The organism is Mycolicibacterium septicum DSM 44393 (assembly GCF_000455325.1).
GTDB classification, from domain to species: domain Bacteria; phylum Actinomycetota; class Actinomycetes; order Mycobacteriales; family Mycobacteriaceae; genus Mycobacterium; species Mycobacterium septicum.
This window is the reverse complement of the sequence record NZ_HG322952.1, coordinates 462,343-503,829: the sequence shown is the minus strand read 5'-3', so window position 1 is coordinate 503,829 and position 41,487 is coordinate 462,343. Positions and strand designations below refer to the sequence as shown.

Below are 41,487 nucleotides of genomic sequence, written 5' to 3'. Positions count from 1 at the left end.
CATCGCCCAGGGCGCCGAGCCGCTCGATCCGCATGCCACCAGCGTGGCAGAACCTCAGCGGCTGATCACCCGCGGGCTGTCCATGCCCGTCAGCTTGTCCGGATTGCGCATCGCGTAGAAGTGGGTGATCTTGCCGTCGATGACCTCGATGGTGAAGACCCTTCCATCCCGGCATCGCTGCGGATCATCACAGCGGGCTCGCCGTTGCAGGTGATGCGCTCGAACGCGAGCCCCGGGACCCGCTCGCCCGCACGGAACAGGCCGACCAGCATCGCCGCGACCTTCTGTGCGCCCACGACGGGCCGCCGGGCCGCGCTCGCCTTGCCGCCGCTGTCGGCGGTGTACACCGCATCGGGCGCCAGCAGGGCCAGCAGCCCGTCCATGTCGCCGGTCGCCGCCGCGGTCAGGAACTCCTCGGTGACCCGGTTGGACTCGTCGAGGTCGACGGGCTCGAACCGCTTGCGCCGGGACTGCACATGCTCGCGCGCCCGATGCGCCATCTGGCGCACCGCGCTCGTGGATTTGTCGATGGCCACCGCGATCTCGTCGTGGCTGAAACCGAACACCTCGCGGAGCACGAACACCGCGCGCTCATCGGGTGTCAATGTTTCGAGCACAACCAGCATGGCCATCGAAACGGATTCGGCCAGAACCACATCCGCTGATGCGTCACCGGTGACCCCGGCCGTCAACAGCAGCGGTTCGGGCAGCCACGGACCCACGTATTCCTCACGGCGCCGCGACTGGGCCCGCAGGGCGTTGAGCGCCTGCCGGGTGACAAGCTGGGCCAGGAACGCCTTGGTGTCGCGCACCGTCTCCAGATCGACCTCGGCCCAGCGCAGGTAACTCTCCTGCAGCACGTCATCGGATTCCGTTGCCGTCCCGAGGATCTCGTACGCGATGGTGAACAACAACGGCCGCAGCAGCGTGAACCGTTCGGCGTGCTCGTTCGAGTTCGAGGTCGAGTTACCTGCGCCAGACGGGTTCATCGGACCAGTGTCCCCTGCTGTGCCTCGGCCAGTTGGCGTGCCCGGTTGTCACCCTTGAACCAGAAGTACGAGCCCGGCTTGACGCCCTCCTTGCGCAGGAACGTCAGGGTCGCCCGGCAGACCTGCTCCTTGAAGAAGGCGCCGGTCCGACCGCCGATGAAGACGCGGCGCGGGCTGTCGTCGGAGTGGCAGAGCTGCACTGTGCCGTGGCTCCGGCCGACGCTCACGCACTGCCCGGCGAAGGCCTGGTTGATCACCTCGGGCTCGGCGCCCGCGATGCGGGCCAGCACGGTGTTGGCGGCCTGCACCCCCAACGGGCCCGCAGACTGGCAGCTCATCCGCAGCGGAACCCCCGACGGTGAGGCCGCATCGCCGGCGGCGACGATGTGAGGGTCATCGACGCTGGTCAGGGTTTCGTCGGTGAGCAACCGGCCCAGCACGTCGGTGCGCAGCCCGCTGGCCGCAGCCAGCCCGGGGACCCCGAACCCGGTGGTCCACACCGTCACCGCGCTGGGCAGCCGGTTGCCGTCGGCCAGGGTGATGGCGTCGGGTTCGACCCCGGTCACCAGCACCTCGGGTCCGTCGATGATCGAGACGCCGAGCTTGGTCAGGGCCTTGACGATCGAGCGACGGGCGCCTTTGCCCACCGAGGCGCCGACCACGTCGGTGACGAGCGTGACGTTGCGGCCTGCCTCGGCGAACTCGCTGGCTGCCTCGATGCCGGTCAGTCCGCCGCCGACCACGACCACCGGGGCCGACATCGGCACGTCCTGCAGCCGGGCGCGCAGTCGCTGGGCCTGTTCCAATTCCGAAAGCGGATAGGCGAATTCCGCGGCACCGGGCACCGAGGCGGGCACTCCGCCGGTACTGCCGACGGCGTAGACCAGATAGTCATAGTCGAGCACCTCGCCGGACGTCAGCTGCACCTGCCGGATGTCGGCATCGATGTGCTCGGCGCCGTCGACCAGCAGCCGGACCCCACTGCCCAACAGCGTGTCGTAGGCCGCGGTAGCGCCGTGGTTGCCGGCGACCAACTGGTGCAGCCGGATCCGCTCGACGAACTCGGGCCGCGGATTGACCAGCGTGACAGCCACTCCCGGTGTGCCCTGCAGCCGGTTGGCCGCCAGCACCCCGGCGTAACCTCCGCCGATCACGATCACTCGGGTGTCCTGCGTCGCGCTCATGGTGTCTCCTCTCAAAGGCTTATGCCCTCAAGACACCGCGCAACCCGAGTTTGTGACAGCCGGGGGCGCTATGTGACTCACATCACCGGAGAAGCTAGACCAGCCCCAGCGCGAGCATCGCGTCGGCCACCCGGATGAAACCCGCGATGTTGGCGCCCGCCACGTAGTTGCCCGGCTGGCCGTACTCGTCGGCAGTGGCCAGGCACCGGTCGTGGATGCGCCGCATGATCTCGGCCAGCCGCGCCTCGGTGTCGTCGAAATTCCACGAATCCCGCGAGGCGTTCTGCTGCATCTCCAGCGCGCTGGTGGCCACGCCGCCCGCGTTGGCGGCCTTGCCCGGGGCGAACCTCACCCCGGCCTCCTCGAAGAACTTCACCGCCTCGGGGGTGCACGGCATGTTGGCGCCCTCGGCCACGATCTGGCAGCCGGACTTGATCAGCATGGTCGCGTCGGCGCCGGAGACCTCGTTCTGGGTGGCGCAGGGCAGCGCGATGTCGCACGGCACCTCCCAGACACTGCGGCCGGTCACGACCTCGGCCGCGCCGCCACGGGCCTCGGCGTAGTCCTCGATGCGGCCCCGGCGTAGTTCCTTGACCTCCTTGAGCAGGTCGAGGTCGATGCCCTTCTCGTCACGCACGTAGCCGCTTGAGTCCGAGCAGGCCACGACGGTCCCGCCCAGCGCGTGCACCTTCTCGATCGCGTAGATCGCCACGTTGCCCGAGCCGGACACCACGACCTGCTTGCCTTCGAAGGACTGCCCGGTGGAACGGAGGATCTCGTCGACGAAGAAGACGGTGCCGTATCCGGTGGCCTCGGTGCGGACCTGCGATCCGCCCCAGGTAAGCCCCTTACCGGTGAGCACACCGGATTCGTAGCGGTTGGTGATCCGCTTGTACTGGCCGAACAGGTAACCGATTTCACGCATCCCGACACCGATGTCGCCGGCCGGGACATCGGTGTACTCGCCGATGTGGCGGTAGAGCTCGGTCATGAAGGACTGGCAGAACCGCATGATCTCGGCATCGGAGCGGCCCTTGGGATCGAAGTCCGAGCCGCCCTTGCCGCCGCCGATCGGCAGACCGGTCAGCGAGTTCTTGAAGATCTGCTCGAAGCCCAGGAACTTCACGATGCCGAGGTAGACCGACGGGTGAAAACGCAGGCCGCCCTTGAACGGTCCCAGCGCCGAGTTGAACTCGACGCGGAAGCCGCGGTTGATCTGTGAGGCGCCGGCATCGTCCTGCCAGGGCACCCGGAAGATGATCTGGCGCTCGGGCTCGCACAGCCGCCGGATGATCGCGCCGTCCGCGTATTCGGGGTGCTTGGCCACCACCGGCCCGAGGCTGGTCAGCACCTCGTAGACGGCTTGATGGAACTCCTGCTCGCCGGCGTTGCGCTGTCCTACTTCCTCGTAGATCGCCTGCAGTTTCTCATGTAGCACAGCCATGTCAGTCCATCTGGTAGCGGGGGAAAACCCCTGTCGGAGCGGGCAATTCGGTACCGGACTTGATCCGGGTACCGATCGAGTCGAAGTCGCGTGCGTCGGACGGCTGACCCAGCAGGTCGAGCAGCTTGGCCGTCGAGTCCGGCATCACAGGCTGGGTGAGCAGCGTGGCGATGCGCACCACTTCGAGCGTCGTGTAGAGCACCGTACCGAACCGCTGCTGGTCGGCCGCATCCTCGGACTTGCGCAGTACCCACGGTTCCTGCGCCGAGAAATAGCGGTTCGCCGCGCCCAGCACCGACCAGATCGCTTCCAGCGCAAGGTGCATCGCCGGCACGTCGTAGTGCACGCGCACCTGCTCCAGCAGCGCGTCGGCCGCGCTGAGCAGCGCCGTGTCGTCGTCGGTGAACGTGCCCGGGTCGGGCACCACGCCGTCGAGGTTCTTGGCCACCATCGACAGCGAGCGCTGCGCCAGGTTGCCCAGCTCATTGGCCAGGTCGGCGTTGATCCGGCCGATGATGGCTTCCTCGCTGTAGCTTCCGTCCTGGCCGAAGGACACCTCGCGCAGGAAGAAGAAGCGCACCTGATCGAGCCCGAAGGTGTCGACGAGCGCGATCGGGTCGACGACGTTGCCGACCGACTTGCTCATCTTCTCGCCCTTGACGTTGATGAAGCCGTGCGCGAAAACCCTTTCGGGCAGCGCGATCCCGGCTGACATCAGGAACGCCGGCCAGTACACGGTGTGGAACCGGATGATGTCCTTGCCGATCATGTGCAGGTTTGCCGGCCAGTACTTCTGAAAGGTCTGCGATGCCTCGTCCGGAAAGCCCACCCCGGTCAGGTAGTTGGTCAGCGCGTCCACCCACACGTACATCACGTGGTCGGGGTGGCCGGGGACCGGCACGCCCCAGTCGAACGTGGTCCGCGAGATCGACAGATCCCTCAGGCCGCCGGAGACGAAGCTGACGATCTCGTTGCGGCGCACATCGGGCCCGATGAATTCGGGGTGGGCCTGGTAATGGGCCAGCAGCCGCTCGGCGTAGTCCGACAAGCGGAAGAAGTAGGTCTGTTCCTCGGTCCAGGTGACCGGCGTGCCCGTCTCGATCGCGGTGCGGGTGCCGTCGGGCCCTTCGGTGGTCTCGTCCTCGGCGAAGAAGCGCTCGTCGCGCACCGAGTACCAGCCGGAGTAGGCGCCCAGGTAGATGTCCCCGGCCTCGTTCATCCGGCGCCAGATCTCCTTGGACGCCTCGTAGTGATCGGCGTCGGAGGTGCGGATGAACCGGTCGAAGGAGATGTTGAGCTTCTCCTGCAGCCGCTGGAACACATCGGAGTTGCGGTTGGCGAGCTCGGCCGCCGAGATGCCCTCGGCCGCGGCCGTCTCGGCCATCTTCTGGCCGTGGACGTCGGTACCGGTCAGGTAGCGCACGTCGAAGCCGTCGAGTCGCTTGAACCGGGCGATCGCATCGGTGGCGATGTACTCGTAGGCGTGCCCGATGTGCGGCGCACCGTTTGGATAGGCGATGGCCGTAGTTATGTAGAAAGGCTCACTCATTTGGTCCCACCTTATGGTGTTGCGGTGGGTTCGAAACGCTCAGCCAGGGAGAAGCCGCCAGCCCCCGAGCCGTTGGCTCCGCTGGTCGATGCACACACCCATCTCGACGCCTGCGGTGCGCAGACCGCTGAGGACGTCCGCGCGATCATGGATCGTGCGGCCGCCGTCGGGGTGGGCCAGGCGGTCACCATCGCCGACGATCTGGACTCGGCGCGCTGGGTGACCACGGCCGTCGAGGCCGACGAGCGGGTGTTCGGGGCGGTGGCGTTGCACCCCACCCGGGCCAATGCGCTCGACGACGCGGCCAAGGCGGAGCTGGAGCGGCTGGCCGCCCATCCGCGTGTGGTGGCGGTCGGGGAGACGGGGTTGGACCTGTACTGGCCGGGCAAGTTGGACGGCTGCGCGACGCCGGCCGAGCAGCGCGAGGGCTTCGCCTGGCACATCGACCTGGCCAAGCGCACCGGTAAGCCGCTGATGATCCACAACCGCGACGCCGATGCCGAGGTGCTCGACGTGCTGCGCGCCGAAGGGGCACCCGAGACAGTGATCTTCCACTGTTTTTCCTCGGGACCGGAGATGGCCCACACCTGTGTCGAGGCCGGCTGGGTGCTGAGCCTTTCGGGCACGGTCAGCTTCAAAAATGCCTCCGAGCTGCGCGAAGCTGCCCGGCTGATCCCGCCCGGCCAGCTGCTGGTCGAGACCGATGCGCCGTTTCTGACCCCGCACCCGTTCCGCGGGGCACCGAACGAGCCGTACTGCCTGCCATACACTGTGCGGGCACTCGCAGAGTTGCTGGAGCGGCCCGCCCTGGAGGTCGCGTCCGAGACCGCAGCCACTGCGGCGCGGGTGTACGGACTTAACGGGAGCGGCCGGGCCTAGTTGCCGGGTGTGACCCGATTCGTTACCGTCTTGTGATCAAAGCTCAACCGCCGGCGGTGATGCATGCCGTCCGAACCGGGGAGAAACCGAGAACCGTGGACGCGCTCAACAAAATTCATGAATCCCGATCACCGCTGCTGCGAGGCGTGGTGGGAGCCCTGCTGGTCACATTGACCGCCGCCGGGGGCTACGCCGTCGGATCGCACAAGACCGTGACGCTGAGCGTCGACGGCGCACCGATGACCGTGACGACGATGAAGTCCCGGGTGATCGATGTGGTCGAGGAGAACGGATTCGCGGTCGGCGACCGCGACGATCTCTACCCCGCTGCGGACGAGTCCGTGCACCAGGCGGACACCATCGTGCTGCGCCGCAGTCGGCCGCTGCAATTGTCGTTGGACGGTAATGACAGCAAGCAGGTGTGGACCACTGCCTCGACCGTGGATGAGGCGCTGGCGCAGCTGAAGATGACCGACAAGGCGCCGGCCGCGGCGTCCCGAGGCAGCAGGGTGCCGCTGGGCGGCATGGCACTGCCCGTGGTGAGCGCCAAGACGGTCCGGATCGACGACGGTGGCGCCGTGCAGACGGTCCACCTGGCCGCCCCGAACGTGGCCGGCCTGCTCGCCGCCGCAGGGGCTCCGCTGGAGCAGAACGACACCGTGGTTCCGGCGGCATCGGCCCCGGTCACCGAGGGTATGCAGGTTCAGGTGACCCGCATGCGCATCGAGAAGGTCACCGAACGGATGCCGCTGACGCCGGGCAACAAGCGCATCGAAGACGCCGAGCTCAACATGAGCCGCCAGATCGTCGAGGACCCCGGCGCCCCGGGCACCCAGGACGTGACCTATGCGGTGGCCAAGGTGAACGGTGTGGAGACCGGCAGATTGCCAGTAGCCAATGTCGTGATCGACCCGGCGCGCGACGGTGTGCTGCGGGTCGGAGCAAAGCCGGGCACCGAAGTTCCGCCGGTTACCAACGGCTCTGCCTGGGACGCGCTTTCGCAGTGCGAAGCGGGAGGTAACTGGGCCATTAACACTGGTAACGGGTTCTATGGCGGCGTTCAATTTGATCAAAACACCTGGGAGCGACAGGGTGGTCTGCGGTATGCTCCGAGGGCCGATCTGGCGACTAGAGAAGAGCAGATTGCGATTGCTACGGTGACGCAGGCCCGGCAGGGATGGGGCGCTTGGCCAGTGTGTAGTGGGAGGATTGGGGCGCGCTGACTATTCGACTACTCGGGCGGACCGAGATACGACGCTTGGCGAAAGAAATCGACTTTCGGCCACGCAAGGCCTTTGGCCAGAACTTCGTTCACGATGCCAACACCGTTCGGCGCATTGTGTCGGCTTCCGGGATTCACCGGAGCGACCATGTGCTGGAGGTCGGACCGGGTCTGGGGTCGCTGACCCTGCCCTTGTTGGACCGTGGCGCCAGGGTGACCGCAGTGGAGATCGACCCGGTGCTGGCCAAGCAATTGCCGGCCACCATCGCCGATCACTCCCACAGCGAGATCAACCGGCTCACTGTCATCAACCAGGACATCCTGACGCTGATGCCGTCTGACCTGACCGAGCAGCCGACCGCGCTGGTGGCGAATCTGCCGTACAACGTGGCGGTGCCTGCGCTGCTGCACCTGTTGGCCGAGTTCCCGTCGATCCGGACGGTGATGGTCATGGTGCAGGCCGAGGTGGCCGAGCGGCTGGCGGCTGAACCCGGTGGCAAGGACTACGGCGTCCCCAGTGCCAAGGTGCGTTTCTACGGAAACGTGCGCAGGCACGGGATGGTGTCGCCGACGGTGTTCTGGCCGATTCCGCGGGTGTACTCCGGACTGGTCCGCATCGACCGGTACGAGACATCGCCGTGGCCGACGGACGCCGCGTTCCGCGATGAGGTGTTCAAGCTCATCGACATCGGATTCGCGCAGCGGCGCAAGACCTCCCGCAACGCGTTCGCCGACTGGGCGGGTTCGGGCAACGAGTCGGCCGAGCGGCTGCTGGCGGCCAGCATCGACCCGTCGCGCCGTGGCGAGACGCTCGGCATCGCGGACTTCGTCCGGCTGCTGCAGCGGGCCAAGGAAGCCGAGGGCGAGGCCGCGGCGGAGATCAAGGCGGCGCAACAGGTCTAGGTGCCTGTTCTCACAGTGAAGTAGATCGCGAGATTCCATGAGAATCTCGCGATCTTCTTCACATCGGGGACCCGATCGCGCCGGTGATCAAGCCGACGAACTCCGAACACGAGTCGTGGCGCCGGTCGGGTTCCTTCGCCATCGCCTTGGCGATGATCGAGTCCACCGCGTGTGGAATCCAGCTGCACCGCTGCGAGATTCGTGGCGGCCGGCTGTACAGCTGATGATCGATCAGAGCTATCGCGGTCTCCGCGGTAAACGGTGGCGACCCGGTCAGCAGCTCAACTGTTGTGCACGCCAGTGCGTACTGATCCGTGGCCGCCGACGGTGTTCTCCCGACGAGCAGTTCGGGTGCCGAATACGGCAGTGAGGCTTGGATGTTCGGGTGCGGCTGGCGTGCCTGACGGGTGATGCGCCGCGCCGGGTCGAGGCTCATCCGCCCGGAACGATCGTGCGCCAGCCGGGCCGCGACATCCTCGGCCATGGAGTGCGCGACGCCGAAGTCGATCAGCACTGCTCTCGAAAACGGCTGATCGACAAGGATATTGGCGGGTTTGACGTCGCAGTGCACGATTCCGCGACGGTGGGCCAGATCGAGCGCCCCCGCGATCTGGGTCAACGCGGTGAGCCGCTCCGGGATACCGGGCAGGGTGTTCACCGTTCCGCCGTCGAGGAACTCCATCGCCAGCCAGCCCGGGCCTGCCGCGTACACCGTGACGATGTTCGGGTGGGCGAGCTGACGGGCGAAGTCGAATTCGCGTTGCAGCCTGGCCAGGTGGGCGGGTTGGCGGTGCTGTTCATCGAGCACCTTGAGCGCGACGGTGGCCCCGTCGGGATCGCGGGCCAGGTATACGACGGCGGAGCCGCCGCTCCCCACGACTTTCATCGCGGTGTATCCCGCGACGATCACCTCGGCTGAGGGCACCGTCTCAGCTTAAGTTCACCGACAACCACGGGTGAGCGGCGATAGTGTCGTGGCCGTGTCAGCATCCGACGGCAGTACCGCGTCCGAGTGGGTCCCCACCGGTTCTGTCACCGTGCGCGTCCCCGGCAAGGTGAATCTGTACCTGGCCGTGGGCGATGAGCGCGACGACGGTTACCACGACCTCACCACGGTGTTCCACGCCGTGTCGCTCCTGGACGAGGTGACGGTGCGCAACGCCGACATGTTGTCGCTGACGGTCGAGGGGGAGGGCGTGGAGTCGGTGCCCACCGACGAGCGCAACCTGGCCTGGCGCGCCGCCGAGCTGCTGGCCGAGCACGTGGGCCGGTCGCCGGACGTGTCGATCAGCATCGACAAGTCGATCCCGGTGGCAGGCGGCATGGCCGGGGGCAGTGCCGACGCGGCCGCGGTGCTGGTGGCGATGAACACGCTGTGGGAGCTCGGGGTGCCCAGGCGCGATCTGCATGCCCTGGCCGCCCAGCTGGGCAGTGACGTCCCGTTCGCGCTGCACGGCGGCACGGCGCTGGGCACCGGCCGCGGTGAGGAGCTGGCCACGGTGCTGGCCCGCAGTACCTTCCACTGGGTGCTGGCGTTTGCGCACAAGGGCCTGTCCACCCCGAAGGTGTTCGGCGAACTGGACCGGCTGCGTGCGGACACCTCGACAGGAGGCCCGCCGCGGGCCGAGGAGCCCGAGCCCGTGCTGGCCGCGCTGGCGTCCGGTGATCCGGCCGAACTCGCCGCACTGCTGGGCAATGATCTGCAGCCGGCGGCGCTGAGCCTGTACCCCGACCTGCGCCGGACGCTGCGTGCCGGGGTGGAGGCGGGTGCGCTGGCCGGCATCGTGTCCGGGTCGGGTCCGACGTGCGCGTTCCTGTGCCCGTCGTCGACCTCTGCGGTGGACGTCGGCGCGGAACTGGCCGGTGCGGGTGTGTGCCGGACGGTGCGGGTGGCCAGCGGGCCCGTGAGCGGTGCCCGGGTCGTCCCGGAGCCGTCGACCTCGGCCTGAGCACTGTGGTCGTTCGCTGTTTTCGACGTCAGGGCTGCGGACTCCGTGCAGGAACAACCCCTGGGTGGAAAACGGCGTAGCCCTCGCCGCTAAACCTGCTGAGACTGTGACACAGACCTCAATTAACGCGAGGGTTTGGCCAGTTACTTAAGGGTCTCTTAAGATGAGCGACGGTGAATGCTAGCGATCTTGCATCGGATGCGACTTGTGCGCCCGCCGCCCGTCACGGTGGGCGGTCGCGGAGCTGTATACCCGGTACTGGGGCATCACCTTTTCGAGACATAACTGCTCCCCAATCGTGTGCGCGCGCCTACCCAAAAGCGGTGTGCAGCGGGCGGAGCATGGATAACCGGGCAACTGCACCTGGCGCACTGTCGCTGGTGTCGGAGCCGCGGAAGCCAAGGAGGTCGTCGTGAGCAGATTCACCGAGAAGATGTTCCGCAACGCTCGTGAGAGCAAGCGCGGAATGGTCACTGGTGAGCCGCATGAGCCGGTTCGCCACACCTGGGGTGAGGTTCACGAGCGGGCCCGGCGGATCGCAGGCGGCCTGGCCGCCGCGGGTATCGGTCACGGCGACGCCGTCGGCGTGCTCGCCGGCTTCCCCGTCGAGATCGCGCCGACCGCGCAGGGCGTGTGGATGCGTGGCGCGAGCCTGACCATGCTGCACCAGCCGACCCCGCGTACCGACCTGGCGGTGTGGGCCGAGGACACCATGAACGTGATCGGCATGATCGAGGCCGACGCCGTCATCGTCTCCGAGCCGTTCCTGGTGGCCATCCCGGTGCTCGAGGAAAAGGGCATCAAGGTCGTCAAGATCGCCGACCTGCTGGCCGCCGACCCGATCGACCCGGTGGAGACCGGCGAGGACGATCTGGCGCTGATGCAGCTGACGTCCGGCTCGACCGGTTCGCCCAAGGCCGTCCAGATCACGCACCGCAACATCCACTCCAATGCCGAGGCGATGTTCATCGGCGCGGAGTACGACGTCGACAAGGACGTCATGGTGAGCTGGCTGCCCTGCTTCCATGACATGGGCATGGTCGGCTTCCTGACCATCCCGATGTACTTCGGCGCCGAGCTCGTCAAGGTCACGCCGATGGACTTCCTGCGCGACACGCTGCTGTGGGCGAAGCTCATCACCAAGTACAAGGGCACCATGACCGCGGCGCCGAACTTCGCCTACGCGTTGTTCGCCAAGCGGTTGCGCCGTCAGGCCAAGCCGGGCGAGTACGACTTGTCCACCCTGCGGTTCGCGCTCTCGGGTGCCGAGCCGGTGGAGCCGGCCGACGTCGAGGACCTGCTCGATGCGGGCAAGCCGTTCGGCCTGCCCTCCTCGGCGATCCTGCCGGCCTACGGCATGGCCGAGACCTGCCTGGCCGTGTCGTTCTCCCCGTGCAACGCCGGCCTGGTGGTCGACGAGGTCGACGCCGACCTGCTGGCCGCGCTGCGCCGCGCCGTGCCCGCCACCAAGGGCAACACCCGCCGGCTGGCCTCACTCGGCCCGCTGCTGAAGGACCTCGAGGCCCGCGTCGTCGACGAGCACGGCGACGTGATGCCCGCCCGCGGTGTCGGCGTCATCGAGCTGCGCGGCGAGTCGCTGACCCCCGGCTACATCACCATGGGCGGCTTCTTGCCGGCCCAGGATGAGCACGGCTGGTACGACACCGGCGACCTCGGGTACATCACCGAAGAGGGCAACGTCATCGTGTGTGGTCGCGTCAAGGACGTGATCATCATGGCCGGGCGCAACATCTACCCGACCGACATCGAGCGTGCCGCCGGCCGCGTCGAGGGTGTCCGCCCGGGCTGCGCCGTCGCGGTGCGGCTGGATGCCGGGCACTCGCGTGAGACCTTCGCCGTCGCCGTGGAGTCCAACGCCTGGCAGGATCCGGCCGAGGTGCGTCGCATCGAGCACCAGGTGGCCCACGAGGTGGTCTCCGAGGTCGACATGCGTCCGCGCAACGTCGTGGTGCTCGGGCCCGGCAGTATCCCGAAGACCCCGTCGGGCAAGCTGCGTCGCGCCAACTCGGTCTCCTTGGTCACCTAGCTTTCAGCCTTTTGCACCGCGAGCGTGCGCGCCTGCAGCGCGGCACGCCGCTCGCGGGTAACACTTTTGCGCGCGAGCGGGGGCCTTCGGCCGTGCGCTATCACGAGACGCCAGATTGTGGCGGGCTTTTCATCAAATTGGTTTGCGCTCGGCCTGAATCGGCGATGAATGCAACGACAGCACAGTCAATTTGCTCATCGTTCATGCATTGTTTGCGTAGTCTGACGCTGAAACCACTTTGAAGAGAGGACCGGAATGGTCAAATCCCGATGGGTTTCGGCGATCCTGGGCGCGGGCGTTATTGCTGCCGGGATTACCGCGGGCACCGCATGGGCGGGCGGACCCGGTGGTTATGTCGAGGACCCCGAAGACATTTTTGCTGCTGTCGGTACCGGCGAATTCATCGACACCATAGCGGGTTTCACCGCTACCGGTGATACGAGCGAAGAGGCCTCCGCGGCGGTGGTCGCGGCCTGCCAGAACGCGGGGGGTGTGGAGTGCACCGTTGACGAGGTGACCAACGACAACCTCTGCATCGTGTCCGTCGCGAGCCCCAGTAACCACGCGGTGGCCGGCGGAGCCGGGGCGACGGTCGAGGCCGCCCGTCAGGACGCATTCAACCGGGCGGCGGCGAACAACACCCCGCTCGATGCGGATTCCCCCGTCGTCGTATCGGCGTGCCCGTGATGAGCGGGCGGACGGTCGTAGCCCGGAAAGGGAAGGACAAGATGACTGGTCGCGGCAAGTTGGCATTCTTGATGGCGAGTTTGGCTGCCGTATCGGTCGTTTCGGCTCCGGTTGCGAGTGCCCGACCGACCTGCCAGGACACGGCCACCAAGACGATCTGCACGACCAACGGCAGCACCTCGATCAAGGCCAGGCCGGGAACGACGGCGCCGCCGGCCAATCAGCCGGTGTTCCCGTGGCTGGGCATGCCCGGGGCTCGCCGCTAGCCACTGGCCGAGTCGGTACCAAGCACCCGCGAGCGGGCGCGTCCTTCCGTGACGCGCCCGCTCGTGGTTGTTACGGCGCTGTCGTGCATGCCCGAGATCAGCTGCTGTGCTGGGTATTTGCGGGCTTGTCGGCATGCATCCGGTCGTAGACCCGCCACCAGATTAGCTCGTGGTCGACGGCGGTGATGTCCCCGCGATCGCGGCACTCGTCGGCGTGTAGCAGCTCCGCGGCCAGCACGACCAGGCGCTCGCGGGCGGCTGCCGATCCCGGATCGTCGCAACCGGCCATCGTCGCCGCACTCAGTGTCCGCACGCGGTGGTATGTACTGCCGGACAGCCCGAGCGCGACGGCTCCGGTGGCGAGGAACACCGCGGTGGACACGCCGAACGCCGGCCAGGGCGACATCTGCCCACCCAGCCACAGCTGGCACAGCAGCCACACGAACATTCCCCACAGCGGCCAACCCCGGGCCACTCGCACGAGGCGGCGCTCGGCGGTACCGATGCCGGGCGGGTACACCACCAGCCGGTAGTAGGTGATGCCGAAACGGCCGGGCCTGACCTGCACGCAACCCCACGCCCGGGAACCGTCGAGCAAGGGGCGCACTAGCCGGATGCCGTCCATATATCGGGTGTACCCGCTGCGAACGCGCCTGCATCCGGCCCGAACGGTTTCTTTACGCCGACGGGAAGGATCCTTGCGGGCTGAGTATAGATAACTATACTCAGCATGATGACGCAGAAACTCCCGCCCCGCCTGGCCGACCACCCGACAGTCCGCGCGGTGCGTGCCCGTGCGGACACGGCGGTTCCGGACGTGATCGACGCCGACTGGCTGTGGGCCTTGTGCCTGGACGCCGGGGTCGACGACGTGGCCTTCGCCAGTGCGGACGACCCCGCCCTGGCCTCTGAGCGCGAACACGTCGAGGCCGCACTCCCCGGGGTCCGCAGCTACATATCCCTGGTCGTGAAGATGAACCGCGACAACGTCCGCTCGTCCACCCGCAGCGTGGCCAACCAGGAGTTTCACCGCAGCGGCGAGGTCATCAACGAGGCGGCCCACCGGATCACCCGGGCCCTGGAGGATGCCGGCCATCGTGCGGTGAACCCGTCGGCGACCTTCCCGATGGAGATGGACAGGTACCCCGGGCGGATCTGGGTGGTGGCGCACAAGCCGGTCGCAGTGGCCTCGGGGCTGGGGGTGATGGGAATCCACCGCAACGTGATCCACCCCAGATTCGGCAACTTCATCCTGCTGGCCACCATCCTGGTCGGCGCACCGATCAGCAGTTACGGCGTGCCGCTGGACTATTCGCCGTGTCTGGAATGCAAACTGTGCGTGGCGGCCTGCCCGGTCGGGGCCATCGGCAAGGACGGTGAGTTCGACTTCGTCGCTTGCTCGGTGCACAACTACCGCGAGTTCATGGGCGGATTCACCGACTGGGTGCAAACCGTCGCCGACAGCAGCGATGCCGCCGACTTCCGGTCCCGGGTCAGTGATTCCGAGAATGCGTCGATGTGGCAGAGCCTGTCGTTCAAGGCCAACTACAAGGCGGCGTACTGCCTGGCGGTGTGCCCGGCGGGCGAGGACGTGATCGAGCCCTACCTCGACGACCGCAAGGAGTTCATGGACCGGGTGCTCAAACCGCTGCAGGAAAAGCGGGAAACGCTGTACGTGCTGCCGAACTCGGCGGCCAAGGCGCACGCCGAGAAGCGGTATCCGCACAAGACCGTCAAGGTGGTGGACAGCGGAATCCGGGTCTCTGACCGGCCGTTGGAATCACCGTGAGCGCAACGCCCGACCGGTCATCCCTCGACGGCTAACGTGGCGCGACGATGGCGACACAGCAAGGTGACTTTCGGCTGTGGGCATTTGGTGATGCCCACGTCGGGACCGACAACCAGTTCGGCCGGGAGAGCCTCGCCGAGGCCATCCGGCAGTCGGAATTCGGTGGAGCGCAAGGTGGTCCGTCGTTCGACTGGGACATCGCCGTCGACGTCGGTGACATGTCCGGTGCCCATCACAGCCTGCCCGACGATGCCGAGGGGTTGGAGGTCCGCAGGCAGCTCTCGGCGCTGCGCAAGCATCGGCGCGAGGACGTGTACTCGGTGTGCGGAAACCACGACCGCAGCGGCCTTTCCGAACCAGACGCGTGGTGGTGGCAGAAGTGGATCGATCCGCTGGGCGTGCACGCCGCTCATTCCGGTGTCGACGCCGCTGCCCGTCGCTACCAGGTCAGTGGGACCTGGGAACACTACTCATTCCGTGTGGGCAACCTGCTCTTCCTGATGCTCAGCGACCGCAACGAGCCGTCGCAGACCGTCGGACGGGGCACGCTCGGCGGTAACCCCGGTGGGGTGGTCTCCGCCGAGACGTTCGAGTGGTGGGCGAACATGGTTGAACAGAACCGTGATTCGATCATCATCACCGTGCACCACTACGTGCTCAAGGACACGACGGTGGCATCAGGGGAGTGGGAGGGGGTGCGCCGCGGCGCGGACGGAGAACTCTACGAGCACTACCATCGCCCGTTCCCGGAGGGGACGCCGCAGGGCGCGTCGTACCTGTACTGGGTCGGCGGCAAGCCTGACTCCGGGGCCTTCGAGCGGTACCTCACCGAACACCCGGGTGCGGTCGCGCTGTGGTTGGCCGGTCACACCCACACCAATCCCGACGATGCCCACGGCGGCAAGACACATATCGAACAGGCTTGGGGTGGAACCTATTTCATGAATGTGGCGTCGTTGAGCCGCCACCACATGCCGATCACGACCCTGCCGATCAGCCGGCTGCTCACATTTCGCCCCGGCAGCCAGGAGGTGCGGGTGCAGTGCTATCTGCACACCGACCAGCATGCGCTGCAGGGCTGGTACGCCCCGGCGGAGCGCACGCTCACCCTGGATCGGCCGTTCCGCTGGTGACGCGGAATCACCAGGCGTGCACGGTGTTCTGGGCCGGCTCCAGGCCCTGGGCGATCAACAGCTCGGTGGCGTCGGCGGCCTGCTCGCAGATGGTCGGCACCTCGGCGCGTTCGGCGGCCGTGAAGGCCTCCAGCACGAACGCCGCCGGATCCTTACGGCCCGGCGGACGGCCCACTCCAATGCGGACCCGCTGAAAGTCCTTGCTGCCCAATGCTGATGCCACCGAACGCAGCCCATTGTGGCCGCCCTCGCCGCCACCGACCTTGAGCCGGATCCGGCCGAAGTCGATGTCGAGCTCGTCGTGGATGACCACGATCCGGGCCGGCGGCACCGAATAGAACTTGGCCAACGGCCCGACCTGACGGCCGGACTCGTTCATGTAGCACCGAGGCTTGGCCAGTACCACCGGAGCTCCTGCGAGCCGGCCGGTGATCACCTCGGCGCCGGATTTCTTGTGCACCTTGAAGGCCGAGCCGATGCGGGCGGCCAGTACGTCGGCCACCATGAACCCGATGTTGTGCCGGGTCTTGGCGTAGGCGGGCCCGGGATTTCCCAGGCCCACCACCAGCAGCGGCTCGGCCATTCGAGGAATGTCCTGCGTGTCTCGACTCGGTGACTACTCGGCGGCTTCGGCTTCGGCTTCGGCGGCTTCGGCAGCCGGCTCCTCGGCCGGGGCCTCAGCGGTCTCGCCGGCACCCTCGGCCTCGAGATCCTCGGCGCTCGGGGCCTCGACGATGTTGACCACGAGCAGCTCGGGATCCGACACCAGCGAAACGCCGGCGGGCAGCTCGATCTGGCCGGCCAGGATCTGGGTTCCGGCCTCGATGCCGTCGATCGACACGGTCAGGTGCTCGGGGATCGACAGGGCCTCGGCCTCGATCTCGATGTGGTTGGCGTCCTGGGTGACCAGGGCGCCCGGGACGGCGTCACCCTCGACGGTGACGGTGACCTCGACGGTGACCTTCTCGCCACGACGCACGACGAGCAGGTCGGCGTGCTGGATGTTGCGGCGGATCGGGTGGATGTCCAGCGCCTTGGTCAGGGCCAGCTGTTCCTTGCCGTCGATGTCGAGGGTCAGCACGGCGTTGGTGCCGGAGTGGCGCAGCACCGCGGAGAACTCGCGGGCGTTGATCTCGAGGTGCTGGGGCTCGGTGCCGTGGCCGTAGAGCACGGTGGGCACATTGCCGTCACGGCGGGCCTGACGCGAGGCGCCCTTGCCGGTGCGGGTACGCACGGTGGCGGTGAGCTTGTTGGGGACGTTCTTGGCTGCGGCCTTGGCCATGATGTTGCTCCTCTAATTGCGGTACTGCGGTCAGATCGTCAGCACGGCAAGGGTCACAACACTCAAAGAAGTTCCCGCCGATAACGGTGGTCCAGAAGGTCCACCCTCGCCGTGACGCCAGGTCAGGGTAGCAAAGACGGGGCCGCCGCCAAAAATCGGCGCCGGAGGGCTACAGCGGGTACGTGGTCTTGGTGAGCTGCTCGGACAGCTCCCACAGCGCCTTCTGGGTGCCCACCCGCTTGGCCAGCGGGCTGCGCCCGACCGGCTGGCTGGGGCCGAACTGGCCGAACCGGGGCCCGATGAAGCTGTCTCCGGGAACGTCCTGGGACGCCGCGAACAGCGTCTGACGTGCGCCGAACGACGGATCGCTGGCGAAAACCCGGTTGGCGGCCGCCATCATGCGGGCGCCGAACTTGTTGCCGGTCTGGCCCTGCAGGTTGGTGGCCGAATAGCCGGGGTGGGCGGCCAGGGCGCGCACCCCCGAGCCTGACGCCGTCAGCCGTCGCTGCAACTCGGACGTGAACATCAGGTTGGCCAGCTTGGACTGCCCGTAGGCCAGCCACGCCGAGTACGGCCGCGACTTCCAGTTGAGGTCCCGCAGGCTGATCTGCCCGATCCAGTGCATCAACGACGACACCGTCACCACCCGGTCGGTGATCTTGGGCAGCAGCAGATTGGTCAGCGCGAAATGGCCGAGGTGGTTGGTGCCGATCTGGCTCTCGAAGCCGTCGGCGGTCCGGCTCAGCGGGACCGCCATGATGCCTGCGTTGTTGATCAGCACGTCGACGCTCTCGACGGTTTCGGCGAACTCGTGCACGGAGGCCAGGTTCTGCAGGTCGAGCTTGCGTACCTCCACGATGCCACCCGTCATCGTCGCGGCGGCCGCGGTGCCCTTCTCCAGGTTGCGCACCGCGACGGTGACCTTGGCGCCGACGCGGGCGAGCTCACGCGCGGTGACGAGCCCCAGCCCGCTGTTGGCGCCGGTGACGATCACCCGGCGGCCGGAAAACGATGGCAGGTCGGCGCTGGTCCATTCGCTCATGCTGACCACCCTACGGTCGCGCCGGTACTTCTTCGCGCTTCACTTCTTGGCGACGTTGAAGCCCGCGATGATCGATTCGATGTCCGGTCCCTGGGCCGCGGCCTCGTCGGCGTAGGTCGTCACGGTCAGCTGGATCAGGTACCGCTGCGGGGGCTGTAACCCGTCATTGGCGATGATGACGCGGTTGTAGCTCTGCATGCGCTTGCCGTTGAGGTCGTAGCTGCCCTCGATCATCGCCGAGGGGAAGCCCTTCCAGTCCGCGTTGGATGCGTTGAGCTGCTTGAAGTTCTCCGACAACTGGGCATCGGCGTAACCGTGGTCTTTGAGGGCCTTGGGCACGTCGAAGTCGCCGTGCAAGGTGAAGGCCAGCATCATCGCGGTGGGGTAGGTGTTCCCCTTGGCGATCATCCGGGTACCGGGGGCCAGGTTCGGATTGTTGTAGGTATGCCATCCGGGCGGGTTCGGCATGGTGACGCTCAGGTGGGGGATCTTCTCGGGTGCGATGGGCTCGCCGACGACACCGGAGTCCTCCAGGAACTGCCACAGGGGTACCGGCTGGTTGTCCGCAGGGGCGGCCGGTGTCGTCGAACTCGTCGTCCAGATCGACTTGTAGTCAGGCGTTTCCGCGCCACAGCCGGTGACCAGGACCGCCAGTGCGCCGGCCGTGGCGAGCAACCGCTTCACAGAATCTCGCGCACCGAATCGATCGGCCGGGCCAGCCGGGTGCCGTTGTCGGTGACGACGAACGGGCGCTCGATCAGGATGGGGTTCGCGGCCATCGCGTCGAGCAGTTCCTCGTCCGACGCGTCGGCCAAACCCAGCTCGGCGTACAGGGATTCGCGCTTGCGCACCGCGGTACGCACGTCGATCCCAGAGGCTTTGATCAGCGCGGCGATCTCATCACGCGTCGGCGGCGTCTTGAGGTACTGCACGACCTCGGGTTCGATCCCGTTCTCGCGCAACAGATCCAGGGTCTTGCGCGAGGTCGAGCACTTCGGGTTGTGGTAAATGCGGGCCATCTAGGCAGACCCGTCGAACAGTCCGGTCACCGAACCGTTCTCGAACACCGCGCGGATGGTGCTGGCCAGCAGCGGCGCGATGGACAGCACGGTCAGCTGCGGGAACAGCTTGTCCTCGGTGATCGGCAGCGTGTTGGTGACGATCACCTCGCGGGCGCCGCACTCGGCCAGGCGCTGGGCAGCCGGATCGGACAGCACGCCGTGCGTCGCGGCGATCACCACGTCCTTGGCGCCGTCCTCGCGCAGCAGCTTGACCGCGCCGGCGATGGTGCCGCCGGTGTCGATCATGTCGTCGGTCAGGATGCAGGTCTTGCCCTTGACGTCACCGACGACACGGTTGGCCTTGACCTGGTTGGGGACCAGCGGGTCACGGGTCTTGTGGATGAAGGCGAGCGGGACACCGCCCAGGGCGTCGGCCCACTTCTCGGCGACGCGGACGCGGCCGGAGTCGGGGGAGACGACGACCATGTCGGCACCGGCGTACTTGTCGGCGATGTAGCCGCACAGCAGCGACTGGCCGCGCATGTGATCCACCGGGCCGTCGAAGAAGCCCTGGATCTGGTCGGTGTGCAGGTCGACCGTGACGATGCGGTCGGCGCCCGCGGTCTTGTACAGGTCCGCGACCAGGCGGGCCGAGATGGGCTCGCGTCCGCGGTGCTTCTTGTCCTGACGCGCATAGGGATAGAACGGCAGGATCGCGGTGATCCGCTTGGCGCTACCGCGCTTGAGCGCATCGATCATGATGAGCTGCTCCATGAGCCACTGGTTCAGCGGCGCGGGATGGCTCTGCAGCACGAACGCGTCGCAGCCGCGCACGGACTCGTCGAACCGGACGAAGATCTCGCCGTTGGCGAAATCCCGGGCGGTCTGTGCGGTCACCTCGATGCCCAGTTCCTTGGCCACCTGTTCCGCCAGTTCCGGGTGCGCGCGCCCCGAGAACAGCATCAGGTTTTTTCGATTGTCGGTCCAGTCCGTGGCCACTTGGCTGCCTTCGCGGTTGGGGATCGATACGGAGCAATCGTACGTAGCGTTTCTGGTTGTTCGTAGCCGGGTTACCAGATTGCCAACACGAAACGTCGGATTGCCCGGCCCAGCGGCGCCGACTGTGGCGCTCCTGCGCGCGTTTGCCACGGATTTCGTGCACACGCGTCACGCTCGCGGCCGGTGGCGGCTGACCTACTCCTCGCGGGCCTTGCGCGCGGCCTCGGCGGCTGCCGAGCCCGGACGCTTGCGCTCCACCCAGCCCTCGATGGTGCGCTGGGCGTTGTCCGATACCGCCAGCGCACCGGGCGGGACGTCGTCGCGCAGCACGGTGCCGGCGCCGGTGTAGGCCCCGTCGCCGACGTTGACCGGCGCGATGAACATCGTGTCGGAGCCGGTGCGCACGTGGGAACCGATGGTGGTCCGGTGCTTGTTCTCGCCGTCGTAGTTGACGAAGACGCTGGACGCCCCGATGTTGCTGTGGTCGCCGATGTCGGCGTCGCCGACGTAGGTCAGATGGGGGACCTTGGTGCCCGTGCCGATCGTGGAGTTCTTCGTCTCGACGAATGCGCCGAGCTTGCCGTCGGCGCCGAGGATGGTGCCCGGCCGCAGGTAGGTGAACGGGCCGACGGTGGCGCCGGCCCCGATCACGGCCAGCTGAGCGTGGGTGCGCACCACCGAGGCGCCGTCGCCCACCTCGACGTCGGTCAGCGTGGAGTCCGGGCCGATCTCGCAGCCGGCGCCGATCTCGGTGGTGCCGAGCAGTTGGGTGCCCGGGCGGACGACGGTGTCGCGGCCGATGGTGACGTCGACGTCGATCCAGGTGGTGGTCGGGTCGACGATCGTGACACCGGCCCGCTGATGGCGGGCCACGATGCGGCGGTTGAGTTCGGCGCCCAGATCGGAGAGCTGCACCCGGTCGTTGACGCCGGCGACCAGCGCGCTGTCGTCGACGTGCATGGCCCGCACCGTCCGGCCGTCCTGCCGCACGATCGCGATGACGTCGGTGAGGTACAGCTCCTGCTGCGCGTTGTTCGAGCTCAACCGGCTCAGCGCCGAGCGCAGATCGGCGATGTCGAAGGCGTACACCCCGGCGTTGACTTCCCGGATCGCCCGCTGCGACTCGGTCGCGTCGGCCTGCTCGACGATGCCGATGACCTCGTTGTCCTGGGTGCGCAGGATGCGGCCGTAGCCGGTGGGGTCGGGCACGGTGGTGGTCACGACCGTGGCGGCAGCGGTCGCGGCGCTGTGGGTCTCGATCAGGGCGGCCAGGGTCTCGGCGTCGAGCAGCGGGACATCACCCGAGGTCACGACGACTGTGCCGGCGAATTCATCGGGCAGCGAGCTCAGCCCGCAGGCCACGGCGTGGCCGGTGCCCAGCTGTTGGTCCTGGATGGCGACGTCGATGGCGCGGCCCAGCTTGTCTGCCAGCTCGCCGACCGCGGGTGCGATGCGCTCACGGTCGTGGCCGAGAACGACCACCAGATGTTGGGCTGCCGCGTTGGCCACGGTGTGTACCGCGTGGCTGAGCATGCTGCGGCCCGCCAGGGTGTGCAGCACCTTCGGGGTGTCCGAGCGCATGCGGGTCCCGGCACCTGCTGCCAGTACTACGACGGCGGCCTCGATGGGTGCGGTCATGTTCTCCTCTCCGGCGAGCGACCGGGTCTGTACGCCGACACGCCGTCCTTAGTGTCATTTTGCGGTCGCTCGCGGAAGTTTGAGCTCCGTCGCCAGGACTCGAACCTGAACTATCTGAACCAAAATCAGAGGTGCTGCCGATTACACCACGACGGAATGTCCGGGAGAGACTCTAGTCGAACGGTCTAGCCTGATATGCGTGGCAGCACCCGAGAAGGAAGTGCGGGCCCCCCGGGCCCGGATGACCGGCAACGAACGGCGACAACAGCTCATCGAGATCGCCAAGTCGCTGTTTGCCGAACGGGGCTACGAGGGCACCTCGATCGAGGAGATCGCCCAGCGCGCCAACGTGTCGAAACCCGTGGTCTACGAGCATTTCGGCGGCAAAGAAGGCCTGTACGCCGTCGTCGTCGACCGGGAGATGTCGGCCCTGCTGGACGGGATCACCTCGTCGTTGACCAACAACCGCTCCCGGGTGCGGGTCGAACGCGTCGCGCTGGCCCTGCTGACCTACGTCGAGGAGCGCACCGACGGCTTCCGCATCCTGATCCGCGACTCACCGGCCGCGATCACCTCGGGGACCTACTCGACGCTGCTCAACGACGCCGTCAACCAGGTCTCCTCGATCCTGGCCGGGGACTTCTCCCGCCGCGGCCTGGACCCCGAACTGGCACCGCTGTACGCCCAGGCGCTGGTCGGGTCGGTGTCGATGACCGCGCAGTGGTGGCTCGACGTGCGCGAGCCCAAGAAGGAAGTGGTGGCGGCCCACGTCGTCAACCTGATGTGGAACGGGCTCACCCACCTGGAGTCCGACCCGGTCCTGCACGAGGAGTAGGTCAACAAACTGCAACCCAAGGGTTGCGGCATCGGGACTTCATGTGCAACCCTTGGGTTGCAGCAATCCGGCCAAGAGAGGAACCCGATATGACCACCGACTTCGACCGCATCGAGCGCGAGATCACCATCGACGCACCGGCACAACGCGTCTGGGATCTGGTGAGCGAACCCGGCTGGTACATCAACGACGAGCAGATCACCGAACACCGCATCGATCGTGACGGCGACGTCGCCATCGTCACCGATCCCACGCACGGGAAGTTCGCGCTGCGGACCGTCGCCGTCGATGAGCCGCGCTATGTGGCCTTCCGGTGGCACATCGACGCCGACAATCTCGACAGCTCATCCACCCTCGTCGAATTCTGGATCACCCCGGCGCCGTCCGGCGTGGTGCTGCGGGTCGTCGAGAGCGGGTTCGCCTCGCTCGACGAGCCCGAGGCCAACCGCCGCTCCCGGTTCGACGATCACAGCGGCGGCTGGCCGCTCGAGCTCGGCCTCGCCCAGAAATATCTGGTGGGGGCCGCCGCCGATGCATGAGAATGCCTCGCCGGTGCAGGTTTTCGCGGCCCTCGCCGACGACAGCCGGTGGCAGGTTCTGGTCGCACTCGGCCGCAGCCCCGCCTCCGCGTCGTCGCTGGCCGACGAACTCCCGATCAGCCGCCAGGCCATCGCCAAACATCTGAAGGTGCTCACCGACGTCGGCCTGGTGGTGGCCACCCGGGTGGGGCGTGAGGTCAAGTACGAGGCGGTGGGGGCTCGGCTCAGCGAGGTGGCGCGCCGGCTCGACAGCATCGCGGCGGGTTGGGACCGCAGGCTGGCCAGGATCAAGGATGTCGCCGAGCGGGAGGGCTGACGGGCGCCGGCCCTCAGCCCAGATCCCGCGACAGCAGGTCCGCGGTCGTCTCGCGGCGCACCAACGTCCGCGAAGCGCCGTCGCGCACCGACACCACGGGTGGGCGACCCACCATGTTGTAGGTCGAGGCCATGCTGTGCTGGTAGGCCCCGGTGCAGGCCACGGCCAGTAGATCACCGGCGTGGATGTCGGCGGGCAGCTCGACATCGTGCACGATCTCGTCACCGGCCTCGCAATGCCGACCACCACCGTGGCCACCATGGTCGGCCCCAGTGGGTGCCGATTGGCCAGGGCCACGGTGTATTTCGCTCCGTACAGGGCGACCCGCGGGTTGTCGCTCATACCGCCGTCGACGGCGACGAACGTGCGCCCGCCGGGCTGGGACTTCACCCCGCACACCCGGTACAGCGTCACCCCGGCCCGTGCGCTGATGGCGCGGCCGGGTTCGACGACCAGGCGTGGCCGGGGGAACCGTTCGGCCGCGCACGCCGCGGTCAGCTCGTCGTCGACGACGGTCGCGAGTGCGCCGATATCGAGGGCCGCGTCGCCGCGGACGTACGGAACCCCGTGGCCGCCGCCGATGTTGAGCTCGGTCAGCACCAGGCCGTGTTCGGCACGGATGTCGGCCATCGCGCCGATCAAGCGGTGGATGGCCTGGCCGTAGGGCGCGGGGTCGGTGATCTGTGAGCCGATATGGCAGTGCAGGCCAACCAGATCCAGGTTCGGGGTGGCCAGGATGCGAGCGGCGGCGCGGGCTGCCCGGCGATCGGCCAGCGCGAAGCCGAACTTCTGGTCCGTCACCCCGGTGGTGACCGCGCGGTGCCCGTGGATGTCGATGTCGGGCGTGACCCGGATCAGCACCGCCTGGGGCCGGCGGGCCAGCCCGGCCAGATAGGTGATCTCCATCGGCGAGTCGACCACGATCCGGCCCACGCCCACGTCGATCGCATCGCGCAGTTCGTCGCACGTCTTGGCATTGCCGTGCATCACGATGCGCGCCGGGTCGACTCCGCCCGCCAACGCGGTCGCGAGTTCGGCCGCCGAGCACACGTCCACGCCGAGGCCTTCCTCGGCGGCCCACCGTGCGACGGCGGTGGTCAGCAGCGACTTGCCCGCATAGACGACCTCGGTCTGGCCGAGGGCAGCCCGGTAGCGCCGGGCGCGGGTCCGGAAATCGGTCTCGTCGAGCACATAGGCCGGGGTGCGGTATTCGTCGGCGATGTCGGTCAGCGGCACCCGGCCGACGGTGATGCGGCCCTGCTCGTCGACCCCGGTGGTCAGCGGCCAGATGTTCGGATCGAGGCGTGGCCGGGTCGCACCGCGAAGTGAAGGCAGGATGTCCAGCAAGGTCATGACTCCACAGTCGGCCTTGCCGGGGGCCGCGTCATCGGGCTTGACGATCCCTTGACGCGCTGGGGAGCAATCTTGACGGGCTCAGGTTCTGCCGAACGACGTCGTCCCGGTGGAGGTGGCGATGAACCCGTTGCCCTTCTGCGGATCGGCCATCCGGCAGGCCAACCGGATGTCGTCGGTGTAGACGCAGGTGGCGTTGCCGAGGTCGAACCGTTGACCGGCGGGCAGCATCGGCGCCTCGTTCTCGTCGAGGCCGTCGACCGGACTGAGCGGTTCCTCGGTGCGCGAGAAGCTCATCGGGATCGCACCGTTGGTGGTGCCGTAGCTGAACAGGTGCGCGAGGTTGGCATCGTTGGGGGCGCCGACGAAGGGGCCGCGGCAGTCCAGTGCGTACATCGCCCGGTGCTGGGTGGTCATGCAGACGAAGCCGTCGGGCGTGCGGAACCCCTGCACCGGAAACCCCTGTCCCTCGCGCAGGACGTACTGCGCCGGATCGACGGCGGGATAGGCGGCGAAGTCGGGCACGCCGTCCGGACCGAGGTGCGTCGGCACCGACTCGTGCGCGGACTCCGGTTTCTCCCGGGTGAGCCATATCACCGCGAACACCGCCGTCAGCACCACAACGAGCGCTGCCGCCCACCGCTTCATCGCTCCATGATCGCCCCGGGCAGAGCACTACGGAGCCGAATCCCCGGCCCCGTAGAATGGCCCCATCATGACCGCACCGGGGCACAACCATGTCCAGACCCCGATTGCGGGTCTCGTTGAGCTGGCTTTAACCGATCCGTCCCTGCAGGACGTCCTTCGTCGCGCCGCCGACCGACCCGCCGATCTCGCGCTCGTCGGGCCGGCCAGTGCCCGCGTGCTGGTGGCTGCCGGGCTGGCCCAGCAGGGCCCGCTGCTGGTGGTCGCCGCCACCGGCCGGGAAGCCGACGACCTGACCGCCGAACTGCGCGGCGTGATCGGCGATGCCGTCGCACTGTTCCCGTCCTGGGAGACGCTGCCGCACGAGCGGTTGTCCCCGGGTGTGGAGACCGTCGGCGCCCGATTGTTGCTGTTGCGCAGGCTGGCCCACCCCGAGGACACGACACTGGGGCCGCCGCTGCGCGTCGTGGTCACCACGACGCGGTCACTGCTGCAGCCGATGGCCCCCGACGTCGTGAGTACCGAGCCGGTGAGCCTCACCGTCGGCGCCGAGGCCGAGTTCGAGGCGGTCATCACCCGCCTGGTCAACCTCGCCTACACCCGCGTCGACATGGTCGGCAAACGCGGGGAGTTCGCTGTGCGCGGCGGCATCCTCGACCTGTTCCCGCCCACTGCCGAGCATCCGGTGCGCGTCGAGTTCTGGGGCGACGAGATTTCCGAGATGCGGTTGTTCTCGATCGCCGACCAGCGGTCGATCACCGAGATCCCGGTGCAGAACGTGGTTGCCGTGCCGTGCCGCGAACTGCTGATGACCGCCGACGTGCAGGAGCGTGCCGCCGTGCTCTCCGTCGAGCACCCCACCCACGAGAACAGCGTGCCCGGCAGCGTGCCCGACATGCTGGCCAAGCTCGCCGAGGGCATCCCGGTCGACGGCATGGAGGCGCTGCTTCCGCTGCTGCACCCGGTGCAGCCCACGACGCTGACGCACCACCTGCCCGAGGGCGCGCCGGTGCTGCTGTGCGACCCGGAGAAGGTGCGTACCCGCGCGGCCGACCTGATCAAGACGGGGCGGGAATTCCTCGAGGCCTCGTGGTCGACGGCCGCGGTCGGTGGGGATGCCCCCATCGACATCGAGGCGCTGGGCGCGTCCGGATTCGTCCCGTTCGACCAGGCGCGTGAAGACTCCGTCGCCGGTGGGCACCCGTGGTGGACGCTGAGTCAGCTGCCCGACGGCAGGGCCACCGAACTCGATCTGCGGCCGTCGCCGTCGGCACGCAGCCAGCAGAGTCTCGACGAGATCTTCGCGATGCTGCGCGCCCACGTCGCCACCGGCGGGTACGCCGCGGTGGTCACCCCGGGCGCCGGTACCGCGCACCGCGTCGTCGAGCAGCTCGGCGAGTCCGATATCGCGGCGGCAATGCTCGAACCGGGTGAGGCTCCGAGGAAGGGTGCCGTTGGGGTTCTGAAAGGGCCGCTGCACGAAGGCGTGATCCTGCCCGGAGTCAACCTCGTGGTCATCACCGAGACCGATCTGACCGGTAACCGGGTGACGGCCTCAGGCGGCAAAAGGCTTGCGGCCAAACGTCGTAACGTCGTCGACCCGCTGGCACTGGCCGCCGGGGATCTCGTGGTGCACGATCAGCACGGCATCGGCAAGTTCGTCGAGATGACCGAGCGGGTGGTCGGTGGGGCCCGCCGTGAATACCTGGTGCTGGAGTACGCGTCGTCCAAACGCGGCGGCGGATCGGATCGCCTCTACGTGCCGATGGATTCGCTGGATCAGCTGTCGCGTTACGTCGGCGGCGAGGCGCCGTCGTTGTCGAAGCTCGGCGGAAGCGACTGGGCCAACACGAAAACCAAGGCGCGCAAGGCTGTTCGTGAGATCGCCAGTGAACTGGTCGCGCTGTACGCCAAGCGGCAGTCGGCGCCCGGGCATGCGTTCGGCCCCGACACTCCATGGCAGAACGAGATGGAGGATGCGTTCGGCTTCACCGAGACCATGGACCAGCTGACCGCGATCACCGAGGTCAAATCCGATATGGAGAAGCCGGTTCCGATGGACCGGGTGATCTGTGGCGACGTGGGTTACGGCAAGACCGAGATCGCGGTGCGGGCGGCGTTCAAGGCCGTACAGGACGGCAAGCAGGTCGCGGTGCTGGTGCCGACGACGCTGCTGGCCGATCAGCATCTGCAGACCTTCACCAACCGCATGGCGGGTTTCCCGGTGACGGTCAAGGGGCTGTCGCGGTTCACCGATCCGGCCGAGTCGCGCGCCACCATGGAGGGGATGACCGACGGGTCGGTCGACGTGGTGATCGGCACGCACCGGCTGTTGCAGACCGGGGTGACCTGGAAAGACCTGGGCCTCATCATCGTTGACGAGGAACAGCGGTTCGGCGTCGAGCACAAAGAGCACATCAAGTCGATGCGCACGCACGTCGACGTGCTCACGATGAGCGCCACCCCGATCCCGCGCACCCTGGAGATGAGCCTGGCCGGCATTCGCGAGATGTCGACGATCCTCACCCCGCCCGAGGAGCGCCACCCGGTGCTGACCTACGTCGGTCCTCATGACGACAAGCAGGTGGCCGCGGCGTTGCGGCGTGAGCTGCTGCGTGACGGGCAGGCGTTCTACATCCACAACCGGGTCCGCACCATCGACCAGGCCGCGGCCCGGATCCGCCAGCTGGTGCCCGAGGCCAGGGTCGTCGTGGCGCACGGGCAGATGAACGAGGAGACGCTGGAGAAGACCGTCGAGGGCTTCTGGAACCGTGAATACGACATCCTGGTGTGCACCACGATCGTCGAGACCGGTCTGGACATCTCCAACGCCAACACCTTGATCGTTGAGCGGGCCGATACCTTCGGGCTCTCGCAGCTGCATCAGCTGCGTGGCCGGGTGGGCCGCAGCCGCGAGCGTGGATACGCCTACATGCTCTATCCGCCCAATTCGCCGCTGACCGAGACCGCCTACGACCGGTTGGCCACCATCGCGCAGAACAATGAGCTGGGTGCGGGCATGGCCGTGGCCATGAAGGACCTGGAGATCCGCGGCGCGGGAAATGTATTGGGCGCCGAGCAGTCCGGTCACGTGGCCGGCGTGGGTTTCGATCTATACGTGCGGCTGGTCGGCGAGGCGGTGGAGGCATACCGCGCCGCGGCCGACGGGAAAACCGTTGCCACACCTCAGGAACAGAAAGAGGTGCGGGTCGACCTTCCGGTCGATGCGCACCTGCCGCCCGAGTACATCGGCAGTGACCGGCTGCGGCTGGAGGGCTACCGCCGGCTGGCGGCGGCCACCGATGAGGACGCGGTGCGTGCCGTCGTCGACGAAACTCGTCGACAGGTACGGTCCCGCTTCCGCGCGAGGCGCAACGCCTGGTTGCGGTGGCCCGGCTCCGGATGTTGTGCCGCGAGTACGGCATCACCGAGATCGGTGCGGTATCGGCCTCGACGATCAAGTTGTCGCCGGTGGTGCTCCCCGATTCCGCGCAGTTGCGGCTCAAGCGGATGTACCCGGGCGGGCACTACCGGGCCACCACCTCGGTGGTCCAGGTGCCGATCCCGCGGGAGAGCGACGGTATCGGCTCGCCGCGGATCCGTGACCTGGACATTGTCCGATGGGTGGCCGGTCTGGTGCTCGTGCTGAACGGGAAAACCGAGGGCAGCGTCGACATCACCGCAGGACTTGATTCTTCGGACTGATCGCCTGGTAGAGGCGTCTTTTTGGGCGCCGGTACCGGCCGAATCGCGCAAGCGCTGTTAACGCTGCGGCGCGGGGATCCGACATACATGTGGGGGGTCAAGGTATTGCGCAGTCGTCCACAGGAGAGGCGACAGGGTCGTCGACCATTCGGCGGTCATGCAATTTCCCAAACCGAACATCACGCGATTGCCGCCATTTGGTGGGTTCGTCGCGGTGACGCAAGGCGAAGGAGTGACCATGAACTTCAAGAAGTTCGCAGTAACCACATCAATGGCGGGTGCACTGGGCCTCGGCACGTTCGGCCTGGGTACAGGCCTCGCGCAAGCCTTTCCGGACGTGCCCCAGCCGCCTCCGATTCCCGGGCCGGCAGTGCCGGGTGTGAATGTTCCGAGCGTGAATGCGCCTGACGTGAATGTTCCGAGCGTGAACGTTCCTGATGTGAATGTTCCGAGCGTGAATGCGCCCGATGTGAATGTTCCGAGTGTCAACGTTCCTGATGTGAATGTGCCCAGCGTGAACGTTCCCGATGTGAACGTGCCGAGCGTGAACGTTCCCGATGTGAACGTGCCGAGCGTGAACGTTCCCGACGTGAACGTGCCCAGCGTGCGGTTCCCCGAGGTGGACAATTTCTTCCGGCAGCCGAACGCACACATCGCGCCCGGGCAGCTGACGAATTCGCCGACCATCAACGGTGTTGCGAATCCGTTCTTCGGAATCCCGCCTGGTCAGCTCCGTACGCTGCCCACGGTGAACGGGGTCGCCAACCCGTTCTTCAACGAGACACCGGGTCACTGGGTGATCCCGGAGGGTCAGTTCCCGGCGGAGTCCTAAGCCACGGCCTGTGACATGATGGCCGCCTTGCCTTCGGGCAGGGCGGCCATCCCGTGTCGGGACGGCCCGATGCCGGCGAATCGCAGCATTGGCCGTGCTGACCAGGCGCGTCGCGGTCCGCCGCGGCCCGGCAATGTGTTGGTATAACCGAGATCAGCAATCTCGTCGAAATGGTGAGGGGGTGGAGCCCGATGACCGTCGTATTGGTCGACCCCCGCCGCCCGTCACTGATCCCCGTCGAGGCCGTCGGCCTGCTCACCGGTGATGTGCAGTACACCGAGGAGATGCCGGTCAAGGTGCCCTGGTCGCTGCCTGCGGCGAGGCCTTGGCTCTCTGACGCGCCCGAAGATGAAGCTGCCCCAGTTCTGTTGTCCTCTGACCCGGAGCATCCGGCGGTCAAGGCCCGTCTGGCGGCCGGGGACCGGTTGATCGCGGTCCAACAGGCCCAGGCGGGGGAGCGGCTCGTGGACGCCGTGGCGATGATGGACAAGCTGCGCACCGACGGGCCATGGGAGAGCGAGCAGACGCACGATTCGTTGCGTCGCTACCTCCTGGAGGAGACGTACGAAGTGTTCGACGCGGTGCGCGGCGGCAACGCCGACGAGCTGCGCGAGGAGCTCGGAGATGTGCTGCTGCAGGTGCTGTTCCATGCGCGCATCGCCGAGGATGCACCCGTCCACCCGTTCAATATCGACGATGTCGCCGATTCTTTGGTACGCAAGCTCGGCAATCGCCTGCCGGCAGTGCTTGCCGGAGAATCCGTTTCACTGGACGAGCAGCTGGCCCAATGGGAGCAGCGCAAGGCCCAGGAGCAGAAGGTGAAGGCCCGCGGGTCGTCGATGGATGACGTGCCCACCGGGCAGCCGGCTTTGGCGTTGGCGCAGAAGGTGCTGGCCCGCGTGGCCCAGGCCGGGCTGCCCGCCGACCTCGTACCGGCGGCGCTGACCTCGGTGGTGGTTTCGGCCGATTCTGATGCCGAGAACGACTTGCGCAGTGCGGTTTTGGAATTCATGGACACCGTGCGGGTGGTGGAGTCCGATGTCGCCGCCGGCCGCCGTGGGGAAGATGTTCCCGAGGAACTGGACGTGACGCCGCTGGGGTCGATCACCGAGGACGAGTGGCGGGCGTACTGGCCGGGAGCGGTCCCCGAGCCTGAGGCTGAGCCCGATGCGGATGACGAGTTTGACGGCGACGAGGCCGACACGGAATCGGTCGACTCCGCCGATGTCGGCGGCGAAGCCGAAGATTCCAGCGCCGAAGACGCGCGCGCGGAAGCCGACGAAGCCGACGACGTCGACGACACGGACAAATCGGACTGACCACCGAGCTGCCCTCCCCAGAGTCGTTGACGGGGTCGGCAACTGCGCCCGTCGTCAACAAGGCCGCGGATTGCTGCTTGATAGTGACTGGAATCCGCGGCGCAGTGTGCCGATGCAGCACGACATCCCGTTCCGGAGCGGTGCTGGTGGAGAACAGTGGCCCGAGACCCCGTCACGAATAGACAACGGCACGGTTTCAGCTCTGTGCGGACCGGCCGCGCTGACGCTGGATCGGGCTCGCTCGAACTAGCGTGACGCACATGCGGGTACTGCGGATCGCTGCCGTCGTCCTGGTCCTCAGTCTCGGAATGGTCGCACCGCAGGCCGTCGCGGAATGTCCCGCCACGGGTTGTGATCTGCGCTCGCGCATCGCGGCGGCAGACACCTACCTGGCATCGAGGCCGGGCACCGTCGGCTATGTGCTGCGCGATCGCGCCGCGGGCACGCGTTATGCCAATGCCAATGCGAACACCATGATCTGGACCGCCTCCACCATCAAGCTGGGGATGGTGGTCGACCTGCTGACCCGGGAACGTGCGGGGGCATTGCGGCTCTCGGGCAACGACCGGCAGCTGATGGTGAACATGCTGCGGAACTCCGACAACGACGCGGCCGATTCACTGTGGAGCCGCTACGGCGGAGCCGACCACAAGGCATTCAATGCCGGCTTCCCTCGCTACGGCATGACGGACCTGCGGCCGCAACCGGGATTCGGTGACGTGTTCCCGTACTGGGGCTTCCAGAAGTCCACCACCAACGATCTCGACCGGTTGATGAACTACACACTGGCCCAATTGAATCCGGCCGATGCCGCCGCCGTGGTGACCGAGATGCAGCGGGTCGGCGGGGAACAGCAGTGGGGCGTGTGGGGCGCCGGACCGTCGATGACCCCCGGCAACAAGAACGGGTGGTCGCAGGAACAGGGCGGCTGGGTCGTCAACTCGGTCGGGTTCGCCGGTCCCAAACAGCGATACACGCTGGCGATCATGAACGGGCTCAACGGACAGGGGGGTTACGACGAAGGCGTCGCAACCACCACCCGGCTCAGCCAGATCCTGCTCGGCGGATGACTGCGCCGCGCGGGCTCTCTACTCGGCCAGCGCCTGGTCGAAGGCCGCGGCCAGGTCTTCATAGCTGTGGGGCTGGATGCGCTCGCCGTTGAGAAAGAACGTCGGCGTGCCCTGCACGCCCAGGGCGCGGCCGTCGGCCACGTCGAGTTGGACCCGGGCGGCGGTCGCGGGGTCGCTGTAGGCCTTGTCGAATGCCGCCATGTCGAGGGCGAGTTCTCCTGCGAAGCCCCGGAATATCTCGTCCGCCGGTTCCTGCTTCTCACCCCACTGGCCCTGGGCGTCGTACATCTTCTTGTACATCGCCTCGAGCTTGCCCTGTTGGGCGGCAGCCTCGACGGCGCGGGCCGCTCGTTCGGCGTTGTAGTGAGCGCCGAGCGGGAAGTAGCGGATGACGAAGTTCACCCGGTCGCCGTAGTCGGATCGCAATTGCTCGATCGAGGGATACACCGCGCGACAACCTTCGCACTCGAAGTCGAGGAACTCCACGAAGGTCACGTCGCTGTCGGGAACGGAGTTCAGCCGATGACTGTTCTCGCGTACCACCTGGCCGGTGTCGACGGATGCCACCGGCGGCGGTCCGCCGCGATCACGCACCGACTGGTACACGAGAACGCCGATGGCCAGCACCGCGATTGCCAACGCGGTGAGCAGTATTCGAGTGTTGCGCGTCATCGGGTCAGTGCCTCACTCGAACAGAGTCGAACCCCAGTAACCCGAGGTGTCGCCGTCACGCAGCCCGGGCGGGCAGGCGAAGACGGCCGTCCCGGTGTGGGTGATGTATTCGTTGAGCGCATCCTTGCGGGACAGTTCCCGCTGCATCGGGATGAACTGCTTTTCGGGACTGCGCACGAACGCGATGAAGAACAATCCGGCATCCAGGTGCCCGAAGCCGTCTGAGCCGTCGGTGAAGTTGTAACCGCGGCGCAGGATCTCGATACCGCCGAGGTGCTCGGCCGAGGCCAGTCGCACGTGCGCGTCCACGTCGATCTTCGGATTGCCCTTGCCGTCGGTGATCTCGAAATCGAGCTCGTCGAACTCCTGCTGCAACCCGTTGGGGGCGCCGCTGCCCTTCTGCCGCCCGATCACCCGCTCCTGCTCCAGAAGCGTGGTGCGGTCCCAGTTCTCGATGCGCATCCGGATCCGCCGGGTGATCAGATAGCTGCCGCCGGTGAGCCAGGCCGGCCCGTCGCCCTCGGCCACCCAGACGTTCTTGTCGAGCAGGTCCGTCTGATCCGACTTGAGGTTGTTGGTTCCATCCTTGAACCCGAACAGGTTTCGTGGAGTGGCCTGGTCCCGGGTGGTCGACGAGGTGCGGCCGAACCCCAGCTGCGAGTACCGCACCGCGACCGTGCCGAACCCGACGCGGGCCAGGTTGCGGATCGCATGGACTGCGACCTGCGGATCGTTGGCGCAGGCCTGCACGCAGATGTCGCCCCCGCTGCGCGCCGGGTCCATGGTCTCGTTGGGGAACTTCGGCAGATCCTTGAGCTCGGCCGGCTGCTTGTCGGCGATGCTGAAGCGGTCCTTGCCGTCCTTGCGGAAGAACGACGGCCCGAACCCGATGGTCAGGGTGAGCTGTGAGGCCGGAAGGCCCAGTGCCTCCCCGGTATCCGACGGCGGCGCGTACGGATTGCCGTCCACGGCGCCGCCGGCCTCGGTCTCCTCGCCACGTGTCATCCGCTCGGCCATCTGGGTCCACTGCTTGAGCAGTGCGACGACGTCCTCGCGGTTGTCGGTGGTGACGTCGAAGGAGCAGAAGTGCATCCGGTCCTGCGCCTCGGTGATGATGCCTGCCTGCCGGTCACCCCGAAATGGGACCGGCCCCTGCAGGACACCGTGCGGCGTGCTGGCCGCGGAAGCCCGGCCGGCCAGCGCACCTGCGCCGGCCGCACCGACTACCGCAGCTGTGACCCCGGCAGCGCCGAACAGCTTGCGCCGGGAGAATCCGGTGGAGGACTCGGCGTCCGGTGCCGGAACGCCCGGGCCCGCTACCGAATCACTGGTGGGCGATGACACCTTGCACCTGGCTCACTTCTTTGCTCAGCGCGTCGATGGCGCGCGACAGTTCCTGGCGTTGCGGCTCGGTCACCTTGTCGTAGGAGACGAAGCCGTCGCCTTCACGATACTTCTCCAGCAATTTCTCGACGTCGGCGAACCGCTGGTCCACGCGCTTGCCCAGTTCGGCGTTGCGCTCATCGAGGATCGGTCGCACCGAGGCCACCGCGGTCTGCGAACCCTCGACGTTGGCCTTGAAATCCCAGAGGTCGGTGTGGCTGAAGATGTCCTCTTCGCCGCTGATCTTGCTGGATGCGATCTCGTCGAGCAGGCCCTGGGCGCCGCCGGCGATCTGGGTGGAGTCGATGGTCCAATCCGGCGCCTTCACGCCGGCCTCGAGCTCTTTCACGTCGGCGAGCAACTGATCGGCCAGCGCGTCGGCGTCGGGCTGCAGACCGGTGACCCACAGCTGCTTCTCCAGGGCGTGGAACCCGGTCCACTTCTGGCCCGGCTCCAGATCGGCCTCGCGAAGGTCGATACGCGGATCGAGATCGTTGGGGAACGACTCGGCGACCGGCTCGATGCGCTCGTAGTAGGTGCGTGTGGTCGGGTACAGATCCTTGGCCTTGGCAACGTCCTTGGCCTTGACCGCGGCGACGAATGCCTCGGTGGCCGGGATCAGCGCATCGGTCTGGCTGAGCACGTAGCGCTTGTAGCTGTCGGCGGCTTCCTTGAACTTGCCCTCGGTGTCGATCTGCACGGCTTCGCCGGTGACCTCGAAATTGCCGCGGATGCCTTCACCGACCATGCCCGGCCGGCAGGAGGTCTGGTACGTACCCGGCTGGGTCAGCTGAACGATCAGCTGCCGCTTGAGTCCGGGGGAGATGTTCTCCACCTCGCCCATGACCCGCTCGCCCTCGCCGTAGACGTAGAACTCGGTGACCTTGTTGCCGTTGTTGGTCACGACGAACGTGCTCGGCCCGGTCGTCGCGGTGGTCCCGGACAGCTTGCACTCGGTGTCGGAGGCATCGACGGTGATCTGGGCGGCCTTCTGGGCCCCATCGCCACTCGCGCTGCCGCTGTCGGCCTCCTTGGCCTGGCAGGCGGTCATCGAGAGGCCGGCCAGCACCGCGGCGGTGGCCGCGAATCCGGTCTTGACGGCAGGGGTGATCTTCACTTGGTCGACCTTTCGGATGCGGTGGAGGTCTCCGGCTCGACGGTCGGCTCGGAGGAAGTCGGGGCACCGGCCGACGCCGCGCCGGCAGCGCGGATCGGCTTCAGGAACAGCGCCAACACCACGACGATGTAGGCCAGCCACGCGCCGAACTGCAGCACGGTCGGCGTGGGGTCGATATTGAAGACGCCCTGGATGATCTCGCCGTACCAGGCAGACCAGTCGAACGCACCGCTCATGTCGAAGGCCTTGGCGCCGAGCCCGGGCAGCCAGCCCACGGTCTGGAGCGCCTTGATCCCATAGGCGAGGATTCCGGCTGCCACCACGACCAGGAAGATCCCGGTGTACTTGAAGAATTTGGCGAGGTTGATCCGCACGGCGCCGGCGTACATGCCGTAGGCGATCGCCGCGGCGATCAGCACGCCGATGATCAGGCCGGTCAGCGGCCAGAGTGTCTCCGCCTCGGCGTAGCCGACCATGAACAGCGCGGTCTCCACGCCCTCACGGCCCACCGCCAGGAAGGCCAGTAGTGCCACCGCCGGGCCGCCGGTCTGCAGCGCCTGCGACATCTCGCTGCGCAGCTCGCCGGACATCGAGGCCGCCGCGCGCTTCATCCACAGCACCATGGTGGTGACGATGACGACGGCGATCAGTGAGGCGATACCCGCGATGGCTTCGGCGCCGAGGCCGCTGATGGTGTTCTCGCCGAACTGGATCACGAGGAAGACGGTGACGGTCATGGCGATTGCCGCGCCGACGCCCAGCCACACCCATTTGAGGGCGTCCCGGCGTTCGGACTTGACCAGGAACGCGACCAGGATCGACACCACGATGGCGGCTTCGAGGCCTTCCCGCAAACCGATCAGGCCACTGCCGAACACCTGGGATGTGACGTTGGACGCGGCCAGCGTGCTGGTCGGAACGTCCGAGATGGCAGTCATCAAAGCGTCCTCGTTCGACCGGGGTGAAAACACCATAAAAAACGTAGCCTTGCCTTGCCATAGCAAGGCGTGGCTCACCTTAGCAGGGGGGTCTGTGGGTCCGGCCGACTTCACCTGCCGTTCTTCCGGCACGGGCCCGTCGCTCGTCGCGTTCATAGCCGCGCATGCGACGATGGCCAATCAGATAGAGCGGGGTTGAGGGAGTCCGGTGTCGCCAGTGCGTTGGCTGCGGGCTGTCGCCGTAATTGCTGCGACAGCGCTGCTGTTGGCATCCAGCTGTTCGTGGCATCTGGGGACCCCAATTCCCGAAGGTGTGCCGCCGCCGGCCGGGGATCCGGTGCCCGCGATCGATACCTATGCCAAGGGCAGGCCCGCCGATCAGCTGCACGAGTGGGCCGAGCAGCGGGCACCCGCGCTGGGCATGCCCGTCAACGCCCTGGAGGCCTACGCCTACGCCGCGCGCGTCGCCCAGGTGGAGAACCCGAATTGCCAACTGGCCTGGACCACGTTGGCCGGCATCGGCATGGTCGAGAGCCACCACGGCACCTACCGCGGCGCGATGATCGCGCGCAACGGCGACGTCACCCCGCCCATTCGTGGCGTGCAACTGGACGGGACCGCGGGCAACCTGCGCATTCCCGACACCGACAAGGGCAAGCTGGACGGCGATCCGCTGATGGACCGTGCCATGGGGCCGATGCAGTTCATCCCGGAGACCTGGGGGCACTTCGGCGTGGACGCCAACAACGACGGGGTGGTGAGCCCGGACAATTTCGACGACGCGGCGCTTTCTGCGGCCGGCCTGTTGTGCTGGTACGGCAAGGACCTGTCCACCCCGCGAGGCTGGATGAAGGCGCTGAAGGCCTACAACAACTCCGAGCAGTACGCCCGAATGGTCCGGGACTGGGCGACGGCATACGCGGCCGGTCATGGCCTGTGACACGTGTGACAAGCCCAAACACGCCGTTGTGCGGACCACGATCTAGTCTCATCCCTACACGCAGGACTCAATAAGGAGAAGCCAGTGCCCATCATCGAGCAGGTTGGAGCCCGCGAGATCCTCGACTCCCGTGGCAACCCGACGGTCGAGGTCGAGGTGGCCCTGACCGACGGCACGTTCGCCCGGGCAGCGGTGCCTTCGGGCGCGTCGACCGGCGAGCACGAAGCGGTGGAGCTGCGCGACGGCGGCTCCCGCTACGGCGGCAAGGGCGTCGAGAAGGCCGTGGAGGCCGTTCTCGACGAGATCGCTCCGGCGATCATCGGCCTGGCCGCCGACGACCAGCGTCTCGTCGACCAGGCCCTGCTGGATCTCGACGGCACCCCGGACAAGTCCCGGCTGGGCGCCAACGCGATCCTCGGTGTCTCGCTGGCGGTGGCCAAGGCCGCGGCCGACAGCGCCGCGCTGCCGCTGTTCCGCTACCTCGGTGGCCCGAACGCGCACATCCTTCCCGTGCCGATGATGAACATCCTCAACGGCGGCGCCCACGCCGACACCGGGGTGGACGTCCAGGAGTTCATGGTCGCTCCGATCGGCGCTCCCTCCTTCAAGGAGTCGCTGCGCTGGGGTGCCGAGGTGTACCACGCGCTCAAGTCCGTGCTCAAGAAGCAGGGCCTGTCGACCGGTCTCGGTGACGAGGGTGGCTTCGCCCCCGACGTCGCGGGCACCAAGGCCGCGCTGGACCTGATCGCGACGGCCATCGAGACCACCGGGTTCAAGCTCGGCAGCGACGTGGCGCTGGCACTCGATGTCGCCGCCACCGAGTTCTACACGGAGGGTTCGGGTTACGCATTCGAGAAGGAGACCCGCACGGCCGAGCAGATGTCGGAGTTCTACGCCGGCCTGATCGACGCCTACCCGCTGGTCTCCATCGAGGATCCGCTGTCCGAGGACGACTGGGACGGCTGGGTCGCGCTGACCTCGGCGATCGGTGACCGGGTCCAGCTGGTCGGCGACGACCTGTTCGTCACCAACCCGGAACGTCTCGAGGACGGCATCGAGCGTGGCGCCGCCAACGCGCTGCTGGTGAAGGTCAACCAGATCGGCACCCTCACCGAGACCCTGGATGCCGTTGCACTGGCGCACAACAGCGGCTACCGCACCATGATGAGCCACCGCTCCGGCGAGACCGAGGACACCACCATCGCCGACCTCGCGGTCGCGGTGGGCAGCGGTCAGATCAAGACCGGTGCTCCGGCCCGCAGCGAGCGGGTGGCCAAGTACAACCAGCTGCTGCGCATCGAGGAGGCGCTCGGCGACGCCGCGCGCTACGCGGGCGATCTCGCGTTCCCGCGGTTCGAAGCCAAGTAACGCAGGCGTCTGCGCACCAACACGTCGATGCCCGAAGCGAAGCGGCCCGATCCGAAGAGACGGTCCCCGGCCTCCCGACCAGGGAAGCCGGGCAAGGCCGGGGAGTCGAATCGGCCGCGCGCTTCGCAGCCCCGACGCCGGGCGGCTGAATCCCGTCCGGCGCAGGCTGAGCCGGTAGCCGATGAGAACGTCACCAAAGCCATTGCGGTGCAAGCTCAGCAGCAGGCCGAGCTGCAGTCCGAACAGCGGTTCGGGTCGACGGCCCGCCGGGCGGCGATCCTGGCCGCGGTGGTGTGCGTGCTGACCCTGACCATCGCCGGGCCGGTGCGCACCTACTTCGCCCAGCGCACCGAGATGAAACAACTCAAAGCCAGCGAGGAACGGTTGCGGACCCAGATCGCCGACCTCGAACAGCAGAAGGTCAAGCTGGCCGACCCGGTGTTCATCGCGGCCCAGGCCCGGGAACGGCTCGGCTTCGTCATGCCCGGCGACACCCCCTATCAGGTGCAACTGCCGCCCGGGGCCATGGTGTCCGACCCGGGAACGCCGGTGCTCCCCGGGTCGACCGTGCCCGCCGGCCAGCCCTGGTACACCTCGCTGTGGCACACGATTGCCGATGAGCCGCACGGGGTTTCCCCGACGATCGGCGGGCCCCCACCGGCACCGGGCGGGCCGCCCGCACCACCTGTTCCGCCGCCGCCTGCCGAGCCCAGAGGTCCCAATGGTTGATCCCGCCGACATCGAGGCCGTGACCCGGCAATTGGGCCGGGAGCCGCGCGGTGTCCTCGAGATCGCCTACCGCTGCCCCAACGGCGAGCCCGCGGTGGTGAAGACCGCACCGAGGCTTCCCGACGGCACGCCGTTCCCGACGCTGTACTACCTGACGCATCCGGCGCTCACCGCGGCCGCGAGCCGGCTGGAGTCCTCCGGGCTGATGCGGGACATGTCCGAACGCCTGCAAGAGGACGAGGAACTGGCCGCGGCCTACCGGCGGGCGCATGAGTCGTATCTGGCCGAGCGGGACGCGATCGAGCCGCTGGGCACGACGTTCACCGGGGGCGGCATGCCCGACCGGGTCAAATGCCTGCACGTGGTGATGGCCCACTCATTGGCAAAAGGTCGCGGGGTCAATCCCTTCGGTGACGAGGCGCTGGCGGTGCTGGCGGTCGAGCCGGCGATGGCCGGAATCCTGGATCGTGAGGTATGGGTTTGAGCAGGGTCGGCGCGATCGACTGTGGCACCAACTCGATTCGTCTGCTGATCGCCGACGTGGTGGACGGCAAGCTGCGTGACGTGCACCGCGAGATGCGGGTCGTGCGGCTGGGGCAGGGCGTGGACGCCACGGGTCAGTTCGCTCCGGAAGCGTTGGCGCGCACCGAATCAGCATTGGCCGACTATGTGGCATTGATGGCCGAGGATTCGGTGACCGCCGTGCGGATGGTCGCGACCTCGGCGGCGCGCGATGCGGGCAACCGCGACGAGTTCTTCGCGATGACGGCGCGGCTGTTGGGCAAGGTGGTTCCGGGCTCCCTAGCCGAGGTCATCACCGGCACCGAGGAGGCCGAGCTGTCTTTCCTGGGTGCGGTGGGTGAACTCGACCCTGCCGCAGGCCCTTTCGTGGTCGTGGATTTGGGTGGCGGCTCGACCGAGGTGGTGCGCGGCGACACCGCCGTGCGGGCCAGCTTCTCCGCCGACATCGGATGTGTGCGGCTCACCGAACGGTGTCTGCATTCTGATCCGCCCACCGCGGACGAGGTGGCGCAGGCTCGGGCGGTGGCCCGTGACGGCCTGGCCGAGGCGCTGCGGGTGGTACCGGTCGAGGGCGCGCACACCTGGGTGGGTGTGGCCGGGACGATGACGACGCTCTCGGCGCTGGCGCAGCGCATGACCGAATACGATCCCGATGCAATTCACCTGTCCCGCATCGGATTCGACGAGCTACTCGGGGTATGTGAGCAGCTGATCGGGATGACCAAGGCCGAACGCCTGGCGCTCGGGCCGATGCATGCCGGCCGCGCCGATGTGATCGGCGGCGGCGCGATCATCGTCGAGGAGTTGGCGGCCGTCCTCGGGCAGCGGGCCGGCATCGGCGAACTGGTGGTCAGTGAGCACGACATTCTCGACGGCATCGCGCTGTCGATCGCCTGACCTGTTCCCGCGCGAGGTGTCTCGCCGCTGAAAACGCTTCTGTGCGTGCCGTTTTCTGCGGTGGGGTCGTTGAACTATGCGATCGGCAGCCCTGGTGTAGAAACCGCGAACAGGCAGCGCAGAAATTCCCACCAAAAGAACAACGGCCGAACGCGGTTGCCCGCGTCCGGCCGTTGCCGTGACTACCTAGATCAGGACGCAGTCCCGTGGTTGCTCGCCGGCGCGACCGCGGGGCCGGGGCGGGCGTGGTGACGGCCGGCTGGGTGCCTGCCGGAACCAGTGCCGGTTCGGTGGCCGGAGCGCC

The 41,487-nt window shown here is 67.4% G+C and carries 37 protein-coding genes, 1 tRNA gene and 3 pseudogenes; 21 read left to right on the top strand and 20 right to left on the bottom strand.

From position 1 onward, the window contains the following. Positions 1 to 54 precede the first annotated feature (54 nt). The 4 genes and pseudogenes from TX88_RS22385 to metG form a co-directional block, all read right to left on the bottom strand. Positions 55 to 989: pseudogene (locus TX88_RS22385) on the bottom strand (RNA polymerase sigma-70 factor). Further along, complete coding sequence (locus TX88_RS22380; RefSeq protein ID WP_044520063.1) at positions 986 to 2,173, bottom strand: NAD(P)/FAD-dependent oxidoreductase; 1,188 nt, start codon at positions 2,171 to 2,173, stop codon at positions 986 to 988. Before TX88_RS22380 ends, TX88_RS22385 begins: the two are co-directional and overlap by 4 nt. A 94-nt stretch (positions 2,174 to 2,267) precedes the next feature. Further along, positions 2,268 to 3,617: an NADP-specific glutamate dehydrogenase gene (gene gdhA, locus TX88_RS22375; protein ID WP_044520062.1), complete on the bottom strand. Its 1,350-nt coding sequence runs from the start codon at positions 3,615 to 3,617 to the stop codon at positions 2,268 to 2,270. Position 3,618: 1 nt separating this feature from the next. Beyond that, the gene (gene metG / locus TX88_RS22370; RefSeq protein ID WP_044520061.1) at positions 3,619 to 5,166 is read right to left on the bottom strand and encodes a methionine--tRNA ligase; all 1,548 of its coding nucleotides are present in this window, start codon (positions 5,164 to 5,166) and stop codon (positions 3,619 to 3,621) included. Between the two features lie 24 nt (positions 5,167 to 5,190). Between metG and TX88_RS22365 the strand changes: the two genes are divergently transcribed. From TX88_RS22365 to rsmA, 3 genes are all read left to right on the top strand, one after another. Continuing rightward, a complete protein-coding gene (locus tag TX88_RS22365; RefSeq protein WP_044520060.1) occupies positions 5,191 to 6,045 on the top strand; it encodes a TatD family hydrolase in 855 nt (284 codons plus the stop codon). A gap of 95 nt (positions 6,046 to 6,140) precedes the next feature. After that, positions 6,141 to 7,268, top strand: a complete 1,128-nt coding sequence (locus TX88_RS22360; RefSeq protein ID WP_044521719.1) for a resuscitation-promoting factor — start codon at positions 6,141 to 6,143, stop codon at positions 7,266 to 7,268. Continuing rightward, on the top strand, positions 7,265 to 8,170 hold the full coding sequence (gene rsmA, locus TX88_RS22355) for a 16S rRNA (adenine(1518)-N(6)/adenine(1519)-N(6))-dimethyltransferase RsmA (protein ID WP_044520059.1): 906 nt from the start codon (positions 7,265 to 7,267) through the stop codon (positions 8,168 to 8,170). The genes TX88_RS22360 and rsmA overlap by 4 nt, the downstream gene beginning before the upstream one ends. Before the next feature lie 58 nt (positions 8,171 to 8,228). Here rsmA and TX88_RS22350 read toward each other — a convergent pair whose 3' ends face one another. After that, entirely contained in the window at positions 8,229 to 9,056 is an 828-nt protein-coding gene (locus TX88_RS22350; RefSeq protein ID WP_044521718.1) for a serine/threonine-protein kinase, read from the bottom strand. Positions 9,057 to 9,150: 94 nt separating this feature from the next. Here TX88_RS22350 and TX88_RS22345 point away from each other — a divergent pair, with 94 nt between their 5' ends. The 4 genes from TX88_RS22345 (at position 9,151) to TX88_RS22330 (ending at position 13,119) form a co-directional block, all read left to right on the top strand. Next, positions 9,151 to 10,119 carry a 4-(cytidine 5'-diphospho)-2-C-methyl-D-erythritol kinase gene (locus TX88_RS22345; RefSeq protein WP_209447086.1) on the top strand — a complete coding sequence of 323 codons (969 nt, stop codon included), beginning with the start codon at positions 9,151 to 9,153 and terminating at the stop codon, positions 10,117 to 10,119. 412 nt (positions 10,120 to 10,531) lie between these two features. Then, positions 10,532 to 12,166: a fatty acyl-AMP ligase gene (locus tag TX88_RS22340; RefSeq protein ID WP_044520057.1), complete on the top strand. Its 1,635-nt coding sequence runs from the start codon at positions 10,532 to 10,534 to the stop codon at positions 12,164 to 12,166. Between the two features lie 255 nt (positions 12,167 to 12,421). Then, positions 12,422 to 12,853, top strand: coding sequence for a DUF4189 domain-containing protein (locus TX88_RS22335; protein WP_044520056.1), 432 nt, complete (start codon positions 12,422 to 12,424; stop codon positions 12,851 to 12,853). Between the two features lie 41 nt (positions 12,854 to 12,894). Beyond that, complete coding sequence (locus TX88_RS22330; protein WP_044521717.1) at positions 12,895 to 13,119, top strand: hypothetical protein; 225 nt, start codon at positions 12,895 to 12,897, stop codon at positions 13,117 to 13,119. Positions 13,120 to 13,216: 97 nt separating this feature from the next. On the opposite strand, the gene TX88_RS22325 is transcribed toward TX88_RS22330, so the two are convergent. Beyond that, positions 13,217 to 13,744, bottom strand: a complete 528-nt coding sequence (locus TX88_RS22325; protein ID WP_044520055.1) for a DUF6611 family protein — start codon at positions 13,742 to 13,744, stop codon at positions 13,217 to 13,219. A gap of 108 nt (positions 13,745 to 13,852) precedes the next feature. On the opposite strand from TX88_RS22325, the gene TX88_RS22320 reads away from it, so the two are divergent. After that, positions 13,853 to 14,908 carry a 4Fe-4S binding protein gene (locus tag TX88_RS22320; protein WP_044521715.1) on the top strand — a complete coding sequence of 352 codons (1,056 nt, stop codon included), beginning with the start codon at positions 13,853 to 13,855 and terminating at the stop codon, positions 14,906 to 14,908. Positions 14,909 to 14,955: 47 nt separating this feature from the next. Further along, positions 14,956 to 16,041 carry a metallophosphoesterase family protein gene (locus TX88_RS22315; RefSeq protein WP_044520054.1) on the top strand — a complete coding sequence of 362 codons (1,086 nt, stop codon included), beginning with the start codon at positions 14,956 to 14,958 and terminating at the stop codon, positions 16,039 to 16,041. Between the two features lie 7 nt (positions 16,042 to 16,048). Here the strand turns inward: TX88_RS22315 and pth are convergent, their stop codons facing one another. From pth to TX88_RS22275, 8 genes are all read right to left on the bottom strand, one after another. Then, positions 16,049 to 16,624, bottom strand: a complete 576-nt coding sequence (pth, locus tag TX88_RS22310; protein WP_044520053.1) for an aminoacyl-tRNA hydrolase — start codon at positions 16,622 to 16,624, stop codon at positions 16,049 to 16,051. A 33-nt stretch (positions 16,625 to 16,657) separates the two neighbouring features. Then, complete coding sequence (locus tag TX88_RS22305; protein WP_044520052.1) at positions 16,658 to 17,323, bottom strand: 50S ribosomal protein L25/general stress protein Ctc; 666 nt, start codon at positions 17,321 to 17,323, stop codon at positions 16,658 to 16,660. Positions 17,324 to 17,492: 169 nt separating this feature from the next. Next, positions 17,493 to 18,365 carry an oxidoreductase gene (locus TX88_RS22300; protein WP_044520051.1) on the bottom strand — a complete coding sequence of 291 codons (873 nt, stop codon included), beginning with the start codon at positions 18,363 to 18,365 and terminating at the stop codon, positions 17,493 to 17,495. 39 nt (positions 18,366 to 18,404) lie between these two features. Beyond that, positions 18,405 to 19,049, bottom strand: coding sequence for an LpqN/LpqT family lipoprotein (locus TX88_RS22295; RefSeq protein ID WP_044520050.1), 645 nt, complete (start codon positions 19,047 to 19,049; stop codon positions 18,405 to 18,407). Further along, positions 19,046 to 19,384, bottom strand: a complete 339-nt coding sequence (gene arsC, locus TX88_RS22290; RefSeq protein ID WP_044520049.1) for an arsenate reductase (glutaredoxin) — start codon at positions 19,382 to 19,384, stop codon at positions 19,046 to 19,048. Before arsC ends, TX88_RS22295 begins: the two co-directional genes overlap by 4 nt. Beyond that, positions 19,385 to 20,365 (bottom strand): ribose-phosphate diphosphokinase, encoded by a 981-nt coding sequence (locus tag TX88_RS22285; RefSeq protein WP_044520047.1) that lies wholly within the window; start codon positions 20,363 to 20,365, stop codon positions 19,385 to 19,387. Positions 20,366 to 20,560: 195 nt separating this feature from the next. Then, the gene (glmU, locus tag TX88_RS22280; RefSeq protein WP_044520046.1) at positions 20,561 to 22,003 is read right to left on the bottom strand and encodes a bifunctional UDP-N-acetylglucosamine diphosphorylase/glucosamine-1-phosphate N-acetyltransferase GlmU; all 1,443 of its coding nucleotides are present in this window, start codon (positions 22,001 to 22,003) and stop codon (positions 20,561 to 20,563) included. An 84-nt stretch (positions 22,004 to 22,087) separates the two neighbouring features. Then, positions 22,088 to 22,159: transfer RNA gene (locus TX88_RS22275), tRNA-Gln, on the bottom strand. Between the two features lie 85 nt (positions 22,160 to 22,244). Here TX88_RS22275 and TX88_RS22270 point away from each other — a divergent pair. From TX88_RS22270 to TX88_RS22260, 3 genes are all read left to right on the top strand, one after another. Further along, positions 22,245 to 22,838 (top strand): TetR/AcrR family transcriptional regulator, encoded by a 594-nt coding sequence (locus TX88_RS22270; protein WP_044521714.1) that lies wholly within the window; start codon positions 22,245 to 22,247, stop codon positions 22,836 to 22,838. An 89-nt stretch (positions 22,839 to 22,927) separates the two neighbouring features. After that, positions 22,928 to 23,377: an SRPBCC domain-containing protein gene (locus TX88_RS22265; RefSeq protein ID WP_044520045.1), complete on the top strand. Its 450-nt coding sequence runs from the start codon at positions 22,928 to 22,930 to the stop codon at positions 23,375 to 23,377. After that, the gene (locus TX88_RS22260; RefSeq protein ID WP_044520044.1) at positions 23,370 to 23,693 is read left to right on the top strand and encodes an ArsR/SmtB family transcription factor; all 324 of its coding nucleotides are present in this window, start codon (positions 23,370 to 23,372) and stop codon (positions 23,691 to 23,693) included. The genes TX88_RS22265 and TX88_RS22260 overlap by 8 nt, the downstream gene beginning before the upstream one ends. A gap of 13 nt (positions 23,694 to 23,706) precedes the next feature. Here TX88_RS22260 and lysA read toward each other — a convergent pair. Then, a pseudogene (gene lysA, locus TX88_RS22255) lies at positions 23,707 to 25,046 on the bottom strand (diaminopimelate decarboxylase). 81 nt (positions 25,047 to 25,127) lie between these two features. Continuing rightward, on the bottom strand, positions 25,128 to 25,694 hold the full coding sequence (locus TX88_RS32885) for a hypothetical protein (RefSeq protein WP_049925284.1): 567 nt from the start codon (positions 25,692 to 25,694) through the stop codon (positions 25,128 to 25,130). A 67-nt stretch (positions 25,695 to 25,761) separates the two neighbouring features. Here TX88_RS32885 and mfd point away from each other — a divergent pair. From mfd to TX88_RS22230, 4 genes and pseudogenes are all read left to right on the top strand, one after another. Beyond that, positions 25,762 to 29,396, top strand: a pseudogene (gene mfd, locus TX88_RS22245) (transcription-repair coupling factor). Positions 29,397 to 29,634: 238 nt separating this feature from the next. After that, positions 29,635 to 30,228, top strand: a complete 594-nt coding sequence (locus tag TX88_RS22240; protein WP_044521710.1) for a hypothetical protein — start codon at positions 29,635 to 29,637, stop codon at positions 30,226 to 30,228. Between the two features lie 191 nt (positions 30,229 to 30,419). After that, complete coding sequence (locus tag TX88_RS22235; protein ID WP_044520043.1) at positions 30,420 to 31,547, top strand: nucleoside triphosphate pyrophosphohydrolase; 1,128 nt, start codon at positions 30,420 to 30,422, stop codon at positions 31,545 to 31,547. Positions 31,548 to 31,807: 260 nt separating this feature from the next. Then, positions 31,808 to 32,617, top strand: coding sequence for a serine hydrolase (locus TX88_RS22230; RefSeq protein WP_084622068.1), 810 nt, complete (start codon positions 31,808 to 31,810; stop codon positions 32,615 to 32,617). An 18-nt stretch (positions 32,618 to 32,635) separates the two neighbouring features. On the opposite strand, the gene TX88_RS22225 is transcribed toward TX88_RS22230, so the two are convergent. From TX88_RS22225 to efeU, 4 genes are read right to left on the bottom strand one after another with little or no spacing between them, the layout of a single operon-like run. Further along, entirely contained in the window at positions 32,636 to 33,289 is a 654-nt protein-coding gene (locus TX88_RS22225) for a DsbA family protein (RefSeq protein WP_044520042.1), read from the bottom strand. A gap of 12 nt (positions 33,290 to 33,301) precedes the next feature. Beyond that, the gene (gene efeB, locus TX88_RS22220; protein ID WP_084622066.1) at positions 33,302 to 34,633 is read right to left on the bottom strand and encodes an iron uptake transporter deferrochelatase/peroxidase subunit; all 1,332 of its coding nucleotides are present in this window, start codon (positions 34,631 to 34,633) and stop codon (positions 33,302 to 33,304) included. Next, positions 34,614 to 35,789 (bottom strand): iron uptake system protein EfeO, encoded by a 1,176-nt coding sequence (gene efeO / locus TX88_RS22215; protein WP_044520041.1) that lies wholly within the window; start codon positions 35,787 to 35,789, stop codon positions 34,614 to 34,616. The genes efeB and efeO overlap by 20 nt, the downstream gene beginning before the upstream one ends. Beyond that, complete coding sequence (gene efeU, locus TX88_RS22210; protein WP_044520040.1) at positions 35,786 to 36,727, bottom strand: iron uptake transporter permease EfeU; 942 nt, start codon at positions 36,725 to 36,727, stop codon at positions 35,786 to 35,788. Before efeU ends, efeO begins: the two co-directional genes overlap by 4 nt. A 208-nt stretch (positions 36,728 to 36,935) precedes the next feature. Between efeU and TX88_RS22205 the strand changes: the two genes are divergently transcribed. From TX88_RS22205 to TX88_RS22185, 5 genes are all read left to right on the top strand, one after another. Continuing rightward, the gene (locus tag TX88_RS22205) at positions 36,936 to 37,667 is read left to right on the top strand and encodes a lytic transglycosylase domain-containing protein (protein WP_044520039.1); all 732 of its coding nucleotides are present in this window, start codon (positions 36,936 to 36,938) and stop codon (positions 37,665 to 37,667) included. Between the two features lie 84 nt (positions 37,668 to 37,751). Then, entirely contained in the window at positions 37,752 to 39,035 is a 1,284-nt protein-coding gene (eno, locus tag TX88_RS22200) for a phosphopyruvate hydratase (RefSeq protein WP_044520038.1), read from the top strand. A gap of 27 nt (positions 39,036 to 39,062) precedes the next feature. Continuing rightward, complete coding sequence (locus TX88_RS22195) at positions 39,063 to 39,764, top strand: FtsB family cell division protein (protein ID WP_044520037.1); 702 nt, start codon at positions 39,063 to 39,065, stop codon at positions 39,762 to 39,764. Beyond that, complete coding sequence (locus TX88_RS22190) at positions 39,757 to 40,248, top strand: DUF501 domain-containing protein (RefSeq protein ID WP_044520036.1); 492 nt, start codon at positions 39,757 to 39,759, stop codon at positions 40,246 to 40,248. Before TX88_RS22195 ends, TX88_RS22190 begins: the two co-directional genes overlap by 8 nt. Beyond that, positions 40,239 to 41,183: a Ppx/GppA phosphatase family protein gene (locus TX88_RS22185; RefSeq protein ID WP_044520035.1), complete on the top strand. Its 945-nt coding sequence runs from the start codon at positions 40,239 to 40,241 to the stop codon at positions 41,181 to 41,183. The genes TX88_RS22190 and TX88_RS22185 overlap by 10 nt, the downstream gene beginning before the upstream one ends. Positions 41,184 to 41,487 lie beyond the last annotated feature (304 nt).

Bases quoted from the DNA above. Each gene is read 5' to 3' on its own strand.
- TX88_RS22300 (WP_044520051.1), bottom strand. From the start codon at position 18,365: ATGAGCGAATGGACCAGCGCCGACCTGCCATCGTTTTCCGGCCGCCGG.
- TX88_RS22330 (WP_044521717.1), top strand. From the start codon at position 12,895: ATGACTGGTCGCGGCAAGTTGGCATTCTTGATGGCGAGTTTGGCTGCC.
- TX88_RS22185 (WP_044520035.1), top strand. From the start codon at position 40,239: ATGGGTTTGAGCAGGGTCGGCGCGATCGACTGTGGCACCAACTCGATT.
- glmU (WP_044520046.1), bottom strand. From the start codon at position 22,003: ATGACCGCACCCATCGAGGCCGCCGTCGTAGTACTGGCAGCAGGTGCC.
- TX88_RS22325 (WP_044520055.1), bottom strand. From the start codon at position 13,744: ATGGACGGCATCCGGCTAGTGCGCCCCTTGCTCGACGGTTCCCGGGCG.
- TX88_RS22235 (WP_044520043.1), top strand. From the start codon at position 30,420: ATGACCGTCGTATTGGTCGACCCCCGCCGCCCGTCACTGATCCCCGTC.
- TX88_RS22225 (WP_044520042.1), bottom strand. From the start codon at position 33,289: ATGACGCGCAACACTCGAATACTGCTCACCGCGTTGGCAATCGCGGTG.
- TX88_RS22305 (WP_044520052.1), bottom strand. From the start codon at position 17,323: ATGGCCAAGGCCGCAGCCAAGAACGTCCCCAACAAGCTCACCGCCACC.
- arsC (WP_044520049.1), bottom strand. From the start codon at position 19,384: ATGGCCCGCATTTACCACAACCCGAAGTGCTCGACCTCGCGCAAGACC.
- pth (WP_044520053.1), bottom strand. From the start codon at position 16,624: ATGGCCGAGCCGCTGCTGGTGGTGGGCCTGGGAAATCCCGGGCCCGCC.
- TX88_RS22380 (WP_044520063.1), bottom strand. From the start codon at position 2,173: ATGAGCGCGACGCAGGACACCCGAGTGATCGTGATCGGCGGAGGTTAC.
- TX88_RS22230 (WP_084622068.1), top strand. From the start codon at position 31,808: ATGCGGGTACTGCGGATCGCTGCCGTCGTCCTGGTCCTCAGTCTCGGA.
- TX88_RS22190 (WP_044520036.1), top strand. From the start codon at position 39,757: ATGGTTGATCCCGCCGACATCGAGGCCGTGACCCGGCAATTGGGCCGG.
- TX88_RS22265 (WP_044520045.1), top strand. From the start codon at position 22,928: ATGACCACCGACTTCGACCGCATCGAGCGCGAGATCACCATCGACGCA.
- TX88_RS22240 (WP_044521710.1), top strand. From the start codon at position 29,635: ATGAACTTCAAGAAGTTCGCAGTAACCACATCAATGGCGGGTGCACTG.
- efeU (WP_044520040.1), bottom strand. From the start codon at position 36,727: ATGACTGCCATCTCGGACGTTCCGACCAGCACGCTGGCCGCGTCCAAC.
- TX88_RS22335 (WP_044520056.1), top strand. From the start codon at position 12,422: ATGGTCAAATCCCGATGGGTTTCGGCGATCCTGGGCGCGGGCGTTATT.
- metG (WP_044520061.1), bottom strand. From the start codon at position 5,166: ATGAGTGAGCCTTTCTACATAACTACGGCCATCGCCTATCCAAACGGT.
- TX88_RS22315 (WP_044520054.1), top strand. From the start codon at position 14,956: ATGGCGACACAGCAAGGTGACTTTCGGCTGTGGGCATTTGGTGATGCC.
- TX88_RS22260 (WP_044520044.1), top strand. From the start codon at position 23,370: ATGCATGAGAATGCCTCGCCGGTGCAGGTTTTCGCGGCCCTCGCCGAC.
- TX88_RS22270 (WP_044521714.1), top strand. From the start codon at position 22,245: ATGACCGGCAACGAACGGCGACAACAGCTCATCGAGATCGCCAAGTCG.
- TX88_RS22320 (WP_044521715.1), top strand. From the start codon at position 13,853: ATGACGCAGAAACTCCCGCCCCGCCTGGCCGACCACCCGACAGTCCGC.
- gdhA (WP_044520062.1), bottom strand. From the start codon at position 3,617: ATGGCTGTGCTACATGAGAAACTGCAGGCGATCTACGAGGAAGTAGGA.
- TX88_RS22350 (WP_044521718.1), bottom strand. From the start codon at position 9,056: ATGAAAGTCGTGGGGAGCGGCGGCTCCGCCGTCGTATACCTGGCCCGC.
- TX88_RS32885 (WP_049925284.1), bottom strand. From the start codon at position 25,694: ATGAAGCGGTGGGCGGCAGCGCTCGTTGTGGTGCTGACGGCGGTGTTC.
- TX88_RS22195 (WP_044520037.1), top strand. From the start codon at position 39,063: ATGCCCGAAGCGAAGCGGCCCGATCCGAAGAGACGGTCCCCGGCCTCC.